Annotated in this window: 46 protein-coding genes and 2 tRNA genes; 10 read left to right on the forward strand and 38 right to left on the reverse strand. The window is 48.5% G+C overall.

Annotated features, from left to right (window positions below; genetic code table 11):
- The 4 genes from AAKU61_RS14840 to AAKU61_RS14855 all read left to right on the forward strand — a co-directional run.
- The coding region (locus AAKU61_RS14840) for a DUF2345 domain-containing protein (protein WP_354333449.1) at positions 1-363 on the forward strand (363 nt) is incomplete at its 5' end.
- A gap of 53 nt (positions 364-416) precedes the next feature.
- Positions 417-1,397 (forward strand): DUF2515 family protein, encoded by a 981-nt coding sequence (locus tag AAKU61_RS14845; RefSeq protein ID WP_354333451.1) that lies wholly within the window; start codon positions 417-419, stop codon positions 1,395-1,397.
- A 132-nt stretch (positions 1,398-1,529) separates the two neighbouring features.
- On the forward strand, positions 1,530-2,306 hold the full coding sequence (locus AAKU61_RS14850) for a hypothetical protein (protein WP_354333453.1): 777 nt from the start codon (positions 1,530-1,532) through the stop codon (positions 2,304-2,306).
- A 75-nt stretch (positions 2,307-2,381) separates the two neighbouring features.
- Positions 2,382-3,365 (forward strand): hypothetical protein, encoded by a 984-nt coding sequence (locus AAKU61_RS14855; RefSeq protein WP_354333455.1) that lies wholly within the window; start codon positions 2,382-2,384, stop codon positions 3,363-3,365.
- 224 nt (positions 3,366-3,589) lie between these two features.
- On the opposite strand, the gene glpD is transcribed toward AAKU61_RS14855, so the two are convergent.
- From glpD to AAKU61_RS15000, 29 genes are all read right to left on the reverse strand, one after another.
- On the reverse strand, positions 3,590-5,170 hold the full coding sequence (gene glpD, locus AAKU61_RS14860) for a glycerol-3-phosphate dehydrogenase (protein ID WP_354333457.1): 1,581 nt from the start codon (positions 5,168-5,170) through the stop codon (positions 3,590-3,592).
- 55 nt (positions 5,171-5,225) lie between these two features.
- Positions 5,226-6,860, reverse strand: coding sequence for a tetratricopeptide repeat-containing diguanylate cyclase (locus AAKU61_RS14865; RefSeq protein ID WP_354333459.1), 1,635 nt, complete (start codon positions 6,858-6,860; stop codon positions 5,226-5,228).
- A gap of 33 nt (positions 6,861-6,893) precedes the next feature.
- Positions 6,894-7,520: a 3'-5' exonuclease gene (locus AAKU61_RS14870; protein WP_354333461.1), complete on the reverse strand. Its 627-nt coding sequence runs from the start codon at positions 7,518-7,520 to the stop codon at positions 6,894-6,896.
- Between the two features lie 172 nt (positions 7,521-7,692).
- Positions 7,693-8,916 (reverse strand): ABC transporter permease, encoded by a 1,224-nt coding sequence (locus tag AAKU61_RS14875; protein ID WP_354333463.1) that lies wholly within the window; start codon positions 8,914-8,916, stop codon positions 7,693-7,695.
- Positions 8,913-9,782 (reverse strand): ABC transporter ATP-binding protein, encoded by an 870-nt coding sequence (locus AAKU61_RS14880; protein ID WP_354333465.1) that lies wholly within the window; start codon positions 9,780-9,782, stop codon positions 8,913-8,915. Before AAKU61_RS14880 ends, AAKU61_RS14875 begins: the two co-directional genes overlap by 4 nt.
- Positions 9,782-11,050: an efflux RND transporter periplasmic adaptor subunit gene (locus tag AAKU61_RS14885; protein WP_354333467.1), complete on the reverse strand. Its 1,269-nt coding sequence runs from the start codon at positions 11,048-11,050 to the stop codon at positions 9,782-9,784. The genes AAKU61_RS14880 and AAKU61_RS14885 overlap by 1 nt, the downstream gene beginning before the upstream one ends.
- A gap of 424 nt (positions 11,051-11,474) precedes the next feature.
- Positions 11,475-13,049: a hypothetical protein gene (locus tag AAKU61_RS14890; protein ID WP_354333469.1), complete on the reverse strand. Its 1,575-nt coding sequence runs from the start codon at positions 13,047-13,049 to the stop codon at positions 11,475-11,477.
- Between the two features lie 112 nt (positions 13,050-13,161).
- Positions 13,162-13,965 (reverse strand): ABC transporter ATP-binding protein, encoded by an 804-nt coding sequence (locus AAKU61_RS14895; protein WP_354333471.1) that lies wholly within the window; start codon positions 13,963-13,965, stop codon positions 13,162-13,164.
- A gap of 179 nt (positions 13,966-14,144) precedes the next feature.
- Positions 14,145-15,287, reverse strand: a complete 1,143-nt coding sequence (locus tag AAKU61_RS14900) for a type IV pilus twitching motility protein PilT (protein ID WP_354333531.1) — start codon at positions 15,285-15,287, stop codon at positions 14,145-14,147.
- 407 nt (positions 15,288-15,694) lie between these two features.
- Positions 15,695-16,609, reverse strand: a complete 915-nt coding sequence (locus tag AAKU61_RS14905; RefSeq protein WP_354333473.1) for a hydroxymethylglutaryl-CoA lyase — start codon at positions 16,607-16,609, stop codon at positions 15,695-15,697.
- Between the two features lies 1 nt (position 16,610).
- On the reverse strand, positions 16,611-17,540 hold the full coding sequence (locus AAKU61_RS14910) for a 2-hydroxyacid dehydrogenase (RefSeq protein WP_354333475.1): 930 nt from the start codon (positions 17,538-17,540) through the stop codon (positions 16,611-16,613).
- Positions 17,541-17,605: 65 nt separating this feature from the next.
- On the reverse strand, positions 17,606-19,606 hold the full coding sequence (locus AAKU61_RS14915) for an acetyl-CoA carboxylase biotin carboxylase subunit (protein WP_354333477.1): 2,001 nt from the start codon (positions 19,604-19,606) through the stop codon (positions 17,606-17,608).
- Between the two features lie 45 nt (positions 19,607-19,651).
- On the reverse strand, positions 19,652-19,987 hold the full coding sequence (locus tag AAKU61_RS14920) for a hypothetical protein (RefSeq protein ID WP_354333479.1): 336 nt from the start codon (positions 19,985-19,987) through the stop codon (positions 19,652-19,654).
- Between the two features lie 2 nt (positions 19,988-19,989).
- Entirely contained in the window at positions 19,990-21,018 is a 1,029-nt protein-coding gene (gene bioB, locus AAKU61_RS14925) for a biotin synthase BioB (protein ID WP_354333481.1), read from the reverse strand.
- 130 nt (positions 21,019-21,148) lie between these two features.
- Positions 21,149-21,850 (reverse strand): dethiobiotin synthase, encoded by a 702-nt coding sequence (bioD, locus tag AAKU61_RS14930; RefSeq protein WP_354333483.1) that lies wholly within the window; start codon positions 21,848-21,850, stop codon positions 21,149-21,151.
- Complete coding sequence (gene bioF / locus AAKU61_RS14935) at positions 21,847-23,055, reverse strand: 8-amino-7-oxononanoate synthase (protein ID WP_354333484.1); 1,209 nt, start codon at positions 23,053-23,055, stop codon at positions 21,847-21,849. Before bioF ends, bioD begins: the two co-directional genes overlap by 4 nt.
- Positions 23,052-24,461, reverse strand: coding sequence for an adenosylmethionine--8-amino-7-oxononanoate transaminase (bioA, locus tag AAKU61_RS14940; RefSeq protein WP_354333486.1), 1,410 nt, complete (start codon positions 24,459-24,461; stop codon positions 23,052-23,054). Before bioA ends, bioF begins: the two co-directional genes overlap by 4 nt.
- A gap of 340 nt (positions 24,462-24,801) precedes the next feature.
- A complete protein-coding gene (locus AAKU61_RS14945; RefSeq protein WP_354333488.1) occupies positions 24,802-25,335 on the reverse strand; it encodes a DUF1569 domain-containing protein in 534 nt (177 codons plus the stop codon).
- A complete protein-coding gene (locus AAKU61_RS14950; protein ID WP_354333490.1) occupies positions 25,332-26,111 on the reverse strand; it encodes an enoyl-CoA hydratase/isomerase family protein in 780 nt (259 codons plus the stop codon). Before AAKU61_RS14950 ends, AAKU61_RS14945 begins: the two co-directional genes overlap by 4 nt.
- Positions 26,112-26,168: 57 nt before the next feature.
- Positions 26,169-27,356, reverse strand: a complete 1,188-nt coding sequence (locus AAKU61_RS14955; RefSeq protein WP_354333491.1) for a dienelactone hydrolase family protein — start codon at positions 27,354-27,356, stop codon at positions 26,169-26,171.
- A 4-nt stretch (positions 27,357-27,360) separates the two neighbouring features.
- Positions 27,361-28,983, reverse strand: a complete 1,623-nt coding sequence (locus AAKU61_RS14960; RefSeq protein WP_354333493.1) for a carboxyl transferase domain-containing protein — start codon at positions 28,981-28,983, stop codon at positions 27,361-27,363.
- Positions 28,980-29,393 (reverse strand): YchJ family protein, encoded by a 414-nt coding sequence (locus tag AAKU61_RS14965; RefSeq protein WP_354333494.1) that lies wholly within the window; start codon positions 29,391-29,393, stop codon positions 28,980-28,982. Before AAKU61_RS14965 ends, AAKU61_RS14960 begins: the two co-directional genes overlap by 4 nt.
- Positions 29,394-29,490: 97 nt before the next feature.
- Positions 29,491-30,627, reverse strand: coding sequence for an acyl-CoA dehydrogenase family protein (locus tag AAKU61_RS14970; RefSeq protein WP_354333496.1), 1,137 nt, complete (start codon positions 30,625-30,627; stop codon positions 29,491-29,493).
- Between the two features lie 104 nt (positions 30,628-30,731).
- On the reverse strand, positions 30,732-31,400 hold the full coding sequence (locus AAKU61_RS14975) for an SDR family oxidoreductase (protein ID WP_354333497.1): 669 nt from the start codon (positions 31,398-31,400) through the stop codon (positions 30,732-30,734).
- A 60-nt stretch (positions 31,401-31,460) separates the two neighbouring features.
- Entirely contained in the window at positions 31,461-32,642 is a 1,182-nt protein-coding gene (locus AAKU61_RS14980) for an acetyl-CoA C-acetyltransferase (RefSeq protein WP_354333499.1), read from the reverse strand.
- 49 nt (positions 32,643-32,691) lie between these two features.
- Positions 32,692-34,506, reverse strand: a complete 1,815-nt coding sequence (gene aceK / locus AAKU61_RS14985) for a bifunctional isocitrate dehydrogenase kinase/phosphatase (protein ID WP_354333501.1) — start codon at positions 34,504-34,506, stop codon at positions 32,692-32,694.
- Between the two features lie 96 nt (positions 34,507-34,602).
- Positions 34,603-35,571, reverse strand: coding sequence for a pyridoxal-phosphate dependent enzyme (locus AAKU61_RS14990; protein ID WP_354333503.1), 969 nt, complete (start codon positions 35,569-35,571; stop codon positions 34,603-34,605).
- A 281-nt stretch (positions 35,572-35,852) separates the two neighbouring features.
- Complete coding sequence (locus AAKU61_RS14995; protein ID WP_322120426.1) at positions 35,853-37,037, reverse strand: isovaleryl-CoA dehydrogenase; 1,185 nt, start codon at positions 37,035-37,037, stop codon at positions 35,853-35,855.
- A gap of 263 nt (positions 37,038-37,300) precedes the next feature.
- Positions 37,301-37,699: a MerR family transcriptional regulator gene (locus tag AAKU61_RS15000; protein ID WP_354333505.1), complete on the reverse strand. Its 399-nt coding sequence runs from the start codon at positions 37,697-37,699 to the stop codon at positions 37,301-37,303.
- A 407-nt stretch (positions 37,700-38,106) separates the two neighbouring features.
- Here AAKU61_RS15000 and AAKU61_RS15005 point away from each other — a divergent pair, with 407 nt between their 5' ends.
- From AAKU61_RS15005 to AAKU61_RS15025, 5 genes are all read left to right on the forward strand, one after another.
- Positions 38,107-39,177, forward strand: coding sequence for an MBL fold metallo-hydrolase (locus tag AAKU61_RS15005; RefSeq protein ID WP_354333507.1), 1,071 nt, complete (start codon positions 38,107-38,109; stop codon positions 39,175-39,177).
- Positions 39,178-39,401: 224 nt separating this feature from the next.
- Positions 39,402-40,313: a DMT family transporter gene (locus tag AAKU61_RS15010; RefSeq protein ID WP_354333509.1), complete on the forward strand. Its 912-nt coding sequence runs from the start codon at positions 39,402-39,404 to the stop codon at positions 40,311-40,313.
- Positions 40,314-40,703: 390 nt separating this feature from the next.
- On the forward strand, positions 40,704-42,845 hold the full coding sequence (locus tag AAKU61_RS15015; protein ID WP_354333511.1) for a PAS-domain containing protein: 2,142 nt from the start codon (positions 40,704-40,706) through the stop codon (positions 42,843-42,845).
- A gap of 107 nt (positions 42,846-42,952) precedes the next feature.
- On the forward strand, positions 42,953-43,357 hold the full coding sequence (locus tag AAKU61_RS15020) for a DUF3224 domain-containing protein (protein ID WP_354333513.1): 405 nt from the start codon (positions 42,953-42,955) through the stop codon (positions 43,355-43,357).
- A gap of 71 nt (positions 43,358-43,428) precedes the next feature.
- Positions 43,429-43,725, forward strand: coding sequence for a hypothetical protein (locus AAKU61_RS15025; protein WP_354333515.1), 297 nt, complete (start codon positions 43,429-43,431; stop codon positions 43,723-43,725).
- A 160-nt stretch (positions 43,726-43,885) separates the two neighbouring features.
- On the opposite strand, the gene AAKU61_RS15030 is transcribed toward AAKU61_RS15025, so the two are convergent.
- The 7 genes from AAKU61_RS15030 to AAKU61_RS15060 form a co-directional block, all read right to left on the reverse strand.
- Positions 43,886-46,210, reverse strand: coding sequence for a TonB-dependent receptor (locus AAKU61_RS15030; RefSeq protein ID WP_354333517.1), 2,325 nt, complete (start codon positions 46,208-46,210; stop codon positions 43,886-43,888).
- 767 nt (positions 46,211-46,977) lie between these two features.
- Positions 46,978-47,784: a helical backbone metal receptor gene (locus AAKU61_RS15035; RefSeq protein WP_354333519.1), complete on the reverse strand. Its 807-nt coding sequence runs from the start codon at positions 47,782-47,784 to the stop codon at positions 46,978-46,980.
- 115 nt (positions 47,785-47,899) lie between these two features.
- Entirely contained in the window at positions 47,900-48,679 is a 780-nt protein-coding gene (locus AAKU61_RS15040) for an SDR family oxidoreductase (protein ID WP_354333521.1), read from the reverse strand.
- 63 nt (positions 48,680-48,742) lie between these two features.
- On the reverse strand, positions 48,743-49,510 hold the full coding sequence (locus AAKU61_RS15045) for a thiol:disulfide interchange protein DsbA/DsbL (RefSeq protein WP_354333523.1): 768 nt from the start codon (positions 49,508-49,510) through the stop codon (positions 48,743-48,745).
- A 55-nt stretch (positions 49,511-49,565) separates the two neighbouring features.
- Positions 49,566-50,234, reverse strand: coding sequence for an SPOR domain-containing protein (locus tag AAKU61_RS15050; RefSeq protein WP_354333524.1), 669 nt, complete (start codon positions 50,232-50,234; stop codon positions 49,566-49,568).
- Positions 50,235-50,405: 171 nt separating this feature from the next.
- On the reverse strand, positions 50,406-52,118 hold the full coding sequence (argS, locus tag AAKU61_RS15055; RefSeq protein ID WP_354333525.1) for an arginine--tRNA ligase: 1,713 nt from the start codon (positions 52,116-52,118) through the stop codon (positions 50,406-50,408).
- Between the two features lie 685 nt (positions 52,119-52,803).
- Positions 52,804-53,367: a DUF6622 family protein gene (locus AAKU61_RS15060; protein ID WP_354333527.1), complete on the reverse strand. Its 564-nt coding sequence runs from the start codon at positions 53,365-53,367 to the stop codon at positions 52,804-52,806.
- Positions 53,368-53,501: 134 nt separating this feature from the next.
- On the opposite strand from AAKU61_RS15060, the gene AAKU61_RS15065 reads away from it, so the two are divergent.
- Positions 53,502-54,413 (forward strand): recombination-associated protein RdgC, encoded by a 912-nt coding sequence (locus tag AAKU61_RS15065; RefSeq protein ID WP_354333529.1) that lies wholly within the window; start codon positions 53,502-53,504, stop codon positions 54,411-54,413.
- 222 nt (positions 54,414-54,635) lie between these two features.
- Here the strand turns inward: AAKU61_RS15065 and AAKU61_RS15070 are convergent.
- Together AAKU61_RS15070 and AAKU61_RS15075 are read right to left on the reverse strand one after the other, a co-directional pair.
- Positions 54,636-54,712, reverse strand: a tRNA-Asp gene (locus tag AAKU61_RS15070).
- A gap of 36 nt (positions 54,713-54,748) precedes the next feature.
- Positions 54,749-54,824, reverse strand: a tRNA-Val gene (locus AAKU61_RS15075).
- Between the last annotated feature and the right edge of the window lie 272 nt (positions 54,825-55,096).

Below are 55,096 nucleotides of genomic sequence, written 5' to 3' on the forward strand. Positions count from 1 at the left end.
AAGCAGAAGATCACGCTGCAAGCAGGCCAGTCGTCGATTACCTTGGAGGGGGCGAATATTACGTTTGCTTGTCCGGGCAACTTTACGGTTAAAGGCGGGCAGCATGCTTTTGATGCTGGGGCTAGGGAGGCGGCTGCTTTGCAGAAGTTGCCGGATTCTCGTGTGAAGTTGTTTGATGAGCAGTTTGTTGTTCTCGACCCTAACGGAAAACCCATGCCCGCTATGCCGTACAGCGTTGATGGCTCCGATGGTAAACATCGCGCCACCACAGAAGCGCAAGGTACTACCGATAGAATTTCCACCGATGCCAGTGAGAAACTGAAATTTTCGGTCGAATGGTACACGGTACATGGCAAACAATAGACTTGTTACATTCAACGTATCTCCCTCATCGTTAACGTCATCAGGAAAAGAATATGGCCGATCCCACCACAGTTGAGGCAACGACTAATGTCACGCTAAATTCACGTGTAGAAGTGAAATGTGATTGCAACACCATGTGGTCACTTGCACAGCAATTCAGCACTATGCGTTTATGTACCCATACCGGCGTGCATAAAGGCCAATTGGTCGAAGACTATGCAGTGCGTGCCAGACGCATTGCGGCCACTTATGCACGCTTTTATCTGGAACAGGAAGAAGGTGGCAGCCCAGATAAAAAGGGTCGTTTCTATTGGATGGCACTAGGTGCTTTTGCCAGTAAAACAGTCGCTTGCACCTTTGAGGTTTGGCAAGTCAAGGGGCTTAGTATGGTCACCAAAACCGTATGGGACGGATTAGGCAAAGGCAATCTTTGGCTGTTTTGCGATATCAGCGGCTGGCATTGGTACTACAGTCGCTATCAATCATCCTTTACCATGTGCCTGCCAAGTCGCAACGCCAATAACTACGTTAAACCGGTCAAAATCCAGATGAACCACTTACCTTGGAAAAATCAAGCCTTGCCCGTCATCAAAAATATGCAGGTCTCCAAAGAGATTCAGGCAGGATTTGCCAAGGTCAAACAATTTGAGGAGGAGACTCAAGAAAAGCGACGACCATCAATTCAATTCAGCCACCTACTAGATATTGCCAATCATGAACAGGGCGTGATCTTACAACCGTTGATTTATGATGATCCTGCTTTCGCCGGATGGGTGCAGCGGCAGCGATCCTGGTATGCCAACTGGGCAAGTCCGCCATTACAATTGGTATTTACCCATGCCTGTGATACGGAAAAGCCAGAATTGAAATCCGTCGCACCCGAGGGAACGAAGTTGGAGGTGTTTGCAAGCCGGATGAGTTGGATTAGAGGTGCAGCACAACAATTCCATCAGTTAATGCAACGGAATGGTGATTTAATGGAAAACGAATTACGCATGATTGCCAGTTGGGTCGATATGCCAGATAAAACCTAGGGATAGTTAGCATGATGCTCTTTACCTCCATCATAGAAATGCACTGATATGCGCCACCTACAACTAATTATTTTTTTGAGTATCACCTTATTTGTAGGCTGCCAAAAACAATCTAATAAGGATATGACTAATATGACATCCAACGTCTCGGCTCATCTTGGCGAACAAGGTGATACTTTTGCTACCCGCTATCAAAATCAAGTCAATATCAACCGCCAACATGGTTTGTCTTTTTACTCCATGGACTGGGGGCCTCATGATAAAAGCAAGGTCACATTTGAGCATGGCAAACATACGCTGACCGTAGATAACGTTATGGGTGTATCGAGCGTACAAGATGTTGATTATCCTAAAGAAGGCATCTCCGAATTAGACATCACAGAGAGCATCACTCCCCCAGATGGTATTTCCCATGACGAAGCACGTCAGGAGATGTTCGATATCTTGCAAGGGATTTTACGGGCAGGATGGACAATGTTTATTGACAGGGGCGACCCCCGTCTGCGTGGCAAGGATGCCTTTAATTTTGTACTAGGTAGCAGCCCTTACAGTAGTTTAGATGCAGCTTATAGTCCCAGTCTTAACGAATGGATGCAAATCCAAAGTCTAACCCCTTGGAAATTTTATGCCGATCACATTTATCTCGAAGTGACTTTTATGCGTGAACATACCTTGACTGATCCGACCAAACCGGGTGCTTATATTATTACGTTTAACTTCAAAAATGAACCCGAAAATTATCGGGGTTATGTCGACCCTCATGATCGAAAAAAATGGAAAGAACTACTTCCGGCAGAACTTGCCAAACTCCCTCCTATGCGGGCAGAAGCCGAAGCAAAGATGCGTGCAAAAGGCTTAAAAATTGATGAAACATATCAAGACCCACCCGTTCCCGATCTGACAAAATAAGTAGACAAGTCAGCATACACTGTCCAATCATTCTGCGCCTTCCAGACCAAAATCATGTTGGAAGGCGCGTTCTAATTGGATATTCCAATTAATATTTTCAACATGCCGACATCATTAAATCCGCAAGAAATTTATCTGCTAGAACGTTACATCTCCTTAGAATACTTCGGCGAAATGCGTGATGCCTGGGGTGAGATGATTCAACACCTAGAGCGTTGTCTTGACCAGTTCATGCATAACCTCCCTTTAGATTATCGCAAACGTCCTCTGCCAGAACAACCAGATGCAGTTTGGGGAGAACTTGTCCTTCCCAATTTTCGACGTACGTTCCAAGGATTATGTAACGGCTACATTCAAATTTCACACGGTGATCTGGGCGGACTAGGTCATGCCAACGGACCAAAAGTAGACTTTAAAGGTCAGATGGAATTTTGGTCAGGCTGGATGGCGCGCAGCGATGAAAATATTTACGGGGAATTCTTAAATTTAGCAACGAGAAATGCGAGTAATATTTGTTTTACTGAGGGTGCATATTGGAACTCAATGGATTTGACTAGTGATTACCATGAAATATCTCGAGGGCCTCTTAATCCTCCGCCAGTCTGGCCAAGCTACCGTCTTGTTCCTAATATCAAAGTAGCTACAGGCTCACCTTTACTAAAAACTGGCATTTATTTACCCGATGTAGACAATAGCTGCGCTCAGTTTTTAAGTATCAATTACGATGAAGCGCCAGAAGCTAGTGTGTTTATCAGGATGGAAGATATTTTCCATCCGGTTACAAAGCTAAAGTATTCAGAGAGAGCTATTCACGAAAAACGTCCCTGTACCTGGACGCTAGTTGAACGTGTTTCTGACACAGGCGGTGCTGTAACTACTCCAACGCTGTTAGCACAAAAAACTCATCGTGTTCCGGCAGGTGAACCGTGCCCTGAAACTGGTTTTTACTTCACGCCAGCCAAACCAGATTCACGTCGCTACTTTAACCAAGGCGATCTTATGACGAATTTTGATTCCGGCTATGGCGCGACGATCTGGCGATGGGATGATCAGCAATAATGTTTTTGTTGAGCTAATCAAAGTTTGAACGATTAAAAGTAAAAATAGATCGTCCAATCATTCTGCGCCTTGCAGACCAAAATCGTGCTGGAGGGCCCAGAATGATTGGACGATCAAATTACGACATTGAAGCTAAATTCTATTGTGCGGGTGATTCTCTGTCGTGTTGCGAGCGCAGTAACTGCAGAAATATTACTTCAAAGATGTAGCCTCAGAATCGCGGCTTATTTGCTGGCAATCCAGGCATCCAACACGCTTGCTGTGCCTGGCGGTACATGCAAACCCAACTTTGAGCGGCGCCATAAAATATCTTCGGCATTGCGTGCCCATTCGTGGTGGATCAGGTAGCTGACTTCTGCTGCGTACAAACCAGGTGCGATTTCTTCGCCCATGTGCGCCAGCGCGTTAATGCCCTCTAGCAGATGCTTAATGCGGGTGCCGTAAGCGCGGGCGTAGCGTTTTAATAGCGGGCCTGGCATCCACGGATAATCGCGGCGTAGACGTTTAATAAAATCATCGAATTCCAATACAGCACGGTTATCTGGCCGATCACCAAAAACATCGCCGCCGGGTAAGCAGGCATTTGCGGTCCAGGCGGGTTTGACAGCGCTGAATTTATCTCTGGCTGATTGAGTGAGTGCGGATTTAGCCAGTGCAGGCGTGATTAAATTGATCGCCTCTTCTGCCAGCTTGCGAAAAGTCGTAATCTTGCCGCCAAAGACGGTTAGTAGCGGTGCGGCGGAGTCCGACAATTCCAAATGATAATCGCGGGTAATTGCTTTGGCATCTACGCTGCCATCATCGACTAATGGCCGCACACCAGAATAGGACCACAGTACGTCTTTGGGTTGAATTTCTTGCTTGAAGTAGAGGCTACTTAGTTCGCATAGATAATCAATTTCAGCCGCGTCGATCACCACTTTATTGATATCGCCCTGGTAGTTAATATCGGTGGTGCCGATCAGAGTAAAGTCATTTTCGTAGGGAATAACGAAAACGATGCGACCATCAGGATGCTGAAAAATATACGCATACGGATGATCAAACATGCGCTTCACTACGATGTGACTGCCTTTGATTAAACGCAAAGTTCTGGCAGTCTGCTGAGGCAAAATAGCTTGCTGTAATTGTGCTGCCCACGAGCCAGTCGCATTGATCAGGCTAGCTGCGCAGACCTCGGTAATTTGATTGACAGCGGCAGCACCACCGGATGTATCACGTAATTGCGCCAGCCATTTACCATCTCGCTGCACCACGGATTCGCAGCGCGTGTGGGTCATGATGGTGGCACCTTTTTCTGCCGCATCAATTGCATTTAATACGACTAGACGCGCATCATCTACCCAGCCATCTGAGTATTCAAAGCCACGACTTAAATTAGCTTGCAAAGCCTGACCAGCCAGATGTTTTTTTAAATTGATGGCGGTAGATCCGGGTAATAATTCGCGCCTTGCCAGATGATCATACAAAAATAAACCTGCCCTCAACATCCATGCCGGACGCAGGCCTTGCATGTGCGGCATGACAAAACGCAGAGGCGTGACGATATGCGGGGCGGAGCGTAATAATACTTCGCGTTCAATCAGCGATTTTCTGACCAGGCCAAACTCATAATATTCCAGATAGCGCAGTCCACCATGTATCAGTTTGGAGGAGGCAGATGAGGTGTGTGAAGCAAGATCATCTTTCTCGCACAGCACGACGGATAGTCCGCGTCCAGCAGCATCACGCGCAATGCCAGCACCATTAATACCACCGCCGATTACCAGCACATCACATTCGATTTTACGTACAGTTTGAGTCATGTTTTTTAGTTTACTAGCGGCTTCAATGAGCTTGGATCAAGATGAAAAAAGATACTTATGCTTTTTCTACCCGATTACGGCCGTTGTCTTTGGCGCGATATAAGGCCGCATCAGCCCGAATCATCATGGCTTTTAAATCGTCGCCATCTCTGATGTGCGTCACACCAAAACTCATGGTGATATGCAGGCCGGCGGCTACTGTGCTCCAGTCGTAGGCCGCAATTACATTGCGTATACGTTCGCAGGCTTCGACTGATTTTGCGGTGCGGTCAAATAATAAAGCAAACTCTTCCCCACCGATGCGCGCAGCCATATCGCCCGAGCGCAGACAAGATGAGATCAAGCGTCCGACCTGACGCAGTACCTCGTCACCGATCAAATGTGAGTAGCCATCATTGACCTTTTTAAAGAAATCAATATCGGCCATTGCGAATGCGACATTGGTGATTGTGCCGGTTAAACGCGTCGCCATTTTTTCTTCCAGCGCACGCCGGTTTGGCAAACCGGTTAAGGTATCTTCATTAACCTGCACCCGCAAGGTACGATTAAAATCTTCTAGCTGGTTGACCCGATTTTTATGAACTATTGCTTCTTGCTGCGCCCGCTCTAAATCCATTTTGGCAGCAAAAATCTGGGCACTGACTTGCGCTCTTTGATCACGCGCTTTGAGTGTAATCGTATGGAATTCTTTATAGACTTTTAAGGCTGCCTCAAAATTCTGAACCATCTCATACGCATGCGAAAGAATTTTAAGCAAATCGGCCAGATGCGGATAATTACCTAATCTCATCGCAAAATCACGGGCTTCTATCATCGATGCGACTGCTGCTTGCAGCTGATGCATACGCAATTGTAAGGCGCCGATACGCACCTTGATATCCAGCTCTTCTTTAGCAAAGCCGTAGCCTGAAAATTGATCTAATCCATGACCTAACTCTTGCAGCGCGAGATCATATAAACCCCGTTCTTCCAGCGCGTGTGCCAGCGTTTCTGTCGCCAGCAACTGAGTTCTCACCATCTTATTAGTTTGCGCATGGACTAGCGATTGGCGCGTGTACAAAATAGCGTCGTCCAGCATCTGTACGTCTGGCGATGCGCCATCTTCATTCTGTACTTCGTAATAAATAATCAGGCTGTCTGCCCAATTATTTTTAACCCTTGCCAGGCTATCCTGATCCTGATTTTTTTCACAAAGAACATAAGCTTCTTTATAGATAGTCAGACTGCGTTCAAATTGCTGGGTACTCGTGAATAAAAAACCGAGAGTGATCAGTATCTGCGCGAATTTTTTCGGTCTGTCAACCTGTCGCTCTATCGCTATCGCTTTTTCTGCATATTGCAAAGCGCTGTTCGTATCACCAAACGCAAGGAAGGTACGAGCTAAGCCATGTAGTACATCTGCTTTCAGCTCCAGACTATTATTTTTTTCTGCGTATTCCAAAGCAATTTCAAAATCGCGAATACCAGAAGGGTCATGCAAAATAATGCGGCAGTTCCCGATCTTACAATGTAGTTCGCCGATGACTACTGGGTCTGCCCTAAATTCGATAGTGGCTTCTGCCTGGGCAATTGCTTTTAAAATCAGCGCAATGGTCTGGGCAGGTTCGCTCTCTATCGTGGCGTCTGTCTGTCGCGACAGCGCGGATAGCTCAATATCAAGCTGCGCTTGTGAAGTGATTTGAGTAAGCAAATTATGTGCTCCCGTTTGTCGGAGTAGCATACGTCATACAGAGAACCCGCCTGCTTTGTTGATTGGCTTTGTATTTAGGCTAGCACTTAGATTCTCACTTGCATTGGCGCATGCATTAGTAGTCGCGTCCACATCTGTCTTAGTATTGATCTTAGCATTAGTTTTGGCATCGTAGGTACGCAACCAGGTCAATTGCAGTACCCGCGCGTCGGTGCTGGCGCGATGCCGAGATACATGCAATTCATCTTGTATCCGGTCCTTAGTCGCATGCCATAAAGCCTGCTGATCGTCGGTAATAATCTCGCGCAAATCTGCCAGTTTAAAACGCGGCACTCTGCCGGCCGCATCAAACAAACGCGCCATCCAGACATAATCCTGCGCCCAACCATCGGTGTAGACCGTATGCCCATTTAAAAAACTATTGAGCTGATCAACCACATAATCCGGCGAGCGACCACGCTCGACTAAAATCTCACGCGGGATGTGATGCACTTTGGCGGCTTCCACATCCCAGTGTTGCCAATCGTCTTCCGGGCGAATCAGAGTACACCAGTCCTCACCATGTCGCCCGGAGAATCCGACCTCGATCAGATAACTGCCTTTGCCAAACCCGGAGGCTTCAAAATCAATAATGATAGGTACGGTCATCTGCACGGTCATTATTAATTGCTCCTGATGGTTATGGAACTTCTTAGGATTAGTTACGAATCACGCAAGCTAACTACTTAAAACGAGAAGTAACGTTTTATTAATTTTGCGCTATTTTTGTAACAATGCAAGTTCTATTCCTACTTTAGTTCTTACTTTATCGTATATATCATCAATCACCACTCTATTCGTAGCGTAAACAATCTACCGGCAACAGCAAAGACGCCCGGCGTGCAGGATAAAATCCAAAGAAAATTCCAACAAAACTGGCGAAACCACAAGCGACCAGCATTGCGCCAAAGCCGATTTCTACATCCAGCTTACCCGTCGAAGTAATGGCGGCGGCACCCGCACTTGCCAGCAAAATACCAAATACGCCGCCGACCAGACAAATCACTACCGCTTCCGTCAAAAACTGTAACAGCACATCACGCGGCTTGGCACCAATCGCCATCCGTATGCCAATCTCGCGGGTACGCTCAGTCACCGATACCAGCATGATGTTCATAATGCCAATACCGCCCACAATCAATGAAATCGCACCAATTGCGCCCAGCATGGCGGCCAGACCTGCACTGATTTTGGCGCCGGTCTCTGCAATGGACGCCAAGTTATCAATTCGAAAATCATCTTCTTGTTCGGACTTAATATGATGGCGATCACGTAGCATGTCTTTAATATCTTGGTCGGCGTCCTTCAGCGATTTATCGTCTTTTGCCTGTACCACCACATAATGCACATTGGAGGGAAAAGGACTGCGCATCAAGGTTGCCCTGGCAGTTGTGATCGGGATCAAGACCATCTCACCCAGATCACCGCCATCAAACATCCGTCCCTCGCCCTGCAATACACCCACCACCTGAAACGGCACATTGTCGATACGGACAAACTGACCGAGTGGATTGGTTTTATAAAAAAACTGCTCGGCTAACTTTTTACCGATCACGACCATACGAGCCGCGCCGCGGATATCAGAGTCACTAAAATAATTACCCTGATCAACCTTCCAGTTACGTACCTTAAACATCTCTGGCGTGATCCCAAGTACCGCGCTGTTGGTATTGTCATTGCCAACCGCGATCTGAAAAAACCCTTGCAAAGCTGGAGCTGCGCCGTTCAGACTAGGTAATTCATTGAGCGCCAGTGCATCATCTACCGATAACGACGGCGCTGTGCCTGTGCGCGCCCGCACACCTTGGGTACGATTGGCACCCGGCGATACGATCATCAAATTACTACCCAACACCTCTAGCTCTTTAGCGATAAATTTCTTCGCACTTTCGCCTACAGCTAACATCATTACCACCGAGGTGATGCCGATAATGATGCCCAGCATAGTCAGCGAGGTACGCAGCCGATTGGCATTCATGGAGCGGAATGCTTCAATAAAAACTTGAAGAAAATTCATAGTCTGACTCCGCTCTGGTCTTGTGGCAGATGGCTATTGAAAGGAGTCGCCGCCTGTGCATGCGCCTCGTGGCTTTGCGCCAATTGTTGCAAACCCTCTACTGCCGGGCCATCGTATAAAACATGGCCATCTTTGAGGCGGACTAAACGTTTGCTATACGCGGCAATATCTGGCTCATGTGTCACCAGTAAAATCGTAATGCCCCGCTCGGCATTTAACTGCTGCAAAGAGCGCATGATCTCTACGCTGGTTTGCGTATCCAGATTACCGGTTGGCTCATCCGCTAAAATAAGCGGTGGATCAGCGACTAATGCGCGGGCAATTGCCACCCGTTGTTGCTGGCCGCCAGAGAGTTGATTTGGCAAACGTTTTGCGTACTCTTTTAAGCCCACCCGCTCCAGTTCGACCAAGGCTTTTTTGTACGCTTTATCACGCGACACACCGGCATAAATGAGCGGCAAGGCGACATTCTCTGCAACGCTCATGCGTTTGATCAGATTAAAACTCTGGAATACAAAACCGATTGTGCGATTGCGTATCGTCGCTAATTCACTGCGTGACAAAGTTAACGTATCCACCCCATTTAAGCGGTAAGTACCGCTGGTCGCCTGGTCCAGACAACCAAAAATATTCATCAGCGTTGATTTGCCAGAACCCGATTGCCCCATCACGGCTAAAAAATCACCCTGCGGTACCAACAGATCAATCCCGAATAAAACCTGGGTCTCAATACCGCCAGAGAAGTAACTTTTAGTCACCTTACGGATATCGATCAGTGGTTGAGCCTCAGCTTGCGTCTGAGCTTGAGACTGAGCTACCGTTTGATTTATAGCCTTGCCTTTCGTATCCATTTTTGTGCTTACCATTAGTGTGATCCTGCATTGGCAATATCCAGTGATCTGATAATCACTTTATCACCAGGCTTTAGATCGCCAGAAAGCACTTCGGTATAGCGGAAATTAGACAAACCAATTTTGATATCGACAGGCTTGGCTTTGTTTTTTTCATCCAGCACAAAAATTTTAAATGAGCGCGTCATCTCGCCCTTGCTACGGAAAGACACATCGTCCTCTGCTTCTGGGCGAGGCACAGCAGATGCGCTGGCCGAGGCTGCGCTTGTCACTGCACTTGACCCAGCACCTGATTCTGCCGCTTTTTTATCAGCCTCTTTCTTCAACTTCGCTTCTTTGGCAATCTCTTCATCACTCAATTTAAAACGTAATGCAGCGGTGGGGATGCGCAATACGTTCTGGCGATTACCGACAACCAGACGCACCTGCGCCGTCATTCCGGGCTTTAATAATTCATCTTTGTTATCCACGTCCAAGACGACGTTATACGTCACCACATTTTGCTGGACATTGGCAGCAAGCCGGAACTGACGCAAGCTCGCATCAAACTCACGGTCGGGGTAGGCATCCACCACAAAACGCGCCGCCTGGCCGTCTTTTAAAGATCCCACATCGGCTTCCGACACATTGGTATCAATCTGCATTTTGGTCAGATCACGCGCAATCTGGAACAGGTTCGGTGTCTGGAAAGATGCCGCTACCGTTTGCCCCATATCAATCGTGCGCTTGATGATGACGCCATCAATCGGTGAGCGGATCACGCTGTTATTAAAATCCGCCTGCACCCGATCCAGCTGCGCTCTGGCGAGTTTGATATTGGCATCGGCCACTTCTACCTCACGCTTTAACTGGTCTAGCGATGCGCCAGAAATATAGCTCAGCGAAACTAGTTTTTGATTACGATCTAAGTTTGCCACCGCCAGCCGCTTGGACGATTCGGCCGATGCCAACGTGGCTTCGCTCTGTTTAATCTGGGCGTTAAAAATGGTCGGGTCCAGCTTCAATAACACCTGCCCTTTTTTAACCCTGTCGTTGAAATCGGCATTCAACTCCACCACAGTGCCAGATACTTGCGAACCCACGCTGATGAGCGCAACCGGATTGAGTGTGCCGCTGGCAGTTACAGTTTGGGTCAGGTTGCCTTTATCGACGATGGCGGTCTTAAATTGTGGCTCCTCATCCTTACTGGCCTTTTGCTTTTTTTGGTAGTAGCTGGCTGCGGCGCCAGCAATAAGCAATATCACGACAGCGAGGATAAAACGTTTTTTAGTAAAAAATGTCATCACAAGATCAATCAAATAGAGTGGGTGGGCGACGAATTCACATCAAATTCACATCAAGAGCTACATAAAACCAATTCACCTTAGCAGTTACCTTTTTGCTGAGGAACATTCTTTTGTTATCCAGAAAAAATCAAGGAATAACATATACTCCCCATAAATTTTTATCAAATTGGCTGATTGTCCAATTTTTATATGGACAACTTAAATATACCTACTGGGAGTATTTATATTAATACTTTAAATGCCAAGCAATGCGAAGCGATAAATCCAACATCACAAGCAACGGTTAATTAACGGTTAACTAAGAAACAGCATCGATTCTAAGCACGCTCTAAGTGTGTATGAGTGCGCTCAATTTGCAATCAATAGCAGAACTTATTTACAGCAATTTACTTCTACCAGACACATGATCAATCCTGTCATCTCAATTCCCTTTGGTTCGCATCAGCCAGGCGGCACCAAGTACTAGCAAACCTATTGTTAGCGGTAGAAATCCCCACAGCCCAAATTGCATGCTGACATAAGTCGTAGCGGCCCAGGCGACTCCGCTGAAAAAGTCCAGCAAGCCTGCGACAAATCCAACTTTGCCACGCTTATTAAACTGCGCCCGCTGGCCAGGTAGCGCCAGCCATAAGTTCATCAACGCAGCGCTGCTCATCGACAATAGCACCATGACTGTCAGCGACAAACCAAGCAATACATTGTTGAACGTCATCCAGCACAAAAACGGCAAAAGCAATACAAATACAGGCAATACTGCCGCACTCAATTTGGCATTGCGGATAACATGATAATTAGCTGGTGCAGCGCGTAATAAGTCGGGCGCATCTTCTGCGGATACGATTACCCAAATTAAAGAGGCCGACAAAGAGCCGGAAATAAAAGTCAGCATCGCTGCCACTCCGGGTAGTACGGCACCGTTTTTAAAAGCGACGAAAAACATCGGCAACATGTACAGCAATTGCAGCAGCACTTGAGAGATCAATTGTGGATCACGTAAAATTAGGCGCCACTCTTTTACGACAACACTGCGCCATAAACCAGAGCGGAACTGGAGTTTGATCGCGCTCGCGGTGCGTAGCTGTTTGCCCGCCGATGTACTTGCCATACCGCCCACTTGCTGTACACCTCGCAAAAAAAACCGGTGTGTTAAATGTACTGTAATCAAAAAGCTAGCCAAGCCCAGACTCGCCATCATCAGCATGCTTAAAGGCGAACCAAATAATGCACGCGCAGGCAACCACAACCAACTTTGCGCACCCATTAAAGCATCTGCTTTCAACAAAGGTTGGAAAACAGCAAATACCCGCTGACGATAATCCTGGCTTAGATTATTAAATATCTGAGTCACCAGAAAGATGGATGCGCCAGTCAAGGCACCAATCAATTGTGCCACCGTCAAAGTGCGCCGCACACCTAGCCAGCGCACCAGCCCTAAGGTCAACAACATCGCAAACGACGATGCGATCACCGCCAGACTCAGCAATACCGGATAAATTCTCAGCCAGCGCGGCTGCCCCAACAGCAAGCCCACATGCGCCACCGGCGTTAGCAACAACAGAAATAGCGAAGCAACGCCCAACACCACGGCGATCAGCCTGACACTAAAAATAGAGCGGGAAGACAATGGCGACGACAGCAGCAAATCCAGATCAGCGCGCTCGAATAAAACCTTGACGCTACGGTTAAGGGCAAATGACAACATCAAGCTAAACACAACAGCCAGCAGCGCGCCTGCTCCCATGATAATCACAGCAGAAGGCTCGGCTTTGAGCGCAGGGACTTTGCGCATAATGCTCCACACGCCCAGATGCGCCAGAATAAATAGCAGGCTGAAACTGATTTTCCCCGTGGTCGACATACCACGTCGCGCAGCTTTAACTTTGCCTGTTTTGCTGTCTGTCTGATTCGTTTTACCGCCACCCATGTCGTACACAAACATACGGCACTCATGCGCCAATAACCATAGTGCACTACCGACTTTAAATGGCAGCTTCATTTGAAATTGACTCCACATAAAGGATATTGAGAGTACCTGGCGATCATTGCAGCTGCGGCTGTGACTGTCGTTGTGACGATTGTTGCCGCTATCGTTGCGGCTGAAATCAACATCAGGCAGGCTCCGTCAATTGCAAGAACACCTCTTCCAAAGTGGCTGCGCGGCTAAATACACCATTCGCACCATTCGCACCATTCGCGTCAGTCACACCATTTACGCTATGGCTGGTCTGGCTACGCAATTCATCTAAAGTACCTTCGGCAATCAACTTACCGTTTTGGATAATCCCTATCCGTTCGGCCAGACGCTCCGCTACATCCAGAATATGCGTCGTCAAAATCACCGTCCCACCTGCTTGCACGTGTTTAAGCAACAGGTCTTTGACTTGTCTGGCAGCGGCTGCATCCAGACCAGTTAAAGGTTCATCCAAAATAATCAATTCAGGCGCGTGGATCAGGGCTCCGGCGAGTGCCAGCTTTTGCTTCATCCCGCGCGAAAAACCCTCGGTCAATTCATCCGCATGCTTGCTCAGGTCTAACCACTCCAGCAACTCACGCGCCTTGCTCTCGGCATCCGCGGCAGACATGCCCCACAAACCAGCGACAAACTCCAGATACTCAAACGGCTTGAGTTTGTTGTACAACATGGGATCATCTGGCAGGTAGGCCAGCTTTTGCTTAGCAAGGGCAGGATTGGCAGCAAGATCAACGCCAAGGATTTGTACACTACCAGAATCCGGCACCAGTAAACCCGCCACCATCCGCAAGGTCGTCGTCTTACCAGCACCGTTTGGCCCCAGCAAAGCATACAACTCACCGCGTTTTACCTGAAGATTAAGCTGGTCAACCGCAGGCCGACCGTAGTGTTTGCTAAGCTGTGTCAGCTCCAGCGCCAGACCAGAATTTTCTTGGTTCATTTTAGAAAAGTGAAATAGAAGTGAAATGACAACCCTTTTCTATTCTCTATTGGAAAGTATGGCGATGTACAGTGATTTTTGAAATGGAATATTGCTGTTACGTGATCAGATAGCGTCAACTTAAAAACTGCAGCCTGGGCTGCAGTCTGAACTGCTACCTTATAAGCGATTGAAACAACTCAGGCCTTTAGAGTAGCCAGCAGACCAAGACGGTCTGTAGTCGCATTACGCGCATCTTCCAGACCAATTTTTTTATTGATCAGCAACTGCTTTAATGCGGCATTCATAGAATAACAACCTGGATTCTGTTTAGTAGCAATAGCATCGCCATCCATCAGCGCACGTAGGCCAGAGATGCCACCATTTTCAATCATCTTTGCTACCGTAGGATTAGCGGTCAGGCATTCTGTCGCCAAGTAGTAACGATCGCCCTCAACCGAAGGCAAAAGCGCCTGGCATAAAACACCGCGTAAAGCTTGTGCCAACGCCTGTGCTTGTGGCTCACCATTCCCTAGCAAACGCAGCATTTTTTGCAAACCCAATTCGGTCGAACGGGCATGTAAAGACGCCAGTACTAAAGGACCTGATTCCGCCAATGCCAATGCTTCTTGCGCGGTCTGTGCATCACGGATCTCACCAATCACGATGACATCAGGGCGCTCACGCAGCGCATCCAGCGCACCGAGGTAATAGCTCTCAACGTCGCCATCAAAACCAACTTCGCGCTGAGTGATAATGCACTTACGTTGCGGGATCAAAGTTTCAACCGGATCTTCTATCGTGATGATGTGGCCAGATCGTGTTTTATTAATCTGATCCAGCATCGATGCAATCGTAGTCGATTTGCCCTGACAAGTATCGCCAATGATTAGCACCAGCCCGCTAGTGAGCTTGGCAAAATCCTGCTCACACTGACGCAAGCCCAACTGGCTCAGCTCCATAGGCTCACGCGGAAAACGGCGGATCACACAACCAAGACGCTTTTTACCCTGGAAGGTAAAACAGTTGGCACGTATGCGCGCCGTATTTAAATCAATCGAGCGATCGAAAGCACGGTCTTGTATGCGCTCGGACCAATTAGGCTCAATCACCTCAAAAAATTCTTCTAACTCTTCTTTGGTAATCGGCGAATCCGTCACCGCGACCAGGCCTTTAGGTTGGCGCAACATGATCGGACTATTTTGGTGAATCAAGATGTCACTAAAACTCAACTTGGAGTTCAGCAAATGTAAAATTTGCTCCACCAAGGTACCAAATACCGGATGGTCTTCATTCTCAACATAGGTGAGGGTACGGATTTGCGACGACATATGGGCTTCCATCATTTTTCTTCTCTGTTTGGAAAATATGCCTGATTATAAACTCAGTATATTTGCGCTAGGGAAAGATTATTAGATTTGTTGCTTTTGGTCGAAATTGGAAAAAAGTGTCTCTGTATGAGGTGTAGCCAGGGCTTCGAGATGCGTATATCTCGCCTACTTAAAGGTGTCCGTTAGCAAGCGGACGTGCGGCCTACACGGCAACGAGTTGTGAGCCTTCCGATTATTTGACGCGCACAAAAGAGAACTCGAACAGGCAACGATTTTCGGATGACCTTCTTTTACTTATTTTTCTTGGCGAAGTAAGAAAAGTGAGTAGCCGCCGGTCTCCACTGGCTGACAATCTAAGCAAACGTCATAGAGAATTAAACGAAAAAAAGGTGCACGCGGTGCATCCTGCCATTGACCGTTTAGCCAATCCTCTTTGCCGCAATAGCATTCCCAGCTCGACTGACCGCCTTGCGCCCCAGATGTCCAGAGATAAACTGCCCAGTATCGACTACCGCATTTAAATCAATCCCGGTAGCAATACCAAGACCTTGCATCATAAACAGCACGTCCTCGGTCGCTACATTACCTGTCGCACCTTTCGCATAAGGGCAACCACCTAAACCCGCGACGGAGGAATGGAAGATCGAAATCCCAACTTCCAGACTTGCATAAATATTCGCTAGTGCCTGACCATAAGTGTCGTGAAAGTGTCCCGATAAACTATTTAGCGGAAAATCTTGCGCGACTAGTTGCATCACGTGCTGTACCTGGCGGGCAGTACCGACGCCGATGGTGTCGGCGATGTCGATTTCGTCGCAGCCCAGATCACGCAAGCGCTTGACGACATCGGCGACACTGGCAGGATCGACCTCGCCTTGGTACGGACAGCCAAAGGAGCAACTGATGCTGCCACGCAGGCGGATTTTATTTTGCTTGGCAGCTAGTACGACATCGCGGAAGCGTTCTATTGATTCTGCAATCGAGCAATTGATATTCTTTTGTGCGAAGGCTTCGGACGCAGAGCTGAAGATAACGACCTCATCAGCACCGGCGGCGAGTGCGGCCTCAAAGCCTTTCATATTCGGGGTAAGCACCGAGTAAATCACGCCTGGTTTACGCTTGATGCTTGCCATGACCTCGCTTGAGGTTGCCATTTGCGGCACCCATTTGGGTGAGACAAAAGAGGCCGCCTCGATATTACTGAAACCGGCATCTGTAAGGCGATTGACCAGCTCGATTTTGATATCTGCTGAAATGCTTTCTTTCTCATTTTGTAAACCATCACGTGGACCGACTTCGACGATTTTGACTTGCTTAGGTAAGCTGCTGATCATATTAATATCCTCTGGATGGATCGACGATGCCAGTGACGGCCTGACCGTTTGCTAGCGCATTGATTTTATCTGCAATCTGTTTTGTGCTTTCATCACGCAAGGTCGTTGCCGCGATATGCGGTGTAATACTGATACTAGGCTCTGACCAGAAAGCATGTCCAGCAGGCAGTGGCTCGGTCTGGAACACATCTAATGTCGCACCGGCAATATGCCCTTCCCGTATCAAAACCAATAAATCGTCTTCAACTAGATGGGCGCCGCGGGCAACGTTAATAATGTAAGCACCCTTGGGCAATTTTTGTAAATTGTTACGGTTTAAAATATTGCGTGTATCGTCGGTCAGCGGCAAGATACAGACTACTACTTTAGATGTTTTTAAAAAAGCGTCGAGACCGTCTTGACCTGCATAACAAGTAACGCCTGCGATATTTTTTTGTGTACGGCTCCAGCCATTGATAGGAAAGCCGAAACCAGAAATCGCCTCTACAATCCGTTTACCCAAGACACCAAGTCCCAGTACACCAACACTAAAATCTTGCTTCTCAAAGGGTTTTAGAAGTTGCCAGTGTTGTGCCTGTCTTTGCTGATCATAATGATCAAATCTGCGGTAGTAACGCAGTAAAGCATGGCTCACGTATTCTGCCATTTGTGTGCCCATACCGGCATCATCCAGACGAATCACGGGCACGCCTTTAGGTAATGCATCACCTAACTGCAAAATCGCATCAACACCGGCGCCGAGATTGAAAATCGCTTTTAAATCACTACGCCCTGCCAACATGGAGACTGGTGGCTTCCAAACAATCGCATAATCAGCGGCCGCAACATCACCGTCTTGCCAAACGCGGATATCACTATTTGGCAATGCACGGTTAAGGCTATTTAGCCATTGTTCTGGATTAATACCAGACGAGTAGAAGATTATTTTCATGTGAATTACAGTGGTCTCCCTGCTCCCGCTGGCGGGAGAGGAGTTCTAAAAATAAGCGAGGTTGACTAATCTTGTTTAAAGGTCAGTAGTGGCGCGCCTTCAGTAACCTGATCTGCAACGGCATACAACACTTCCTCAACAACGCCGTCGTGCGGTGCTGCGATGGTGTGTTCCATCTTCATCGCCTCCATGATCAACAGTGCGTCGCCTTTTTTAACCTCTTGCCTGGCGCTGACCAGCACCGCGACGATCTTGCCTGGCATTGGTGCTGTTAGTCGTCCGCCTTCGCTTTCTACCTCGCCTGCATGTGCCATCGGATCGGCGTAGTGCAATTGAGTATGTTGACCTTGGCTGAATATATTGATCGTTTCTGCATTGCGTACTACGGTGCCGGTGATCATTTGATCACCAATCTTTAGGCTGAGTTGATGTCCCGTATGATTTGCTAACGTGACATTTGCGCTAGCGCCGTTTACCGTGATTAACCAGGAATCTGCAAGATAACTGACCACAACTCCATGCGCGCCATGCTCCTCTTCCAGCTTGATCGTGCGCTGTAAAGTGCTGTTCATACGCCAGCCATGATTGCTTTTCCATGGGTCATTGCCGCCTATTTTTTCAGCTTGCAATAAGGATACGACCGCTAACGCTAATACCTGCAAGCTGGCTGGAACTACTGACGGAAATAAGACCTCTTGATTACGCTCAATTAAACCAGTATCCAGATCAGCGGTAGAAAATGCAGGGCTAGTAATCAGACGCTGCAAGAAAGCGATATTCGAGGACAAACCAACGATTTGATATTGTGCCAAGGCTTGCGACATACGTGCCAAAGCTTCGCTACGATCTTTGCCCCAGACGATTAACTTGGCGATCATCGGATCATAAAACGGTGAGATGCTGTCGCCTTCACGCACACCACTGTCAATACGGAACGCCGCAGGCGTATTGACTACGCCACCTAACTCAAAATTGACCGCCGGTGGCGTCTGGTTATGCAGCAATGTACCGATTGACGGCAGGAAGCCTTTTTCTGGGTTCTCTGCATATACACGCGCCTCTATCGCATGACCATTGATGCTAAGTTCTGACTGCGACATCGGCAAAGGCTGCCCGGCAGCGACACGCAATTGCCACTCAACTAAATCCGTACCGGTAATCATTTCGGTCACAGGATGTTCTACCTGTAAACGAGTATTCATTTCCATAAAGTAGAAAGAACCGTCTTGATTGGCTATGAATTCGACCGTACCTGCACCGACATAGCCTACCGCCTTTGCGGCAGCCACCGCAGCCTCACCCATAGCAGTGCGGCGCTCCGTGGTCATGCCCGGAGCCGGAGCCTCTTCTAATACTTTTTGATGGCGGCGTTGTACCGAACAATCACGCTCAAACAGATAAACGCAGTTGCCTTGTGTATCGGCAAAAACTTGTATCTCGATATGGCGCGGACGTTGCAGATATTTTTCTGCAAGTACTTTGTCATCACCAAAGGAGCTAATCGCTTCCCGCTTACAAGAGGCGAGTGCTTCTTTAAAGTCGGCAGATTTTTCAATTACCCGCATACCTTTGCCACCACCACCAGCACTGGCTTTGAGTAAGACTGGGTATCCGATACGGTCACCCTCTGTTTGCAAAAAATCCGCGTCCTGATTATCGCCATGGTATCCAGGTACCAACGGTACATTGGCTTTTTCCATCAAAGATTTAGCAGCAGATTTACTTCCCATTGCGCGAATTGCAGATGCTGGCGGGCCGATAAAAACTAAGCCAGCTTTGGCGCAGGCATCGGCAAACTCACTGTTCTCTGATAAAAATCCATATCCCGGATGAATCGCCTGAGCACCAGTGGCCAGCGCAACTGCGATAATCTTGTCAGCGCGCAGATAGCTCTCTTTAGCTGGAGCAGGTCCGATTAGAACTGCTTCATCGCAGACAGCAACATGTTTCGCATTCGCGTCAGCTTCGGAGTACACAGCGACGGTTTTGATGCCCATGCGGCGTGCGGTAGCAGCAACACGGCAAGCGATTTCGCCACGGTTGGCGATCAGGATTTTACTAAACATAGTTTGATCTCTTCAAAATATCAAAAATTAATTCAATTGCATTAGTCACGAATCAAAGCTTTCTTCAGCTAATAACAATGGATTAAATATCGCTACAACAACCGCATTACCGATTACACGATTTCCTTCCGCTACCGGTATTTCTCGTCCAATCCAAAGACTATTTGGATAAACTTCAGGCGTCAGAAACCAGATATGCGCCCTCGCTGAGTTTCCCGGGTCTAATTCGGAAACATCAAGAAACGCATGATTCGTCGAAGTCCAATAATTTTCTCTAATTGCATAAGCCGGTCTATACCCAGACATGATCGGGCGATCCTTCCCACCAGACTTCGTGGCAAGTAAACGAAACACGACTTCAGCATCTGCAGGGCGATTCATTGTTAACTGCAACTTCCAGATTTTTTCTCCACGACACCACGAGTTTTCAAACCCAATTTATCGAGCAAAACACGGTCGTCTTCGGCTTCAGGATTTTGCGTAGTCAGCAACTTGTCACCGTAAAAAATCGAATTAGCACCCGCCAAGAAGCACATCGCCTGTACGGCCTCACCCATCTGGCGACGACCGGCTGACAAGCGCACGCGCGCCTTTGGCATAGTGATACGGGCTACCGCGATGGTACGGACAAATTCCAGAGGGTCGAGCGGATCGAGACCATGCAGAGGCGTACCTTCCACCTGCACCAGGTGATTGACCGGTACGGATTCAGGATACGGATTGAGGTTTGCCAATTGCGCAATCAGGCCAGCGCGCTGGCGGCGTGACTCCCCCATACCAACGATGCCGCCACAGCAAACTTTGAGTCCGGCGCTACGCACGTGACCAAGGGTATCCAGCCGATCCTGATAATCGCGGGTAGAAATTACATTGCTATAAAACTCTGGTGCAGTATCAAGATTATGGTTGTAATAATCGAGACCAGCATCTTTCAGACGTTGCGCCTGCTCTTCTTTCAGCATGCCTAAAGTCGCGCAGGTTTCTAAGCCCATGGCTTTAACTTCACGCACCATGATTTCAACTTTTTCGATATCGCGGTCTTTGGGTGAACGCCATGCTGCGCCCATGCAGAAGCGGGTCGCGCCGTTTTCACGGGCGGCTTTGGCTGCATCTAAAACCTCTCGCACATCCAGCATTTTTTTCGCTTCGACACCAGTGTCATAACGTGCCGCTTGCGGGCAATAGCTGCAATCTTCTTCGCAACCACCGGTCTTTATCGAGAGTAGTGTCGCCAATTCGACATCACCCTCCGGGAAATTAGTACGATGTGCCGTCTGCGCTTTAAACATCAGATCGTTAAACGGCAAATCAAACAAGGCCATTACATCGTCAAGAGGCCAAACCTCGGCTTCAATAGGCTTGACCGGCGTTTGGAAATTTAGAGGAGCAGCTGTCTGTTCTGTCTGTTGCATGGTGAAATCCTTCACATCAATTAATTCAATGAGTTACTAAGTTCTGTTGTCAATAGGCTTGGTTGTCAATAGAGTCCATTAATAATTCAGGACTTACGCAAAGTTGTCCCGGTAAGGCAGTTGGGACGTTTTACGTAAGTCCTGCAATTACATCTAAATTCAAATAACTGGCAGCGGCCTGTGCGCTTGGATCTGCCAGACTTGGGATAATCCCTAGCAAAGGTGCCGGCAATCTGTCCTTGAGAGCCTGTACGTTTTCTTCAAAATACGACATCTTAGCTTGTGTGGTGTTGGCGACCCATGCAACCAGCTTTAATCCACGCGCATTGATCGCCTCAGCAGTGAGCAATGCATGATTAATACAGCCTAAACGCATACCCACCACCATGATTACTGGCAGGGCAAATTGTTGCGCCATCTGCGCTGTATCAAAGGTCGCTGTCAGTGGTACACAAAAACCACCGACTCCCTCCACTATCACAGCATCGGATTGCTGTTGCAACTGGGTATAGCAAGTCTGGATATGCGTATCAGAAATACTGACATTTTCTTGCATAGCGACGATATGCGGTGCCGCCGCAGCTTGCATTAAATAAGGCGAGACTACATCTGTATTCGCCTTGATGCTGGAGGCCGCCTGCAACATATCCACATCATCGTTATGCCAGACGCCATCGATCAGGCTTGCACCAGCAGCGACTGGTTTCATACCGACAACTCGCAGGCCTCGCTGCGATAAGGCGTACAGCAAGGCGGCGCTAGTTAGAGTTTTACCGATTTCGGTATCGGTACCAGTAACAAAATAATCCGCACGGTGTTTTAAGACAGTCATTGCGAAGCCTCCAGTTGATTCATCGCTGAAACCAGCTGTGCGACATCATCACTGGTATGCGAGCCAGACAAGGTGATACGCAAACGCGCAGTACCAACCGGCACTGTCGGTGGACGGATTGCGCCTACCCAGTATCCTTGTGCATACAAGTCTGCGGCAATCCGCATGGTGCTGGCATTGTCACCAATCAGAATCGGTTGAATTGCCGTAGAAGACGCCATCAATTGCCACTGTTTTAGTTGCAAACCCTGCTGCATTTGTCTGATCAGATTCTGTACATTGGCTCTGCGTATCGCACCCTCCTCACCTTGTATCAGATCAAGGCTAGTTAACAAGGCATGCGCAATCGCAGGTGGTGCTGCCGTGGTGTAAATATAGGGTCGGGCTTTTTGCACCATCCAGTTAATCACCGTGGCATGGGCCGCAACAAACGCACCGGCGACACCGGCGGCCTTGCCCAAGGTTCCCATATAAACCAGATTCGGTGAACGCAAATTAAAATGTTCTAACGCACCACGACCATGGTCGCCCAAGACACCAAAGCCATGCGCATCATCAACCACTAACCAAGCATCGTATTGCTCACATAAAGCGAGCAAAGCAGGTAACGGCGCAAGGTCACCATCCATAGAAAATACACTGTCAGTCACTACAATTTTAGTTGCTGCGTTACTGGCACGCAGCAGGCTTTCTAAGGCAGCGACATCGCTATGCGGATACACCTTGACAGTGGCACGTGATAAACGCGCTCCGTCGATCAGCGAGGCATGATTTAATGCTTCAGAAAAAACATCGGTGCTTGATTTTGATGCAGCAGTTGATTTTGAAGCAGCAGCTAAGGCAGAAATTACTGCCAGATTTGCCATGTAACCGGTGCAGAAATAGAGCGCTTGCGCTTGCTCTAAATGCGGAGCAAGAAAACTGGCTAGTCTTTCTTCCAGCACTGCATGCGCACGCGAGTGGCCGCTGATCAGGTGGGATGCGCCACTGCCTGCACCGTATAAAGCAACCCCTTCTTGCATTGCTGCGATGATTGCCGGATGGGCAGCAAACCCCAGATAATCGTTACTGCAAAAAGCCAGCATTGCCTTACCATCGACTTGGGTACGCGGTGCGCACATGGTGTCGGTGATACGACGACGGCGCAGCAAACTTTGTGCGTCTAATGTAGTTAATTCCGTCTGCAGGTGGTCGAGTAATTTCATCGCGCCACCTTGATGACTTCTTCAAACACGGTCTGTATACGGGCCGCGACACCAGCGATTTCTTCATCGTCCAAAATATACGGCGGCATCAGATAAACGGTACGACCGATAGGACGCAATAACAGCTCATGCTGAAGTGCCATAGTAAAAAACCGGCGCGAAAAACTACTAGCATCCTGCACATCGTCTATGACTGCATCAAACGCCCAGATCATCCCTTGCTGCCGAAAATGCTGGACTTTTTCATGCTGAGCCAGAGGCTGAAGAGCAGACGTAATCTTGGCTGCCTTGATCCGGTTTTGATTCAGTACATCGTCCGACTCAAAAATATCCAAGGTCGCCAACGCTGCACGACAAGCCAGCGGATTGCCCGTATAAGAATGCGAATGCAAAAAACCACGTGCTGTGTCACTGTGATAAAACCCTTGATAAATTTCATCCCGCGTCATGACTAAAGACAAAGGCAAATAACCACCGCTGATCCCTTTAGATAAACAAACAAAATCAGGCCAGATCTTTGGTAATGGATTTGCTTGCTGATGTGCTTGCTGATGCGCTTGCTGATGTGCTTGTTCAAACGCGAAAAATGTACCGGTACGGCCGCATCCGACGGCAATTTCATCTGCAATTAAATGGACTTGGTACTGATCGCATAAGGTGCGCACCAATCGTAAATACTCTGGATCATGCATCGCCATGCCGGTGGCACATTGCACTAGCGGCTCCAAAATCACGGCAGCGATTTTCCCCGTATTTGCTTGCAGACAGCGCTCTAAATCTGCTGCGGCATGGCGCGCAACTTTGATAGCACCATCAGCGGCACTCTCACCGTCTAGCGCCTGACGCGCATCCGGCGAGGCGACCACATGAGTATTATTGAGCAGGGGACCATAGGCATCGCGAAACAACTTTACATCCGTCACTGCCAATGCACCCAAGGTCTCGCCGTGATAACTACCCTTAAGGCAGATAAATTCTTGTTTAGCGGTCTGCCCTGCATTACGCCAAAAATGGAAACTCATCTTCAAAGCAATTTCTACCGCCGAGGCGCCGTCTGAAGCATAAAAACAATGCCCCAACACACCGCCTGTTAAAGCGGATAAACGCTCGGATAAACGAATCACAGGTTCGTGTGTAAAACCTGCCAGCATCGCGTGCTCTAACTGATCAAGCTGATCTTTCAGCGCGGCATTGATACGTGGATTAGCATGTCCAAATAAATTCACCCACCAAGAGCTGATGCCATCGAGATAGCGCTTGCCATCGGTATCAAACAGCCAAGCACCGCGACCATGACTCACTGGAATCAGCGGCATAAACGTTTCGTGATGTTGCATCTGGGTACACGGATGCCAGACACTTTGCAGGCTGCGCGCGACCCAGTCGGTTTTTTGATTCAAATTCAAACTTACTCCAAACTTTTCAACAGAAGATCTCTCAAAAGGAACGTCCTTTACTTATGCGGCTTCTAGCAGGTTTATGCCCGGAAAGCCGCAGATTGATTGGACGTTCTATTTCGGATAATTCTAAAAAACTTTAATCGAGATGCCAAACATAGCAGCCGACGACTAAGGATCAAACATCAAGTAGGGTGCGCCATGCGCACCTTGAGTACCTTGAGTACCTTGAGTACCTTGAGTACCTTGAGTACCTGGCATCTCACCAGATGCACTCTTTTTATTCATCGTTTTTTTCACCAACGGTGCGCATGACGCACCCTACAGACCGTCCTACTGCAAAGCTCCTCTAAGACTGAATCTCCTTAAGGTGATTTTCTATATGCATCACATGCGCGTTTGCAAACTCAGTCTTGCTCAATAAGCCGTAGGCAAAATGTGGCCGCAGTTCTCCGGTATAACTCTGAAACTCTTGCAACGCCTTGATCACAAGATCAATCGCCTCACTGACATTGCCGGTATCGGCAATCGCCGGTGCGCCGGGAATCGGTTCAGTCAAATTGTGGCGCATCGCGCCGGCAACCGAGAATGCATAGAAGGCGGCACTACCGGCGGTGTGCTGAAACAACTCGGGCTTCATCTCGGGATAACCGGTCATCGAATACTGAATACTTTGCGCCAGATGCACGAACACTTTGTAAGGTGCCCAGCCAGTTTTTTGGACTAATTTGGCAGCCAGATCACGCGACTTCAAAGCTTCTAGCTGCGTTAGCATATTCGTGATCGAGGTAATTTCAACAGTCGATTTTCGGTAGCTTGCAAAACCAGCCGCAGCGACAGCAGTCAAGGCAACGGCACTGACTAATAGTGTTCTCTTTTTCATAGCAGCCAGCCCGGTTTGCGTTTTTCTAAAAATGAACGAACACCCTCACGTCCTTCGTCCGACGCGCGGATATGTGCAATACCCTCAACGGTTGTGGCAATCAATGCATCCGTGAGTTCGCGGCTGGCAACATTTTGTACCAGACGCTTTGCCTGCCTTACTGCGTTCGGGCTATTCGACACCAGCGACTTAACGATCTCGGCGACCTTTTCATCAAGAGCTTCTGCACTCACCAGTTCATGCACAAACCCGATACGATGCGCTTCTGCTGCACTGAACCTTTCAGCCGTGATGAAGTAACGTCGCGCTGCACTCTCGCCCATCGCCTTAATCACATACGGAGAAATCGTCGCGGGAATCAAACCAAGTTTGACTTCACTTAAACAATAATTCGCCACATCTGCACTGACCGCGATATCGCAAGCAGCAACCAAACCCATGCCACCTGCGTAACAATCGCCTTGTACTTTGGCGACTACAGGTTGAGGGCAACAATAAATAGTCCGCAGCATTTCAGCCAGTTGACCCGCATCGGCGAGATTTTCTTCGTGAGAATAATCCGCCATTTTTTTCATCCAATTTAAATCTGCACCAGCACAAAAAGCGGAGCCATTCGCGGCCAGCACAATAGCACGGATGTGATCGTTAGCAGCCAAATCCCGGAAGGTCTGAGTTATCTCGGCGATCGACATTTCATTAAAGGCATTGCGGACTTCCGGGCGATTGAGTGTGACTGTCGCGACATAATCACTGATTGAAATTGTGAGCGTATCCATTACGTTTTTCCTATTTATTCGGTACTCTGACAAATCCATTTGCATCCAGAAACTCACTTAAGAACCAGTATCGGGTGCACTACCGACGTTGAGTTTTTTCCAGACCACCTTATCATCTATGGCGTACGGAACACATTCACTATTGGCACGCTTCTTACAAAATTCTAATGCTTTTATAAGGGCGTCATGAGTTGCTCCGGCATATCCGAATTCTCCTGCAGAGCCAAAGACAAAAGCACGAGGAATATCTAGCTCTAAAAATCTCGCATATTTTTCTCTTGCGTCAGGATTGGTTGACGGCAAACTGGCAATATCTTGTAAATTTGCATAGCCCGTGTCCTGAAAAATTCCAATGCTTTGCGGTATCTGAACACCTTGACGTTGTAAAAACTCGTCAACTATCGGACGCCAGACCGAAAAAGCACGGGAGAAAAAGAAATGCCCGTTGTCGCCAAATGCAGGCATAGCCCGATATTCTGCCGCCTTGTTTCCTGAAGCCTGCTTCTGGAACTCAGCAAACCATTGTTTGGGATAATTTGGACCAAAGTATTTATCGTTTTCTGTATAAATCCACAAACTTGGAACCCGCGCTGTCTTGCCATAAAGTCCGAACATCTCTTTCAATAAATCAGGCCGACAAGGCTCATACGGCTGAGTGTCAGGATTTCCGCCACCACCTCCAGCAAAATTGATTACCGCGATCAGACCTGGCGGATTCTTTGCAGCCAAAGTTATTGCCGTCGCACCGCCGTAAGATTGACCAAGAATAACTATGCGCGCTGGGTCGACATAGGATTGTTGTTTTGCATAGGCAATTACATCAAGCGTGCTAACCGCTGCCGCCTCATAGCCGGGCAAATAATCTTTGCCAGAACAAGTACCAGAATACTCTGGATCAGGCTCGGTACCAGAATCACCATAACCGAGCCGAGTCGGTACCCATACGGCAAAACCACGGTTAACGAAATATCTTGCTGCTTGCAGAAAACGCTCACGACTAGGTTTGGAGCGATCTTTATAACTGCGTCCATGCAATAAAATTGCAATAGGGAAGGGTCCGTCTCCAGAAGGTCGGAACTGCGTCACCACCATTTCCTTACTCACATCTTGCCGAAATACCGTCCTTACGGTCGTAGGAATTTTAATAACAGATTCATTCAAGGTCGCAGAAAGTATCTCTTCGGCGTGGGTAATCTCTGCGATAAGTCCCATTAAGGATAAGAATGCAAGTGCAAGCAGCTTCATAAATTTACATCCTGAACAAGCCAAACTTCACATCCGGTATTGGCGCATTCAACGCTGCTGACAATCCCAATCCAAGCACCATGCGCGTATCTGCCGGATCAATCACACCGTCATCCCACAACCGGGCGGAGGCGAAATAGGGGTGGCCTTGATGTTCGTATTGGTCTTTGATCGGTTGCTTAAATGCGTCCTCTTCTTCCGCAGTCCAAGTGCCGCCTTTGGCTTCGATGCCGTCGCGCTTAACGGTCGCCAGTACACTGGCTGCTTGTTCGCCGCCCATGACGGAGATACGTGCATTTGGCCACATCCACATAAAGCGCGGAGAGAAAGCGCGACCACACATGCCGTAGTTACCGGCACCAAAACTGCCGCCGATAATGACGGTAAATTTTGGCACATTGGCAGTGGCGACAGCGGTGACCATCTTGGCGCCGTTGCGGGCGATACCTTCGTTTTCATATTTGCGACCGACCATGAAGCCGGTGATATTTTGCAAAAATACTAGCGGGATTTTGCGCTGACAGCATAGCTCAATGAAATGCGTTCCCTTTAATGCAGATTCAGAAAACAGAATACCGTTGTTCGCAATAATACCTACCGGCATGCCGTGGATATGTGCAAAGCCGCAGACTAAGGTAGTGCCATAACGCGCCTTGAATTCATCGAAATGGCTACCATCGACTACACGCGCAATCACTTCACGCACATCAAATGGTTTGCGGGTATCCACCGGGATGACGCCATATAATTCTTGCGGGGGGAATTTCGGCTCTTCTACTTCTTTTAATACGACGCTAGCTGGCTTCTGACGATTTAAGTTAGAGACAATGGTGCGCGCCATCGATAGCGCATGAGTATCATTTTGTGCCAGATGATCGACCACGCCTGAAAGACGTGTGTGGACGTCACCACCACCAAGATCTTCGGCGCTGACGACCTCACCGGTAGCGGCTTTGACTAGCGGTGGACCACCCAGAAAAATCGTCCCTTGATTTTTGACGATAATCGATTCGTCACTCATCGCCGGCACATAAGCGCCGCCAGCGGTACACGAGCCCATGACCACCGCGATTTGCGGTATACCTTTGGCCGACATGGTTGCCTGATTGAAGAAAATGCGACCGAAATGATCCCGATCAGGGAATACATCATCCTGATTTGGTAAGTTAGCGCCGCCACTGTCCACCAGATAAATACATGGCAAATTATTTTGCTCGGCAATCTCTTGTGCGCGTAAATGCTTTTTGACCGTCAACGGATAATAAGTCCCACCCTTCACCGTCGCGTCGTTACAGACAATCACACATTCTTGCCCTGCGACGCGACCGATACCGGTAATTACACCGGCGGACGGAGCGGCGTCGGCACCGCTCTTTTCTTTGTACATATCGTAGGCGGCAAGTTGTGAGAACTCTAGAAATGGCGTGCCTGCATCCAATAACATTTGCACTCGGTCGCGTGGCAACAACTTACCGCGTGCCAGATGTTTTTTGCGTGCTTCATCACCGCCACCGAGAGCGATCTTAGCTACTTTTTCTTTAAGGTCATCGACCACTCGCTGCATAGCAGCAGCGTTGGCTTTGAAGTCTTCGGAACGGCTATTCAGTTTAGAATCTAAGGTCGTCATTTGTCTTTTCTCTTCTTATCGTCTTTGGTCGGGAAACTACCATCCACATAAAACCATTTACCATCTTCTTGTAAAAAGCGGCTTAGCTCATGCAGGCGATGTGCTCGCCCGCCAATTTTGTAACGTGCTACAAATTCTACTAACGCGGTGTCGGTCTTACCTGCATCAAGCGAGTAATGTTTAACTTCTAAACCCAACCATTGAGTTGGCTCATCATGCACGATTTTTTCTGCCGGACAAGTGCGTACATCCCAAGTCGCACGCAGATAAGCCTCATCCCCCAAGGTATAGGCGGTATAGCGGGAGCGCATCAAGACCTCTGCATTAGACGCGATAGCGCTGCCGTTTAAATAGGGGGCGCAACACTGGCTAAACTGTTTTCCTGAATCACAGGGACACAACTTGGTCATAACTGCCTATTTGATTTCACTGGATTTTTCAATCTTTTTCGTCTTTTGACCAAACATCGGTTTCAAATCCCCTCTCTCGCGTGCGGGAGAGGGAACTTTAACCCTGTGCTAACGCACGTCCAATCAGGATTTTTTGGATGTCTGAGGTGCCTTCATAGATTTGGCAAACCCGTACATCACGGTAAATCCGCTCGACGGGAAAATCGCTGACGTAGCCATAACCACCATGCACTTGTATCGCATCGGAGCAGACTTTTTCTGCCATTTCAGACGCAAACAATTTCGCCATCGCCGCCTCTTTCAAACAAGGCTTACCTGCATCTTTTAAACTGGCGGCATGCCAGATCAATTGACGGGCGGCCTCGATCTGGGTCGCCATATCGGCCAGTTTGAACTGCACCGATTGATGATCAAAAATCGCTTTACCAAAACTGGTACGATCCTTGGCATACGCCAGGGCTGCGTCAAAAGCGGCGCGTGCCATCCCCACCGATTGGGAGGCAATCCCGATGCGACCACCTTCTAAACCGGATAGGGCAATTTTGTAACCCATGCCTTCTTCGCCGATCAAGTTCTCAGCTGGAATACGACAATTTTCAAATAAAATTTGCGCCGTATCGGAAGAATGCTGTCCCATTTTTTGTTCCAGACTGGCGACGATATAACCCAGTGTATTGGTTGGCACCCAGAATGCGCTAATACCTTTTTTGCCTGCAGCTTTATCGGTGACTGCCATGACAATAGCAACGTCCGCATGCTTGCCACTGGTGATGAATTGCTTGACACCGTTCAATACGTATTCGTTGCCCTCTTTCTTCGCTGTAGTACGAAGATCGGAGGCATCGCTGCCCGCATGCGGCTCGGTCAGGCAGAAAGCACCAAGCATCTTGCCGCTGGCCAGCGGTCGCAGCCATTGGTCTTTTTGCGCGTCGTTCGCATACATCATGGCGATACTGCATACCGGACAATTATTGACCGAGATCACAGTGGAAGTACCGCCGTCACCAGCAGCAATTTCTTCCAGTACCAGCGCCAGAGACAGATAATCCATCCCTGCGCCGCCAAGCTCTTCCGGCACGGCGACACCATAAGCACCCATCTGCGCTAGTTCTTTTAATTCTGCGGCAGGGAAGTGGTGCTCTTTATCCCAGCGCGCTGCGTTGGGGACTAATTTTTCCTGCGCAAATGCGCGAATGGCATCGCGTATCATTTCGTGTTCTGGCGTTAATAACATGCTTAGTCTCGTAATTTTTATGGATTGCTAATGACTTACCAACTTATTAGAACTTACGCCTTGCTGGGGCAATTTTGCGTAAGTCCTAGGTATCTATAAATCTATCACCAGCTTATACCCGTGCCGTCGTAATTAAAAAACTGTCCATTATCTTTTACGGTAAAAGCAGCCAGACTAGCGCGTATTCCACTAGCGCTTTGTTCCACCGTGATATCTGCACCAGCCCCACCCATATCAGTTTGTACCCAGCCTGGATGGAAGGCAACGCAGACAACATGTTTTGCTTCCAGCGAGACATCTTTTAACACTGAATTGAGAGCGGCTTTACTAGCGCGATACAACCATCCACTGGAACTCTCACGCAAACTGATTGAGCCCATACGTGATGAGATCACTGCCAGCTTACCTTTGGTGTTTTCTACGAGAGGCAACACCATCGGTAAGATACGCATCGCAGCCAGAACGTTGGTATGCATCACCTCGTCAAAATGGTTTTCGTCCGGTGAAGTCAAACCAGAAATTCGAGGTCCATACACACCGGCGTTCAGAATCGCGATATCAATTTTTTCATCATCCAGCCGCCAGCCTAATCCCGCGCAATCGTTCAGATTGGTGACATCCAGCGGTAAAGCCTCACAGCCCGCCGCTTGTAAAGTCGCCAGATCTTCCGGTTTGCGAGCAGTGGCGATGACGCGCCACCCGGCAGCTTTATATTGCTTTGCCAGTTCGTGGCCGATACCGCGAGAGGCACCGAGAATTAAGGCTGTTGGCATTATTTTTCCAGAGATAGAAGATAAAAACTGAGTTTGTTGATCGGGTGCGCTGAGTGCTATTTAAACCAGCTCAATCGCCATCGCTGTACCTTCACCACCACCAATACACAGTGATGCGACACCGCGTTTTTTACCTTGCTTTTTCAACGCACCGATCAAAGTGATAATGATACGGGCACCTGATGCGCCGATAGGATGACCCAATGCACAAGCACCGCCATGAACGTTAATCTTGTCATGAGAAATACCGAGGTCTTTCATCGCTGCCATTGGCACTGTTGCAAAGGCTTCGTTAATTTCGAACAGATCGACATCGGCAGTTGTCCAGCCAATTTTTTTATACAGCTTTTCTATCGCGCCGATGGGTGCTGTGGTGAACCAGCCCGGTTCTTGCGCGTGGCTGGCGTGACCAAGGATTTTGGCGATCGGTGTCAAGCCGAGTTCTTTGGCTTTAGACTCACGCATCAAGACCAGTGCAGCGGCACCGTCGTTGATCGATGAAGAAGATGCAGCAGTAATCGTGCCGTCTTTTTTAAACGCCGGTTTCAATGCCGGAATTTTATCGAGCTTGGCTTTGAGCGGACCTTCATCTTTATCGATGACCACATCACCACTGCGACCAGATACCGTCACCGGAGCGATTTCCCATGCAAAAGAACCGTCGGCAGTCGCTGCCTGTGCGCGCTTGACAGAGGCGATTGCAAACGCATCTTGTTCTTCACGGCTGAACTGGTATTTGGCGGAGCAATCCTCGGCGAAAGTGCCCATTGATCTGCCTTTGTCGTATGCATCTTCCAGACCATCCAGCATCATGTGGTCGTACATCATGCCGTGACCGATACGATAGCCGCCACGCGCTTTAGGGATCAGATACGGCGCGTTGGTCATCGATTCCATCCCGCCGCTGACCATGACTTCATTGCTGCCCGCAAGAATGGAGTCAAACGCCATCATGGTTGCCTTCATCGCAGAGCCGCACATTTTTGATAAGGTCACCGCACCGGTAGACATGGGCAAACCCGCAGCCAATGCAGCTTGGCGCGCTGGCGCCTGACCTTGACCTGCCATCAGACAGTTGCCGAACAAAACTTCTTCAATCAGTTCTGGTTTAACGCCAGAGCGCTCTACTGCTGCCTTGATCGCCACTGCACCCAATTGACTAGCGGTGACAGAAGAAAAGTCGCCCTGAAATGCACCCATAGGTGTGCGTGCGGCGCCGACGATAACGATAGGATCATTCATGTGATATCTCCAAAAAATTGTTTGTAAAGATGAGGCGAACTTTTGTGAATTATTTTTGCGAACTCTGTGTTTTCAACTCATTTAACTGATGCAGTTGAGTTTGATGGCTGAAGCGTACTTCTTGCGGATAAGGGAAAACATCATCCACCTTGCCCGCCATAATGCGTAGCTTGCGCGTTTGCCAGTAATCTGCCGTCAGTAAATCGGCATGATGCTTCATAAAATACTGCCGCACCTTGGGGTTGCCCAATAAGAACGGGCCGAACTGTTCTGGGAAGACATCATTTTTTGCGACTGGATACCACGGCTCCGACGCCATCTCATCCTCTTCATTGCGCGCTTGCGGAATCACGCGAAAATTGCAATCGCTGACGTATTCAATCTCATCATAATCATAGAACACGACACGGCTATGGCGCGTCACGCCAAAGTTTTTATACAGCATATCGCCAGGGAAAATATTTGCCGCGACCAGCTCTTTAATGGCATTACCGTATTCAAAAATACCGTGCTCAATGGCCGCATCATCGCCGCTTTTCTCTGCTTCTCCCAAGAAGATATTTAAGGGCACCATCCGTCTTTCGATGTACAGATGTTTGATAATAATTTCATCATCATCTTCTTCTACAATCGAGGGCGCATATTGCTTAATCTCCGCCAGCAACTCTTCAGAAAAACGGGCTCGTGGAAAGGCAACGTCCGAGTATTCCAGCGTATCTGCCATACGGCCAACACGGTCATGATTTTTGACCAGTTGGTATTTTTCTTTGATCAGCGCCTTAGTGGTTTCTTTCGGCGGCGGGAAGCTATCTTTTATCAGCTTGAACACATACGGAAACGATGGCAGAGCAAATACCAGCATCACCAGACCACGGATACCCGGTGCGGCTTCGATGCGGTCTGACGAGTATTTGAGGTGATGCAAAAAGTCACGGTAGAACAAGTTTTTGCCATGCTTTTGTAAACCCAGAATTGTGTAAATTTCACTGCGCGGCTTCTTGGGCAAAATGCTGCGGATGAACTGCACATAGGCCGATGGCACCAGCATGTCCACCATGAAATAAGCGCGGGTGAACGAGAACAAAATCGTGATCTGTATTGTGTCAAACAGGATGGTATCAAGCACCAATTCACCCTTACGATTGTGCAGAATCGGAATGATAAAAGGTGACTCTTTGTTCCCGTTAATCCGTTTGCCGACGATGTATGCACCCTTATTGCGGAAGAACAAATTCGCCAGTACCTGTATCTGGTGATTTGGCTCTAATTTATCGCTTTCTAGCAGCAATTTTAAACGCTCGGCGACGAACTCTACGTCCCTGTCCAAATCCGCAAAACTCGCTTTGAGCTGGAAGTTGGTGATGATGCGTTTGAGCGTGTAATGCAAGCCATCTTTGGCGGGATAATATACGCGATAAGTTGGTGGCGTATCTTTGTTCTCGATATATTCGGTAGAGACTGCCGGACGCACAAAAATAAAATCATTGTGAAAGTAATTTCGGTGCAGTATCTTGGTGCAGACGGTATTAAAAAATGTCTCTGCCAGTTCCGGCTGCAAATGGTCAATCAGCAATCCCATGTAATGTAGCTTCACTTCGCGCCAGACCTGATCTGTCAGGTCCTCTTGCTCGTACTCGTCCTCTAAACTTTGCACACATTCTTTTACGCGCTTATCGTAGTAACCGATACGTTCGCGTGCCGCATTTTGTGCGGCCTTCCAGTTCCCGGTTTCAAAATCACTTTTTGCAGTCTGGCTGGAGGCGCGGAACAAACGGTAATGTTTGTCGAAGCCATCCATGATCGTGCGCGCAATATCGAACGCGATCTGAGAGGACAACAATTTAGGGAAGGCGACTTGGGGCATAGTGTCTTAGTGTCGGGGCAATTTTGCTACGGATTTAGCTTCGGATTTAGCTTTAACGGCGGCGGCAGAATTCAAAAGTTTCATATTCGCTCTGGGTTACAAACTTGGCTGCAAACTAGACTGCAGTTTGATCAGGTTCGCCAAGTCTACCCCCATACCGCCGCAGACGACGATCAAGGGTCGCTGATATTGCGCCAAGATCGCAAGCTCTTGATACGCCACGGCCAAAGCAGCACCACAAGCAGGCTCCACCAAAGTACGCATATCGTCAGCAAAACTCAGGCACGCCTGTATCGCCTGTGCGTCGCTGACAGTGACCGCATGGATCTGATGGGTTTGAGTATGATCAAAAGCCTGCTGCGCTACCCGTCGCGCACCCAACGTGCTGGCAATAGAGGTAATCGCAGGCAAGGTCACCAGCTCATCCGCCTGCACTGCTGCATGTAACGATGCGGCGCCCTCAGTTTCTACTGCAATCACCGGAATATTCGCTAAGCCATTGCGTTGCAAACCCTGCACAATCCCGCTGAGTAAACCGCCACCGCCGACCGAGCAAATCACCGCATCAAAATCATGTCCTGCCTGCACCACTTCATCAATGAGCGTGGCATTGCCATCCCAAATATCAGGGTGATCAAACGGCGGGATATACACTGCATTCGGGTCCTGGCACAGCTTAAGCGCGAGTTGATTTGCCTCGTCCCATTGCGTGCCTTCTATAATCAATCCCGCACCGATCGCGCGAATTGCCTCACGCACATTCTCTGGCGTCGAGTGTGGGACGACGATGGTGGTGCGTACTGCCAGGGCGGCGCCCGCTACTGCAGCGGCAAATCCGGCATTGCCACCCGAGGGACAAACCAGGTGCGTCGCGCCATTGGCGACCGCGCGCTGGCACATCAGACCAATCCCGCGCAGCTTGAATGAGCCTGAAGGCTGCGTGTTTTCCATCTTCAGCCAGACTGCTTTACGTAACTGCGCCGACAACTTGCGATGCTGTAGCAATGGTGTCTGGATGTGTAGAGTAGCTGGCAAAGTAGTTAACATGGCAAGTGAGCTATTCATCGAAGCTGGTTGGCGAATGATTGAAGCATGAGAAAAGATCGGATTATTGCGCTAACGTAAAAAGTTGATTCTGCATAAGTATCGACATATTTTAATATACTCCCCCAATATATTTTATAAATATGCCTTATTGTCCAATAATTCTATTGACAACTTAAATATACCTACTGGGAGTATCTTTTAATTCAATATCAGCACACTAGCAAAACCGGTACAAATACCCCATCCATCTTGCCAGCGCACATCGGCCTCCCCTCCTTATTTCAAGGACGGATAATCCCTTACTTCGTCTCTGCAAACAACTCACGACCGATCAGCATACGACGGATTTCGCTGGTGCCTGCGCCGATTTCATACAGCTTTGCATCACGCCACAAACGTCCGACTGGGTATTCATTGATGTAACCGTTGCCGCCCAGAGTCTGAATCGCTTCGCCCGCCATCCAGGTGGCTTTTTCTGCGGAGTACAAAATCGCGCCAGCGGCATCTTTGCGCATCGCACGCACGGCCTCTGGTGTTTTGGCACGATCGCAGGCCTGACCAACGGCATACACATAGGCTTTGCAAGCCATCATGGTGGAATACATATCTGCCAGTTTGCCCTGCATTAACTGGAATTCGCCGATAGGCTGACCGAATTGTTTGCGGTCATGGACGTAAGGCACAACGGCATCCATACAGGCTTGCATGATTCCGAGCGGACCACCGGACAATACGGCGCGTTCAAAATCCAGACCTGACATCAATACGTTCACACCTTTGCCCAGACCGCCAAGAACGTTTTCTGCTGGCACTTCGCAATCTTGGAATACCAACTCACCCGTGTGGGAGCCGCGCATGCCGAGTTTGTCGAGTTTTTGCGCGATGCTAAAACCTTTAAAACCTTTTTCGATCAGGAAAGCGGTCATGCCGCGTGGACCCGCCTCCAGATCATTCTTCGCATACACCACCAGCGTATCCGCATCGGGGCCATTCGTAATCCACATTTTGGTACCATTCAACACCCAGCGATCGCCTTTAAAATCAGCGCGCAATTTCATGCTGACGACGTCTGATCCTGCGTTAGGCTCGGACATGGCCAATGCACCAATATGCTCACCAGAAATCAGCTTTGGCAGGTATTTGGCTTTTTGCTCAGGCGATCCGTTGCGATTGATCTGGTTGATACACAGATTGGAATGCGCGCCGTAAGACAAGCCGACGGAAGCAGAGGCGCGGGAAATTTCTTCCATCGCGATGATGTGCGCCAGATAACCCATATTGGCGCCGCCGTATTCTTCTGAAACGGTCATGCCATGCACGCCTAAATCGCCGAGCTTGCGCCACAAATCCATGGGGAACTGGTCACTGCGGTCAATCTCGGCCGCGCGCGGTGCTATTTCTGCCTCCGCAAATTGCTGGATTGCTTCACGCAAGGCGGCGATGTCTTCGCCATGATCAAACGTTAAACCTGGGAGATGCAGCATGTCGTCCTCACTTTTTTATGTTGAATGTGTTACCAGATAATGATTATCGCAGCGAAATTCTATACAAACTCGATGGAAATGCAGCCAAAAATCATACTTCAAATTGACGTTTACGTAAACGTCAATCATATTTCTAAAATGCAAACTGGTAGTTTTACCAGGACTTACGCAAAATTGTCCCAGCAAGGCGTAGCGACGAAGACAGTACTTTAAGTACGGCGAGTCGCTGTAACGCAGTTGGGGCATTTTTTCGTAAGTCCTATTTACTTATCCTCCGTTTGCGATGCCAGCGTCAACAAGCGATGGCTCTCTTCTTCGTGCGCGCTGATTTCTGCCAGCATGACTTCAATATCTTCCCGCTGTTGCTCCAAGGCAGCACGATGGCGCGCTAATACACTTAAAAAGCTTTGTAACTGCGGCGCTGTGTCCTTGGGTGAGCCATACATATCGACCAGACTCTTGATGTCAGACAAGCTCAGACCGAGGCGTTTGCCGCGCAAGGTCAGTTTGAGATGTGTTCTTTCGCGGGCGGTATAAACGCGGTTGCGCCCGCTGGGACCATCCCGCGTGGGGCTGATCAGACCCTGATCTTCGTAAAAACGAATCGCCCGCGGGGTAATGTCAAATTCTCGTGCGAGGTCGGTAATTGTGTAGGTGGCCATGTTGATCAAGTCGGGAAATCGGAATAGTAGACAAAACATCGGACAAAACAGGAAAGCGGTTTTCTGGCTACAATCGCAGGCACTGTTTGCAAACTGCGGTCGTACGTTGGTATTGCACGCTGATATTGCAGGCAAATAATTGTTGCAAGTAATTGTTGCAAGTAATTGTTGCAAGTAAGCTGCATATGAACGTTTGCATTCAGCTTGCATTTACGCTCGGTATTTACGCTTGGCATTTACGTTTACGTAAGCGTCAAACTGCCTGAAATCGCATTGTAGGATATTCCTTGGCGCATGTGTGCCGAAAAATAGGATTTCCCAGAATGCCCTAATGCTCGCCGACTGACCTTCAATCAGATGCAAAACGAACCCAACAAGAAATCACATCACGAGACCAGAAAGCCGCTATGAATCCTCTTGAACTGCAACTCGATTATCCCCTAGGCGAGACCTTGCCTGACTTGGGCAAAACTATCGTCATCGCGCCGGGCGTGTTGTGGATCAGGATGGGCTTACCGTTTGCGCTGAACCATATCAATTTGTGGTTGATTGAAGATGATTACGAGGGCGAGCATGGCGTAATACATGGCTGGACCGCGATTGACTGCGGCATCTCCAGCGAGCCGACGCGCGATGCATGGGAAGCCTTATTCAGTGATCCTGCGCTCGGCCTGCGCGGTCTGCCGATTGTGCGGGTGCTGGCAACGCATTGTCATCCCGATCATATTGGTCTGGCGGATTGGTTATGCCAGCGCTGGCAAGCACCGTTGTGGATGACGGCAGGCGAGTACGCATTTGCCCGCATGATGTCGGCCAGTTTGCCGGGAGCCGATGGCAGCGCGATGTTTCCGCATTTTAAAAAACACGGTATGGTGTCGGAGATGCAGGAGCAGATTGCCGAGCGTAAAAGTTATTACACCACGCTGGTACCAAGCGTGCCGACGGCATATCGGCGCATGCAAGAAGGTCGCGACGTGCGCATCGGCGGACATGACTGGCAGATCATTACCGGCTTCGGCCATTCACCAGAGCATGCTTCGTTGTACTGCGCAGCGCTGAATCTGCTGATCTCCGGCGACATGGTGTTGCCGCGTATCTCGACCAATGTGTCGGTGTTTGCGATTGAGCCGGAAGCCAATCCTGTGCAGCAATATCTGGATTCGCTGGCGAAATACGCATCTTTGCCGGAAGACGTGTTGATACTCCCGTCACATGGCAAACCTTTTCGCGGTTTGCATACCCGCATCCAGCAACTGAATGATCATCACCGCGATCGTCTGGCGGAAGTCGTCGCGGCCTGTGCGACCGAAAAATCTGCAGCAGATATCGTGCCGATCATGTTTCCACGCGCCTTGGATGCGCATCAACTGACGTTCGCCTTGGGTGAAGCGCTGGCGCATTTGCACAAGCTTTGGTTCGATGGCGTACTGCGCCGTAACTTGGGTGCTGACGGAATTATGCGATTTGTCACTGTATAGCCAAATGCATACTAAGAGGGAGTAAGCTACATTAAAGTCGTATTGTCCATATTTTATTTGGACAATACGACAAATTAAACCGATACTCCCCTAATTTTAAATAATCAAGCGGAAGTTTAGCGAATCATCTGGCGGCGAACCTCATGCGGCATTAAGACCTTTTGCTACCTTGGTGAGCAACTCAGCACGACCCAACTTATCATCCTTCACATCCTCATCTACTCATGCCTAACACCACGCATCCAGCGCCCGTCAGCACCTATAGCACTTATATCAAACTCGTCTTCGTCGCCTTGTTCTGGGGCGGCACTTTTATCGCTGGCAAAGTGGTGGTGCAACAAATCCCGCATCTGATTGTAGCGACCGGGCGGTTTTTGGTTGCCAGCAGTTTGTTGCTGCTGATGGCGTGGCGTTTGGAAGGCGGCTTGCCCAAACTGACACGACAGCAAATGCATGCGACTTTTGCACTCGGTGCGACTGGGATTTTTTTATATAACATTTGCTTTTTCTCCGCTCTGGAGCGCATGCCCGCTGGCCGCACCGCCTTGTTTGTGGCGCTCAACCCAATCATCACGGCGCTCGCGCTGGCAGCGTTTTTTGGTGAGCGTCTGGGCTTTAGAAAATGGCTGGGGATTGCCATTGCGTTTGTCGGTGCTGCCATCGTGATCACCCGCGGCGATCTGGCAGGTGCCTGGCATGACATTGCGCAATCTGTCGGTGCGGGCGAATTATTTATGTTCACCGGCGTTTGCGCCTGGGCGGCATACACCATCATCGGTCGCCATGCGCTCAAAGGTTTAAGCCCGATTGCCGCTACCGCTTACGCGGCGCTGTGGGGCTTGTTGTTGCTGGCATGTGGCGCGCTGTTTGAAATCCGCGACGTCAACTGGCAACACTTTACCTGGCCCGCTGTGGCGGCGATCGTGTATCTCGGTGCGATCGGTACGGTGGTTGGTTTTGTCTGGTATTACGAAGGCGTAAAAACCATAGGCCCGGCACGCACCGCCGTATTTAATAATCTGGTACCGGTATTTGGCATCAGCCTGAGTGCGCTCTTGCTGGGCGAGCCGGTTCTGGCATCGATGGTGATTGGCGGTTTGCTGGTGATTGCAGGCGTGTCGCTGACCAATAAATAAATCGGTGACCAAATGATGCAAAACTAGCACAGATTTTTATACCCTTTTTGCTCGCTCGTTTCCGGCACGGCCAAGATACTCCCCATTATTTTTCATAAAAACAGCCAATTGTCCAGTTAATACATAGACAATCTAAATATACTCATGGCGGGTATATTTTTTATCTGCTCTGTATCTCCAAATATCACGCACGCGATTTAAAAAATCGCTCTATTTTTTGTTGTCATTTTGTACTATTCTAAGCGCTAAGACTTCGCTTTCGCTGAGATCAAACGTAGCCACAAGCAAGCTGACGCAAAAAACAAACATAGGGGATCGTATGCAACAGCGCCCGCACCATTCCGTTTGGCTAAGTCAGTATGCTGTTGCTGAACAATTGCGTGTTCCACGATGACGCCCGACTACAGTTTTGGCGCGCACATGTTTGGCGCCGCCACCGTTTCTAAAGAGGCGATCTACCATGCGATGGTGGAGCAATCGCTAGACGGTTTGATCGTAATGGAAAATAACCAACTAGTGGATTGCAATCCCAGTGCCGAACGTCTGTATGGCGCGACCCGGGCGCAATTGATGTTTAAATCACCGGTTGATTTCTCAGCGCCCTACCAGGCTGATGGCAGAGATTCCCCCAGCGCTGCCGAATATTATGTGCGGCTGGCGGTTGAAGGTTATCCCCAACGCTTTGAGTGGATCGCCCGCAAATTAGACGGCACTTTATTCCCTACCGAATTGTGTATCAGTCGCTTGATTGACGGCGACGTCATCAGAATCATTATCGTCGTACGCGATCTGACAGAACGTCAACGCACCGAGCAAGAGTCCTTGCGCAGAAGCCGGCAGCTACAAATTTTGCTGGATAATTTTCCGGGTGGCGTCAGCTTGATGGATGAGAGCGGTTATCTGGTGGCATGGAACCAGACCATGGTCAACATACTCGATCTGCCGCCAGCACTGATTGAACAAGGAATGCCGCATATTCAAGAGATTCTTCGCTTCAATATTGCGCGCGGTGAATTTAGCGAATTCGGCACCAACGACACTCAGCGATTTGAGTATATTTTAGGTCTGCTTGAACGAAAAACACCATTTAGCTATGAGCGCACACGCAAGGACGGCAGTATTCTTGAGGTACGTAGCGCGCCGATCAGTAGCGGCGGCTTTGTCACTACCTGTGTCGACATCACCGCCAAGCGCAGCATCCAATCTGAATATAAGCGCCAGTCGCTGCTGCTACAAACGATATTAAGCAATATGCCGCAAGGTATCAGCGTGTTTGACCAGGACTTGCGACTGCAAACCTGGAATCAGGGATTTTTAGACATCCTCGATTACGACCCGGCCAACATTTATCGTGGTGTCCATTTTGCGGATTTGTTGCGCATCATGGCCGAGCGTGGCGAATATGGCGATGGCAATATCGACGATTTAATCCAGCAACGGCTGGCCTTAGCGATGCGCTTTGAAGCCCATCAATTTGAGCGAGCCCGCCCTAACGGGCATACGCATCTGGTGCAGGGTAATCCGATTTATGAAGACATCAATATCGATATTCATGAGGATAAAAGTGAAAATAAAAGCGATGGCAACACAGATCGCAACCCGGGTCAAAAACTAAGTGGATTTATTACCACTTACACCGACATCACCAACCTCAAAGCCGCCGAGCTGGCGTTGTCTAAAGCCAATGCCTTGTTAGAGCAAAATGTCGCTGATCGCACGAGCGAATTACGCATCGCTTTAAACGATTTAATCCGCAGCGAAAAATTAGCCGCACTGGGTTCGCTAGTGGCTGGCGTGGCGCATGAGCTGAACACACCGATTGGCAATAGCTTGCTGATTTCTAGCACGCTCAAAGAACGCACAACAGAATTTACCGCCCTATTAGAACAAGGCCAGATTAAACGCTCTTTGCTGATCAATTATCTGCAAGAAGCCGAGCAAGCCTCGGCGCTGCTAGAGCGCGGCTTAAGTAGCGCGGCAGAATTAATCAGGAGTTTTAAACAAGTTGCAGTAGATCAGGCGAGTTCTAAGCGGCGGCCTTTTAATCTGAAAAAAATCAGTCAAGATATCCTTGCAACGGTAATCATCAAAATCCAGCAAGCAGGCATACAAATGCAATTGGATATTGCTGACGATATCGAGATGGATAGTTATCCAGGTCCGCTAGAACAAGTCATCAGCAATTTGATCGACAATGCCATCCTGCATGGCTTTGAGCAATTTACAAATCCAGAGAGCGGCACCATGCATTTATCCGCAAAACGACTTGACCATGAGACGCTGGAAATCCGCTTTCAAGATAACGGGATTGGCATACCGGACGAGGATTTGTCGCGCATCTTTGACCCTTTTTTCACCACCAAATTAGGGCGTGGCGGCAGCGGACTTGGCCTGAACATTGTGTACAACATCGTGACCTCGCTGCTGGGCGGAAAAATCAGTGTAGAAAGTCATTACGGCCAAGGTGCATGCTTTATTTTGCATTTGCCGCTGGTCGCACCGACGGAAGAAACTAGGCATGGCAAAGAGTAAAGGGGACTTCTGAAAATTCATGTCGGAGTCAATAAGCAAGTCAATATAAGAATCTATTTTTGAATCTATTTTTACATCAATACAGAAATCAGCTACCAAGGAACATCATGACCAGCAAAGCAACAGGCACATTTGAAGTCACTTTATCGGCACTGACATTACACCACGGCGAGGCCGTCGCAATGATGGGTAGGCGCTCAATTGATAAACAGTTTCAGGGCGATTTAGTCGGTACAAGCCAAGGCGAAATGCTGAGTATCGGTACTGAGGTAAAAGGATCGGCTGCGTATGTCGCCATAGAATATGTCACCGGATCGCTGCATGGCCGCAGCGGCAGTTTTGCGCTCCAGCACAACGGCATCATGAATCGTGGCGCACCGCAGTTATTAGTAACCGTTGTACCAGATTCCGGCACGGGGGAATTACGGGGATTGACCGGCAAGCTGATGATTAATATCGCCGATGGAAAACATGCCTACGATTTTGATTACGACTTTGCTCAGGAAGATTAATCGTATCGACAGCTATTGCTATCGTTATTCGCAATGTTGCTGCGTGCTCCAAAAATCGACATTTCCCCTTCATGCCTAAAAATCAAATTAAGCTATTCGTGGTGTATGCCATCTGCATGATGATGTTGATGTTATGGATTGAACACAGCACCAGATATCATGCCTTGCGGGAGCCACTCGGCGCACTGTTTGGTGCTTGGCTGCCCATAGGCTTGTCGATATTTGGCATTCAGAACGGATGGGTGATTGGTAAGTTTTCCATCATTAATCGTGATAACAGCCCGATCAGCTTCTGGATCATTATTGCAGCCGGTTTTATGCTTGGCGTATTCCTGCTTTATCGTGGTGTGTCGGGGCTATTGCGTTGAGACAGCATTAATACACGCAAGATGTTTTTGTGATTTGCTCATGTAATTTGGTTTTAATAGTTCGTTTTAATAGGTCTGATATTTAGCCGCAATCGAAGTTTGATCTGGCAATGGTGCAAAAAAAAGGGAGCTTTCGCTCCCTTTTTTATTTCGTCATCAATTACATTTTTGCAGACAAGCTTAAGCCTACAGTCAACGGACGAACGCGGTAACCTTCGCTGACAAACTGGACATTAGGACGTTGAATTACTTTGTCGTTGTTCAACAGATTTTTTGCAAACAAGGACAGCTCCCATGTACCCCAAGTTGCGCCAACGCTGGCATCTACGGTGCTGTAAGCAGGGCGATCATAGTCAGGATCGGTGTGTACCAGACTACCGTGGCTACTACCGACCCAATGTACGGCTGCACGAGCGAAACCATAAGTATCATTGGCAAGATCAAAGTTGTATTGACCAGTCAGGCTGGCATTGTATTTAGGTACGCCTTGGATGGCATCGCCAGAGACTGCGCCGATAGATGGAATGTCGCTGGACAACTTGGCATCAGTGTAACCGCCGGAGAAGCCGATCAGGACGTTGGAACTTGGCTTAGCTTTAACTTCAAATTCAAAGCCATAGCTTTTTGCTTTGCCGACGTTGGTCTCAAAGTCGAAACCGCAACCTGGCAAGGACACGTCTTGTTGTAGCTTATTCCAGTCGATGTAGAACGCGGCCAAATTGACGGATAAACGGTTGCCCATCAAACGCGATTTGCTACCGACTTCATAGCTCCATAATTTGTCTGGATCAAATGAGGTTGGTGCTGAAGTTAAGTTCAGGTTTTTAAAGTCTGCAGCACAAACCGAGACTGGAATTGCGCGGTTTTGTCCACCCAAACGGAAGCCCTGGCTGGCACTGGCATACAAATTATTGTTAGGATCGACTTGCCATGTAATCGCAAATTTAGGGGTAGTCGCCTTGAAGTTGGAACTGGCATCCGAGTGCGCAGGTCCGCCGGCAAAGAAGAAGTCGCCATCCCGCGATAAGGAATCTGTAGCACGTAAATAGCGAGCACCGACGGTAGCATGCAGGGTTGGACTGAAGTAGTAATTGACCTCACCAAACAAGGCAGCTTGCTCTGTACGGTAATGACGTGCGCTGAAATAGGAGTTATCACCTGGGAAAGTAGAACCTAGCAGATTAGGATCAGCAGGATCAGCGCCAGCGCTAGCAAATGCTTTGTTAATGCCAAACACAGGTTCGTTATCAACCACATTAGTTTTCAGATTGGAGTAGAACAAACCACCAATCCAGGTGATCGGCGACGCCGCAGGGTCGTAAGGCTTAGAGGTAAGCCGGATTTCTTGCGAAAACTGACGAACTTCGTTGTTCAGATACACCGCCGATGGCAGACCCGCAACTGTGTCACCCAGGCCGGCCGGTGCGCTTGGTATAGCATTGATCAATCCACCGATGTAGCTACTGTTGACGCTGGTGCCGTCTTGCGTACGATCAAAATTACGTTGGAACAGGCTCGATACCGATACCAGATCAGCAAAACCCATGTCGTAATTGATGGTCAGGCTAGGTACAGTCAACTTGTCGGTACCAGGTTCTCTGACGATTTTATTGGTTTGATTACCAGGCAAGGAAGTGTAGAAAGCGTCGATGTCGGCGGTTTTCACTTCTTGGTAAAAGATCGCTGGCGTAATCGTCAAATTCTTGGTCGGCGACCACTTTAAAGCGATTTTGGCAACCGAACTTTCTTCCGAATTAATACCGGAGGCAACTACTTTGCCATCGGTAGGAGAAACCTGATCAACATAGCCGCTGTTGCGTCCTTTTTGCAAGCCAATGCGCAATGCCAGCTCGTCTTTAATCAATGGCAGATTGAATACGCCGTTGACCGTGTAATTGGTGCCGCCACCTTTGGTAGACGAGACCTCGCTATACACATTGGTCTCGCGCTCGTTAAAGTTAGGCTGATTGGTGATGAACTTGAGCGTGCCACCCATGGAGCTGGCACCGTATAAGGTGCCTTGCGGGCCGCGCAACACTTCGATGCGATCCAGATCAAACAGTTTTGGTTCGGCGCTACCCAAGCTGTAGAGATTGCGCGTCGTCATCGACACGTCGTCCATATACACGCCAACGGTAGCAGAACCTGCGGCGGAGCTGACGCCACGGATTTCAATATTGTTCAGACCGGCACCGGAACCGCTGGCACCAGAGAAAGAGACGTTAGGAATCGCGCGGGTGACGTCGCCGATGTCGGTAATATGCTGCCCGACGATATCATCGCCGCGAATGACAGAAATACTCAGCGGTACTTTGCTAGCATCTTCTTTACGCTTTTGGGCGGTTACGGTGACGGTATCAATTTGCTCGGTACGTTTTGCCGCGCCAGTTGTGGTATCCGTCGTTGTTTGAGCATAAGCAGAACTTGCAAAAATGGAGGAAATCGCCGCCGCAAGGCAAGCTAGTTTGCCGTTGTATGAGTGCATGTTGTAAGGCCTTATCTAAAAGTCTGGTTGAGTGTAGCTTTTGCTGAGCTAGTGATTAAATTTAAAAAGAAAGATTGAAAATTGAAATCGAAACTGGAATGTTGCTTGTCCGGCAAACCTAGCCATCTTCAAGCCATCTTTATCTTGCAGGAATTGCTTAAGTTGTATAGCTGACTCAAAGGTAGCATGAAGTACGGAGGCGGAAAAGGAAGCCGGCTGGCAGTGTGGTATTAATGGTATACATCGAATATCGATCAAAAATGCTTCACCATGGAGCAAAAAACAAATGCTTTAGTCAATAAATACGTGGCGAAACTCTGCGCAAACAAAAATCCTCAATGTCATTGTTTATTCCATTTTTGTAGCCTACAAAACAATCGGATATTTATATACTCCCATTAAATTTATCTAAAACTACCTTGTTGACCAATAATTATATGGACAACTGAAATATACCTACCTGGTGTATATTTAACTCAGACATAAATTTTGAATCTGAGATTTACCCAGAAAGCGAACTAGGCGAGAAAAAATGCGCGCTGTCTTTTCATTTTTATTTATTTGTATGACGAGGCGCTTTTCTCGGGCAAGACAAGTTCCGCCTTAAGAGAGTGCGGGCATGCACTTACATCGCTCTTACGCAAATAGGTAAATAGAGGTAATTCAGTAAAAATGGAGTTTGCAGGATGTAAAAATAAGATGTCTGAAGCAATCTTATAAACCAATTTATACATAAAACTCAGCTGCGCGCGAAATGCTTTGCCATGTTAAAGCGACCTTAAATATGCCAACCCAGCAATCGCGCGGCTGCCGTACCAAGACAGCATTTCGCCATCTACCAGCTGCACCGGTTTGCCGATTTGCTGCTCTAAAGCGTCAACATGGATTTCTGTAAACCGATAGGGTTCGGTCGAGAGCAAAACGCCGTCAATCTCGCTGGCTACTTGATCGCTCCACTCAAACCGGGGATAGCGCTCGGTGGACTGTGGATGCTGCCAGGTTCTCCAGCCGATCAGAGACAACATATTGGCAATATAAGTGTCGTTGGACACCGTCATCCACGGGTCTTTCCAGATGCAATACAGCATGGTTTGTGGCCGTGCGGTTTGCGTCAACGGTGCTAGCTTAGTGTCAGGCTTGGTGTCGAGCTGAGCGTAGTTTTTTTCAAACTCAGTGCAGAGTTTTTCAGCGGCGGGTGCGACCTGAAAAATATCGCCAAGCAAACGATACAGGACAAGATTGTCACGCGGTGTGATGGGATGGGTGACGACGATATGTGGAATAAATGCGGCAAGTTGATCGACGGTGGGCTTTTGGTTTTCATCGATGTTGACGATGAGATGGGTAGGCGCAAGGCGACGGATTTTCTCGATATTGACATCTTTAGTGCCACCGATTTTGGGGATGGTTTTGACAATATCTGCCGGATGAATACAAAAACCTGTACGACCGACCAGCCAGGAAGCCAGCCCCAGATCGCACAGCAATTCGGTAATTGACGGCACCAGACTAACGATGCGCGGATTGGCATCAGCGGGGAGATGGGCCTGACCCATAGCGTCAATTAGCGGCATATTTACTATACTCCCCCGTTATTTTACAAAAAACTACTTAACGTCCAATGATATTATGGACTATTGAAATATACTTATTAGGAGTATATTTCATTGAAATTCTACAAAGATGTCATCAGGATTCATTTGCACGCGGTTTTCTGCGTGCTTTGGCAAAAACACGATCATAAAGCCAGTTTGGAAGCACGCGCATTAGCTTGGCAACTACGCCCATTTGCCAAGGGATAATCCGATAAGAATCACCACGATCAATCGCAGCAACGGCTGACTTGGCAAAGGCCTCAACCGGCATTAAAAACGGCATAGGATAAGGGTTGTCACGTGTCATCGGGGTATCAATATAACCGGGTGCAATGGTCACCACTTTGATGCTGCTTGAGCGCAACTCGACGCGCAACGACTCGCAATAACTGATCACCGCCGCCTTGGAGGCGCTGTAGGCTTCAGCCCCCGGCAAGCCACGTATGCCGGCGACACTGCCGATACCGACCAGACGGCAATCTTGCTGTTTGGCGTAGCCTTGCATCGACGCGATAAACGGCGCGAAGGTGGCGACGGTCGCAATTAGATTGGTCTCTATGACGCGAGCAAAGACAGGAATATCTTCGGCATGCTCAGTCAAAGTTCCGACAGAAATACCCGCATTGGCAATCACGACATTCACTTGACCGACCGCCTGGATAAAATCCGCAGCAGCCTTGGCCAGCGCGGCGTGATCGGTAACATCTAAAGGGTAAATTTGATGCTTGTCTGCGTTGGGCAAGCTTTGTCGTAATTGTTCCAATACGTCCTGACGGCGTGCGACCAAACCAAGCACCGCGCCTTGCTCAGCAAAACTACGAGCCAGTGCTGCACCGATACCGGAAGATGCGCCTGTGATAAATACTGTTTGCATATAAAAAAAGTCCGTCATTGACTGACGGACTTCCTTAAATTATTACCTACCCAAATCGGGAAATTATTTCTTTTTTGCAGCGTCTTTTGCCGCTGGTGCTGCTGGTGTTACTTTACTTGCTGCCGGTGCTGCCGCAGCAGGTGCATTTTTGTCCTTCAAGACTTTATTAAACAAGAAATCCAGAACTTGAATACCGGCGACATTTTGTGCATCTTCAGTCACACGTCCCAAGCCCTTCGCTGCCATTGCAGGGTCAGTCATATAACGACCATCGACTGCAAACATTGGCACGCTATCGATACGGTAAGCATCTTGCATCTGTGCTGAGCGATTGACTTTGCTTTGCACTGCGAACGAGTTATAAACGTCCATAAATTTTTGTTTATCCAGACCCGATTTCGTCACAAATTCCATAATATCGGCATCGCTTTGCAAGCGGTTACGCTCAATGTGGAGTGCGGCAAACGCCTTGGCATGGAATTCTTCTGTTTTACCCATGGCTTCTAAGGTGTAATACAGTTTTTGCTGCGTGACCAAGTCGTGAAAGTTGACATGGATACGTTTAAAGACAATATTGTCACCTTGCTTTTTTACCCATGCGGCGATCACTGGCTCTAAAGCATTGCAATGCGGGCAGAAGTAGCCAAAGAATTCAATGACTTCTACTTTCTTTCCGCCTTCGGCTGGCTGCGGACGATCTAACACCGTATATTCAACACCATTTTGCGGCATTGTTGGGCTTGCGCTAGCGGTCGCAGCGACAAAACCTAAGCCCAAACCAAACCCAATTACTAACAACATTTTTTGTGTCATTTGACGGATTGAACGCATCACTTTTCCTTTATAGTATTCAAGAATATGTCTTGCTATTGCAACTGACTCAGAACTACTTAGCGGTACGGACCACTGCGACATCCACACTATTTTCAGACAACTTTGCGCGCATTCGGTTCATTGTTTCGATCTGATTAAATGGACCAATCCGAACTCGATACAGCGTACCATTATCCGAGGGCTTTTCGCTGACACGAGCCTCAAAACCGATCAACGCCAGCTTGGCGCGGGCACTCTCTGCATCAGCCTGATCGCGGAATGCACCTGCTTGCAAATAATAAACAAACTTCTCATCGACAGCATCGCCAGCTTTAGTGGCATCAGTCGGTTTGGCTTCAGTTTTTTCTTGCGCTGCGACTGCAGGCTTGGTGTCTACCTTTGCGTCAGGCGCTTTAACCGGAGCTGTTACCGTGGCAGCAGGATTGGCAACGACTTCCGACGTCTTGGCATCAGCAGGTTTTGCAACGTCTTTAGCGGCATCTTTGACGGCGTCTTTGTTACCGTATAGAGGTTTATTCGGATCTTGTGTTTGCGTCAAAGGCGCATCTGCGGGCTTGGCGCCTTTATTGGTAAAAGGCGTGGAAGATTTGGTAATCAATAATGCGACAGCGACGGCGATTGCCAAACCGATGACTAAACCGACGATCAGTCCAAGCAAGGTACCGCCATGCTGACGGACGGTTTTAATAGTTTGATAGCGATGATAAGAAAGCGATTTCATGCGTCTCCGATTTGATAGGTCTTAAATGACTTTATATTGACACTTAGATTGGTACTTATGTTTAGACTTAAATTCACACATAGACATATATTATTTCAGCGTAGTGCATTGATCAATATTGATAGATATTGATCAAAATGCGCTGTCGCTAAAGTAATTCGCCTAAGCTCTCTACATTTTATTCGGCGCCGATACGCCAATCAAGGCGAGTCCGTTACGCAAGACCTGGCGGGTTGCCAGCATCAAAGCCAGACGTGCCATTTTGGTCGCTTCATCATCGACCAAAACCCGTTCGGCATTGTAATAGCTATGCAGCTCGCCTGCCAAATCGCGCAAATAGAAAGCGATTTGATGTGGCCCCAGCTCGTCCAGCGCTTTTTGCAAGGCTTCTGGATATTCTGCCAGTTTGGCTAACAAAGCTGCCTCGCGTACGGCAGTAAGCGGAGACAGATCGACGTCTTTTAACTTCGCCAGCAAGTCTTCATCGCTGCTGTATTGCGCCAGCACGGAGCAAATCCGGGCATGGGCGTATTGCACGTAATACACAGGATTTTCGTCTGAACGCGCTAAGGCGACGTCAACATCGAACACGAATTCGGTATCGGCCTTGCGCGAAATCAGGAAGAAGCGCACTGCATCCCTACCTTTAACGACATCGCCATTACCGGACCAATCAATCAGATCACGCACCGTGACATAGGAGCCTGCGCGCTTAGAGATTTTGACCTCGGCACCGTCCTTCATGACGGTGACCATTTTATGCAGCACATAGTCAGGATAGCCTAACGGTACGCCCACATTGGCAGCTTGCAAACCGCCGCGCACGCGAGCAATGGTGCCGTGATGGTCGCTGCCCATAATGTTGATCGCCTTCTGGAAACCACGTTGCCATTTGACGATGTGGTAAGCAACGTCAGGGACAAAATAAGTATAAGTCCCGTCAGACTTCTTCATGACGCGGTCTTTGTCGTCGCCGTATTCTGTGCTGCGCAACCATAAGGCGCCATCGAGTTCGTAGGTTTTGCCAGCTTTGATTAGGGCTTCTACTGCGGCTTCTACTTTCCCATCTTTATATAGGGAGGTTTCTAAGTAGTAGTTATTAAACTTCACGCCAAATGCGAGCAAATCCATATCCTGTTCGTTACGCAGGTAGGTCACGCTGAACTGGCGGATAGAATCGATATCGTCGACATTGCCAGTGGCAGTAACAGGTGCGCCATCGCTTGCAGAAACGGTCTTTTTAGCTAAAAAGTCGAGTGCGATCTCAGCAATATAGTCGCCGTTATAAGCTGACTCTGGCCAACCTGCTTCACCTGGCTTGAAGCCTTTGGCGCGTGCTTGCACGGACAAAGCGAGGTTTGCAATTTGTACGCCGGCATCGTTGTAATAAAACTCGCGCGTGACATCATAGCCTTGTGCCTCAAATAAGGCGGACATCGCGTCACCCAACGCACCTTGGCGTCCATGACCGACATGCAAAGGTCCGGTTGGATTGGCAGAGACAAATTCGATGATGACTTTCTTACCTGCGCCTTGGTCACTTTTACCAAAATCTGCGGTTTGCTCTAATACCGTTTTGACGATGGCTTGCTTAGCGGCGTCTGTCAGACGAATATTGATAAAGCCCGGACCAGCGATTTCGGCAGCGGCGATCAAGCTACTGGATTGCGCCATGATTGCGGCAACAATGGCCTGCGCCAGTTCACGTGGATTTTTTTTGAGCGGTTTTGCAATTTGCATTGCGATATTGCAAGCGATGTCGCCGTGCGAAGCGTCGCGCGGGCGTTCCAATACGATATTTGGCGTTAAATCGCTGCCAACCAACAAAGGCTGAACAGCGAGTTGGAATAGTTTGGAAATTTCTTGTTTTTGTTGAGCTAGCATAGTGTGCGCGCACCTCGCGTTAAGGCTGAGGTATAGGTAGGTGTGTATGTAAAGAGATAGCAAACATTATACTGTCTTGCACACTCAAAGTCCGTATTGGCGTTGGACGAGCTGGTGAAGAGCTAGCAGATACCCGTTGATTGAGGTCTGATTAGTCAGGACAGTTTTGCGTAAGTCCTGATTGGTGTCTGATTGATCCTCGATTGCCTGAGAAGACTGTACCTGATTTGGACTGGAAACTAGCTACATAATTAGTGCAGCATGAAAAAGACGTTTAAATATACTCCATATAGTATATTTAAACGTCCATATAATCATTGCACACTGAAGCATATTTCAAAAAATATGGGGGGAGTATATTATTTTCCTGCACGTTATTTGCATTCTTGCCTGACGGTGGCTTCAGTCAGATCGCGCACTACAAGCCTGACGGTCGCCACCTTATTTTTAACCCAGATTTTCCATTAGACCGCTACCACTTCGCAAAAAACGTAGGCGGCGTGCGGTCTTCAGAGGAATAGCACCACCGCGATTTGAGTGGGAACGCTACAGCGACAATTGCACCTTTGGCGAACTGCCTGGCGTTGTTGCTCCTCCTAGCAAGATGCAGCTTGCGTCGTCGTCGCGTCTAGCCAGTCAGTCCGCCAAAGGCACACTTGTCGCTGTTCCAATGGAAAATCTGGGTTTAAGCCAGGGATTTTGCAGATAGCTGGGCTGTAGGAGCATTTTCTTCTTTATAACGCTGAACAATAGCCAGCATCTTGCCCATAAACACACCGTTTAAGATGCCAAACAGTACACAAACAATTATGACAAACAGAGATTCTGTTTTCCAGTGCGTATCTATCGCCAACATCACATTCACGCAATATTTGATCATGAAAATCGCCATCATCAATGTTAAGGGCACCCAACTTCCTGCCAGATGAACTTTTGATTCAGCTCGCATGACGATGACTTTGTTGCTTTTGGCTAATTTCCATGTCAACGCGGTGACCAAAATATAGCTGAGGCCCCAGCTCATTATCGCAAGGGGGCTGATACCAAAGTTGCTCAGCATCCCTTGCAGCGACAAGCCAAGCATCACGACAGGAATAATGCAAATTGACTTCAAGCTAACAACCCGGTCTTTGCTGGCAATACCACCTCGATAGATTAAAAATCCCAGAATTGCCCAGACCCAGAGTGGCGTATGTGTGATGATTTGACTTAACATTTTATTTCTCCCAGTGATGTAGTGATGCTGCATGGTGACATTTCATATTCTGCGTGCCGAATCATTTGCGACCAGCGAACACCAGATGTCGTGAAACACTTCGGGAATGGTGTGAATGCACCTGACCTAACGTGTAAAATGGATTGTTTTACTAGCTGAGATTATTTATGTGGTTTAAGAACTTACAGATTTTTCGTCTTCCTAGTCCTTTGCAAATAGATGTAGAGGAACTGAATGCGCAACTTGCAAAACAAGCATTTTCGCAATGCGCTTCAGGCGACATGCAAAGCGAAGGTTGGGCATCTCCGCGCGACAATGATCTTTTAGTCCATAGCGTTGGTAGCCAATTGTTCTTACTGCTTGCGACGGAAAAGAAATTATTACCTTCCACGGTGATCAATCAGGTGACGAAAGCACGCGCTATTGAACTGGAAGAGCAGCAAGGATTTGCGCCAGGCCGCAAGGCAATGAAAGATTTGAAGGAGCGGGTAACGGAGGAATTGTTACCACGCGCCTTCGGCATCAAGCGCACAAGCTGGGTATGGATTGATCCCGATCACGGTTGGCTGGTGATTGATTCATCCAGTCCAAACAAGGCAGACGAAGTAATTAAACTTCTACTGAAATGCACTAGCAAATTACCGTTAGAGAGTTTGCGTGTAACAATGTCGCCTACGGCCGCGATGACAGATTGGCTAGTCGGCAATGAAGCGCCAAAAGGTTTCACCATAGATCAGGACACAGAATTAAGAGCGCATACCGAAGATAAGGCGACCGTCCGTTATGTTCGCCATACTTTGGATGCAGATGATGTACAGCGGCATATTGCGGCGGGTAAGCAGTGCACCAAGCTAGCATTAACCTGGAACGACCGGATCTCTTTTGTACTGACAGAGACATTGGCGGTTAAACGTATTAAACCGCTGGATATTCTGGATGAAGATACCGATAAACGTACCAGCAATGATGAGGAGCGTTTTGATGCCGACTTCATGCTAATGAGTGCCGAATTGGCTAGCATGCTGGACGATTTGGTATTCGCGCTTGGCGGAGAAATTTCAACTGCGATAGCAGCTTAAGATTAAAGTTAGCGCTAGTAGCACACCATTATTTCACTAGTTATGAAAGTGACTCGATCAGCTATAACTCGGAGATATTGGTGCGCTAAACATAGCCTGGATACGATATTTTTATTCTGAGGTATGTGTACAGGTAAATAGAAATTATCTACGAGAAGCATTCACCAGAAATAGAAATACGAACATAAAAAAAGACGAGCAATTTGCTCGTCTTTTTTGTTCTGGCGGAGCGGACGGGGCTCGAACCCGCGACCCCCGGCGTGACAGGCCGGTATTCTAACCAACTGAACTACCACTCCGAAACTACTTAACCTTGGTACTACAAGCTTATCTGATGGTGGGTGCTGAGAGGCTCGAACTCCCGACCTACGCCTTGTAAGGGCGCCGCTCTACCAACTGAGCTAAGCACCCGATCTGCTTAATTCAGATAATCTTCATCGTTTGTCACCACGACTACAGAAGCAAAATTATACTGCTTCTACTATCCCGCTGTCCAGATATTTTTCACATAATTTCCACTATTTACTGGGAACGTCTGTCATTTCTATCTGTACTAGCTTACTACTCATGAGTTAATTGCATATGTTAAAAAAGGCAAAAGCCCTTAACTCTGTGGAGTTAAGGGCTTTGCGGAATAAAAGCCTGACGATGACCTACTTTCACACTGGTTGCAGCACTATCAT

Origin of the sequence: Undibacterium sp. GrIS 1.2 (assembly GCF_040544435.1) — a bacterium.
In the GTDB taxonomy this organism is placed as follows: Bacteria; Pseudomonadota; Gammaproteobacteria; order Burkholderiales; family Burkholderiaceae_D; genus Undibacterium.

What these genes read in the sequence shown, in the direction of transcription:
- AAKU61_RS14845 (WP_354333451.1), top strand. Translation starts at nt 417, where the DNA reads ATGGCCGATCCCACCACAGTTGAGGCAACGACTAATGTCACGCTAAAT.
- AAKU61_RS14850 (WP_354333453.1), top strand. Translation starts at nt 1,530, where the DNA reads ATGACATCCAACGTCTCGGCTCATCTTGGCGAACAAGGTGATACTTTT.
- glpD (WP_354333457.1), bottom strand. Translation starts at nt 5,170, where the DNA reads ATGACTCAAACTGTACGTAAAATCGAATGTGATGTGCTGGTAATCGGC.
- AAKU61_RS14870 (WP_354333461.1), bottom strand. Translation starts at nt 7,520, where the DNA reads ATGACCGTGCAGATGACCGTACCTATCATTATTGATTTTGAAGCCTCC.
- AAKU61_RS14875 (WP_354333463.1), bottom strand. Translation starts at nt 8,916, where the DNA reads ATGAATTTTCTTCAAGTTTTTATTGAAGCATTCCGCTCCATGAATGCC.
- AAKU61_RS14880 (WP_354333465.1), bottom strand. Translation starts at nt 9,782, where the DNA reads ATGGTAAGCACAAAAATGGATACGAAAGGCAAGGCTATAAATCAAACG.
- AAKU61_RS14885 (WP_354333467.1), bottom strand. Translation starts at nt 11,050, where the DNA reads ATGACATTTTTTACTAAAAAACGTTTTATCCTCGCTGTCGTGATATTG.
- AAKU61_RS14890 (WP_354333469.1), bottom strand. Translation starts at nt 13,049, where the DNA reads ATGAAGCTGCCATTTAAAGTCGGTAGTGCACTATGGTTATTGGCGCAT.
- AAKU61_RS14895 (WP_354333471.1), bottom strand. Translation starts at nt 13,965, where the DNA reads ATGAACCAAGAAAATTCTGGTCTGGCGCTGGAGCTGACACAGCTTAGC.
- AAKU61_RS14900 (WP_354333531.1), bottom strand. Translation starts at nt 15,287, where the DNA reads ATGGAAGCCCATATGTCGTCGCAAATCCGTACCCTCACCTATGTTGAG.
- AAKU61_RS14905 (WP_354333473.1), bottom strand. Translation starts at nt 16,609, where the DNA reads ATGATCAGCAGCTTACCTAAGCAAGTCAAAATCGTCGAAGTCGGTCCA.
- AAKU61_RS14910 (WP_354333475.1), bottom strand. Translation starts at nt 17,540, where the DNA reads ATGAAAATAATCTTCTACTCGTCTGGTATTAATCCAGAACAATGGCTA.
- AAKU61_RS14915 (WP_354333477.1), bottom strand. Translation starts at nt 19,606, where the DNA reads ATGTTTAGTAAAATCCTGATCGCCAACCGTGGCGAAATCGCTTGCCGT.
- AAKU61_RS14920 (WP_354333479.1), bottom strand. Translation starts at nt 19,987, where the DNA reads ATGAATCGCCCTGCAGATGCTGAAGTCGTGTTTCGTTTACTTGCCACG.
- bioB (WP_354333481.1), bottom strand. Translation starts at nt 21,018, where the DNA reads ATGCAACAGACAGAACAGACAGCTGCTCCTCTAAATTTCCAAACGCCG.
- bioD (WP_354333483.1), bottom strand. Translation starts at nt 21,850, where the DNA reads ATGACTGTCTTAAAACACCGTGCGGATTATTTTGTTACTGGTACCGAT.
- bioF (WP_354333484.1), bottom strand. Translation starts at nt 23,055, where the DNA reads ATGAAATTACTCGACCACCTGCAGACGGAATTAACTACATTAGACGCA.
- AAKU61_RS14945 (WP_354333488.1), bottom strand. Translation starts at nt 25,335, where the DNA reads ATGAAAAAGAGAACACTATTAGTCAGTGCCGTTGCCTTGACTGCTGTC.
- AAKU61_RS14950 (WP_354333490.1), bottom strand. Translation starts at nt 26,111, where the DNA reads ATGGATACGCTCACAATTTCAATCAGTGATTATGTCGCGACAGTCACA.
- AAKU61_RS14955 (WP_354333491.1), bottom strand. Translation starts at nt 27,356, where the DNA reads ATGAAGCTGCTTGCACTTGCATTCTTATCCTTAATGGGACTTATCGCA.
- AAKU61_RS14960 (WP_354333493.1), bottom strand. Translation starts at nt 28,983, where the DNA reads ATGACGACCTTAGATTCTAAACTGAATAGCCGTTCCGAAGACTTCAAA.
- AAKU61_RS14965 (WP_354333494.1), bottom strand. Translation starts at nt 29,393, where the DNA reads ATGACCAAGTTGTGTCCCTGTGATTCAGGAAAACAGTTTAGCCAGTGT.
- AAKU61_RS14970 (WP_354333496.1), bottom strand. Translation starts at nt 30,627, where the DNA reads ATGTTATTAACGCCAGAACACGAAATGATACGCGATGCCATTCGCGCA.
- AAKU61_RS14975 (WP_354333497.1), bottom strand. Translation starts at nt 31,400, where the DNA reads ATGCCAACAGCCTTAATTCTCGGTGCCTCTCGCGGTATCGGCCACGAA.
- AAKU61_RS14980 (WP_354333499.1), bottom strand. Translation starts at nt 32,642, where the DNA reads ATGAATGATCCTATCGTTATCGTCGGCGCCGCACGCACACCTATGGGT.
- aceK (WP_354333501.1), bottom strand. Translation starts at nt 34,506, where the DNA reads ATGCCCCAAGTCGCCTTCCCTAAATTGTTGTCCTCTCAGATCGCGTTC.
- AAKU61_RS14990 (WP_354333503.1), bottom strand. Translation starts at nt 35,571, where the DNA reads ATGAATAGCTCACTTGCCATGTTAACTACTTTGCCAGCTACTCTACAC.
- AAKU61_RS14995 (WP_322120426.1), bottom strand. Translation starts at nt 37,037, where the DNA reads ATGCTGCATCTCCCAGGTTTAACGTTTGATCATGGCGAAGACATCGCC.
- AAKU61_RS15000 (WP_354333505.1), bottom strand. Translation starts at nt 37,699, where the DNA reads ATGGCCACCTACACAATTACCGACCTCGCACGAGAATTTGACATTACC.
- AAKU61_RS15005 (WP_354333507.1), top strand. Translation starts at nt 38,107, where the DNA reads ATGAATCCTCTTGAACTGCAACTCGATTATCCCCTAGGCGAGACCTTG.
- AAKU61_RS15010 (WP_354333509.1), top strand. Translation starts at nt 39,402, where the DNA reads ATGCCTAACACCACGCATCCAGCGCCCGTCAGCACCTATAGCACTTAT.
- AAKU61_RS15015 (WP_354333511.1), top strand. Translation starts at nt 40,704, where the DNA reads ATGACGCCCGACTACAGTTTTGGCGCGCACATGTTTGGCGCCGCCACC.
- AAKU61_RS15020 (WP_354333513.1), top strand. Translation starts at nt 42,953, where the DNA reads ATGACCAGCAAAGCAACAGGCACATTTGAAGTCACTTTATCGGCACTG.
- AAKU61_RS15025 (WP_354333515.1), top strand. Translation starts at nt 43,429, where the DNA reads ATGCCTAAAAATCAAATTAAGCTATTCGTGGTGTATGCCATCTGCATG.
- AAKU61_RS15030 (WP_354333517.1), bottom strand. Translation starts at nt 46,210, where the DNA reads ATGCACTCATACAACGGCAAACTAGCTTGCCTTGCGGCGGCGATTTCC.
- AAKU61_RS15035 (WP_354333519.1), bottom strand. Translation starts at nt 47,784, where the DNA reads ATGCCGCTAATTGACGCTATGGGTCAGGCCCATCTCCCCGCTGATGCC.
- AAKU61_RS15040 (WP_354333521.1), bottom strand. Translation starts at nt 48,679, where the DNA reads ATGCAAACAGTATTTATCACAGGCGCATCTTCCGGTATCGGTGCAGCA.
- AAKU61_RS15045 (WP_354333523.1), bottom strand. Translation starts at nt 49,510, where the DNA reads ATGCGTTCAATCCGTCAAATGACACAAAAAATGTTGTTAGTAATTGGG.
- AAKU61_RS15050 (WP_354333524.1), bottom strand. Translation starts at nt 50,234, where the DNA reads ATGAAATCGCTTTCTTATCATCGCTATCAAACTATTAAAACCGTCCGT.
- argS (WP_354333525.1), bottom strand. Translation starts at nt 52,118, where the DNA reads ATGCTAGCTCAACAAAAACAAGAAATTTCCAAACTATTCCAACTCGCT.
- AAKU61_RS15060 (WP_354333527.1), bottom strand. Translation starts at nt 53,367, where the DNA reads ATGCAGCATCACTACATCACTGGGAGAAATAAAATGTTAAGTCAAATC.
- AAKU61_RS15065 (WP_354333529.1), top strand. Translation starts at nt 53,502, where the DNA reads ATGTGGTTTAAGAACTTACAGATTTTTCGTCTTCCTAGTCCTTTGCAA.